At 60.8% G+C, this 55,923-nt stretch carries 54 protein-coding genes (1 of these 54 only partly in view); 27 read left to right on the top strand and 27 right to left on the bottom strand.

Annotated features, from left to right (window positions below; genetic code table 11):
• The 6 genes in view from ACIOYV_RS24180 to ACIOYV_RS24155 are tightly spaced (at most 26 nt apart) and all read left to right on the top strand, a layout consistent with a single transcriptional unit that may run on beyond the window.
• On the top strand, positions 1-719 hold the 3' portion of the coding sequence (locus ACIOYV_RS24180; RefSeq protein WP_054044416.1) for a homoserine O-acetyltransferase. 421 nt of this gene lie to the left of the window's left edge; only the last 719 of its 1,140 coding nucleotides appear in the window; its start codon lies beyond the left edge, outside the window; its stop codon occupies positions 717-719.
• Positions 720-726: 7 nt separating this feature from the next.
• Positions 727-1,347 carry a methionine biosynthesis protein MetW gene (metW, locus tag ACIOYV_RS24175; protein ID WP_054044417.1) on the top strand — a complete coding sequence of 207 codons (621 nt, stop codon included), beginning with the start codon at positions 727-729 and terminating at the stop codon, positions 1,345-1,347.
• 26 nt (positions 1,348-1,373) lie between these two features.
• The gene (locus tag ACIOYV_RS24170) at positions 1,374-1,808 is read left to right on the top strand and encodes a DUF4426 domain-containing protein (protein ID WP_290023421.1); all 435 of its coding nucleotides are present in this window, start codon (positions 1,374-1,376) and stop codon (positions 1,806-1,808) included.
• Entirely contained in the window at positions 1,805-2,401 is a 597-nt protein-coding gene (rdgB, locus tag ACIOYV_RS24165) for an RdgB/HAM1 family non-canonical purine NTP pyrophosphatase (RefSeq protein WP_401327652.1), read from the top strand. Before ACIOYV_RS24170 ends, rdgB begins: the two co-directional genes overlap by 4 nt.
• The gene (hemW, locus tag ACIOYV_RS24160) at positions 2,398-3,603 is read left to right on the top strand and encodes a radical SAM family heme chaperone HemW (protein ID WP_401327649.1); all 1,206 of its coding nucleotides are present in this window, start codon (positions 2,398-2,400) and stop codon (positions 3,601-3,603) included. The genes rdgB and hemW overlap by 4 nt, the downstream gene beginning before the upstream one ends.
• Before the next feature lie 22 nt (positions 3,604-3,625).
• Positions 3,626-3,949, top strand: coding sequence for a DUF3392 domain-containing protein (locus tag ACIOYV_RS24155; RefSeq protein WP_150642306.1), 324 nt, complete (start codon positions 3,626-3,628; stop codon positions 3,947-3,949).
• A gap of 125 nt (positions 3,950-4,074) precedes the next feature.
• On the opposite strand, the gene trmB is transcribed toward ACIOYV_RS24155, so the two are convergent.
• The 4 genes from trmB to ACIOYV_RS24135 form a co-directional block, all read right to left on the bottom strand.
• Complete coding sequence (gene trmB / locus ACIOYV_RS24150; protein WP_401327645.1) at positions 4,075-4,800, bottom strand: tRNA (guanosine(46)-N7)-methyltransferase TrmB; 726 nt, start codon at positions 4,798-4,800, stop codon at positions 4,075-4,077.
• A 9-nt stretch (positions 4,801-4,809) separates the two neighbouring features.
• Positions 4,810-5,604 (bottom strand): thiazole synthase, encoded by a 795-nt coding sequence (locus ACIOYV_RS24145; RefSeq protein ID WP_008068101.1) that lies wholly within the window; start codon positions 5,602-5,604, stop codon positions 4,810-4,812.
• Between the two features lie 191 nt (positions 5,605-5,795).
• Entirely contained in the window at positions 5,796-5,996 is a 201-nt protein-coding gene (gene thiS, locus ACIOYV_RS24140) for a sulfur carrier protein ThiS (RefSeq protein ID WP_054044430.1), read from the bottom strand.
• A 182-nt stretch (positions 5,997-6,178) separates the two neighbouring features.
• Entirely contained in the window at positions 6,179-6,550 is a 372-nt protein-coding gene (locus ACIOYV_RS24135; protein WP_054044432.1) for a DUF423 domain-containing protein, read from the bottom strand.
• Positions 6,551-6,624: 74 nt separating this feature from the next.
• On the opposite strand from ACIOYV_RS24135, the gene mtgA reads away from it, so the two are divergent.
• Positions 6,625-7,347: a monofunctional biosynthetic peptidoglycan transglycosylase gene (mtgA, locus tag ACIOYV_RS24130; protein WP_054044435.1), complete on the top strand. Its 723-nt coding sequence runs from the start codon at positions 6,625-6,627 to the stop codon at positions 7,345-7,347.
• 185 nt (positions 7,348-7,532) lie between these two features.
• Here the strand turns inward: mtgA and rpoH are convergent, their stop codons facing one another.
• From rpoH to ftsY, 4 genes are all read right to left on the bottom strand, one after another.
• A complete protein-coding gene (gene rpoH / locus ACIOYV_RS24125) occupies positions 7,533-8,387 on the bottom strand; it encodes an RNA polymerase sigma factor RpoH (protein ID WP_003176698.1) in 855 nt (284 codons plus the stop codon).
• A gap of 113 nt (positions 8,388-8,500) precedes the next feature.
• Positions 8,501-9,523 (bottom strand): permease-like cell division protein FtsX, encoded by a 1,023-nt coding sequence (ftsX, locus tag ACIOYV_RS24120; RefSeq protein ID WP_213941693.1) that lies wholly within the window; start codon positions 9,521-9,523, stop codon positions 8,501-8,503.
• The gene (ftsE, locus tag ACIOYV_RS24115) at positions 9,520-10,191 is read right to left on the bottom strand and encodes a cell division ATP-binding protein FtsE (RefSeq protein ID WP_054044439.1); all 672 of its coding nucleotides are present in this window, start codon (positions 10,189-10,191) and stop codon (positions 9,520-9,522) included. Before ftsE ends, ftsX begins: the two co-directional genes overlap by 4 nt.
• Positions 10,188-11,705: a signal recognition particle-docking protein FtsY gene (gene ftsY / locus ACIOYV_RS24110; RefSeq protein WP_401327639.1), complete on the bottom strand. Its 1,518-nt coding sequence runs from the start codon at positions 11,703-11,705 to the stop codon at positions 10,188-10,190. The genes ftsE and ftsY overlap by 4 nt, the downstream gene beginning before the upstream one ends.
• A gap of 343 nt (positions 11,706-12,048) precedes the next feature.
• Here ftsY and ACIOYV_RS24105 point away from each other — a divergent pair, with 343 nt between their 5' ends.
• From ACIOYV_RS24105 to ACIOYV_RS24085, 5 genes are read left to right on the top strand one after another with little or no spacing between them, the layout of a single operon-like run.
• A complete protein-coding gene (locus ACIOYV_RS24105) occupies positions 12,049-13,404 on the top strand; it encodes a M16 family metallopeptidase (protein ID WP_401327636.1) in 1,356 nt (451 codons plus the stop codon).
• Complete coding sequence (locus ACIOYV_RS24100; protein WP_401327634.1) at positions 13,397-14,887, top strand: M16 family metallopeptidase; 1,491 nt, start codon at positions 13,397-13,399, stop codon at positions 14,885-14,887. Before ACIOYV_RS24105 ends, ACIOYV_RS24100 begins: the two co-directional genes overlap by 8 nt.
• The gene (gene rsmD, locus ACIOYV_RS24095) at positions 14,887-15,504 is read left to right on the top strand and encodes a 16S rRNA (guanine(966)-N(2))-methyltransferase RsmD (protein WP_054616936.1); all 618 of its coding nucleotides are present in this window, start codon (positions 14,887-14,889) and stop codon (positions 15,502-15,504) included. Before ACIOYV_RS24100 ends, rsmD begins: the two co-directional genes overlap by 1 nt.
• Positions 15,505-15,560: 56 nt before the next feature.
• Positions 15,561-16,559: a hydrolase gene (locus ACIOYV_RS24090; protein WP_401327631.1), complete on the top strand. Its 999-nt coding sequence runs from the start codon at positions 15,561-15,563 to the stop codon at positions 16,557-16,559.
• A 4-nt stretch (positions 16,560-16,563) separates the two neighbouring features.
• A complete protein-coding gene (locus tag ACIOYV_RS24085) occupies positions 16,564-17,403 on the top strand; it encodes an AraC family ligand binding domain-containing protein (protein WP_401327628.1) in 840 nt (279 codons plus the stop codon).
• Between the two features lie 121 nt (positions 17,404-17,524).
• On the opposite strand, the gene ACIOYV_RS24080 is transcribed toward ACIOYV_RS24085, so the two are convergent.
• Together ACIOYV_RS24080 and ACIOYV_RS24075 are read right to left on the bottom strand one after the other, a co-directional pair.
• On the bottom strand, positions 17,525-18,379 hold the full coding sequence (locus ACIOYV_RS24080; RefSeq protein WP_401327626.1) for a sulfurtransferase: 855 nt from the start codon (positions 18,377-18,379) through the stop codon (positions 17,525-17,527).
• Between the two features lie 33 nt (positions 18,380-18,412).
• Entirely contained in the window at positions 18,413-19,084 is a 672-nt protein-coding gene (locus ACIOYV_RS24075) for a TetR/AcrR family transcriptional regulator (RefSeq protein WP_401327623.1), read from the bottom strand.
• A gap of 146 nt (positions 19,085-19,230) precedes the next feature.
• On the opposite strand from ACIOYV_RS24075, the gene ACIOYV_RS24070 reads away from it, so the two are divergent.
• From ACIOYV_RS24070 to ACIOYV_RS24050, 5 genes are all read left to right on the top strand, one after another.
• Positions 19,231-20,661 (top strand): coniferyl aldehyde dehydrogenase, encoded by a 1,431-nt coding sequence (locus ACIOYV_RS24070; protein ID WP_401327621.1) that lies wholly within the window; start codon positions 19,231-19,233, stop codon positions 20,659-20,661.
• Between the two features lie 28 nt (positions 20,662-20,689).
• Positions 20,690-21,235, top strand: coding sequence for a twin-arginine translocation pathway signal protein (locus tag ACIOYV_RS24065; protein WP_290023397.1), 546 nt, complete (start codon positions 20,690-20,692; stop codon positions 21,233-21,235).
• A gap of 96 nt (positions 21,236-21,331) precedes the next feature.
• Positions 21,332-22,927, top strand: coding sequence for a GMC family oxidoreductase N-terminal domain-containing protein (locus tag ACIOYV_RS24060; protein WP_401327618.1), 1,596 nt, complete (start codon positions 21,332-21,334; stop codon positions 22,925-22,927).
• A 115-nt stretch (positions 22,928-23,042) separates the two neighbouring features.
• The gene (gene coaD, locus ACIOYV_RS24055) at positions 23,043-23,522 is read left to right on the top strand and encodes a pantetheine-phosphate adenylyltransferase (RefSeq protein ID WP_007945531.1); all 480 of its coding nucleotides are present in this window, start codon (positions 23,043-23,045) and stop codon (positions 23,520-23,522) included.
• Between the two features lie 102 nt (positions 23,523-23,624).
• A complete protein-coding gene (locus tag ACIOYV_RS24050; RefSeq protein WP_038358877.1) occupies positions 23,625-23,876 on the top strand; it encodes a YfhL family 4Fe-4S dicluster ferredoxin in 252 nt (83 codons plus the stop codon).
• Positions 23,877-24,001: 125 nt separating this feature from the next.
• Here ACIOYV_RS24050 and ACIOYV_RS24045 read toward each other — a convergent pair whose 3' ends face one another.
• The 3 genes from ACIOYV_RS24045 to ACIOYV_RS24035 are packed head-to-tail and all read right to left on the bottom strand — an operon-like array spanning position 24,002 to position 26,033.
• Positions 24,002-24,325, bottom strand: coding sequence for a multidrug transporter (locus ACIOYV_RS24045; RefSeq protein ID WP_401327614.1), 324 nt, complete (start codon positions 24,323-24,325; stop codon positions 24,002-24,004).
• A 54-nt stretch (positions 24,326-24,379) separates the two neighbouring features.
• Complete coding sequence (gene mutM, locus ACIOYV_RS24040; RefSeq protein ID WP_054044464.1) at positions 24,380-25,192, bottom strand: bifunctional DNA-formamidopyrimidine glycosylase/DNA-(apurinic or apyrimidinic site) lyase; 813 nt, start codon at positions 25,190-25,192, stop codon at positions 24,380-24,382.
• A 25-nt stretch (positions 25,193-25,217) separates the two neighbouring features.
• Positions 25,218-26,033: an HDOD domain-containing protein gene (locus ACIOYV_RS24035; protein WP_401327742.1), complete on the bottom strand. Its 816-nt coding sequence runs from the start codon at positions 26,031-26,033 to the stop codon at positions 25,218-25,220.
• Between the two features lie 229 nt (positions 26,034-26,262).
• Here ACIOYV_RS24035 and ACIOYV_RS24030 point away from each other — a divergent pair, with 229 nt between their 5' ends.
• From ACIOYV_RS24030 to ilvD, 5 genes are all read left to right on the top strand, one after another.
• Positions 26,263-27,459 carry a class I SAM-dependent rRNA methyltransferase gene (locus ACIOYV_RS24030; protein ID WP_054044466.1) on the top strand — a complete coding sequence of 399 codons (1,197 nt, stop codon included), beginning with the start codon at positions 26,263-26,265 and terminating at the stop codon, positions 27,457-27,459.
• Positions 27,460-27,897: 438 nt separating this feature from the next.
• Entirely contained in the window at positions 27,898-28,974 is a 1,077-nt protein-coding gene (locus ACIOYV_RS24025) for a SagB family peptide dehydrogenase (protein ID WP_401327739.1), read from the top strand.
• A complete protein-coding gene (locus ACIOYV_RS24020; RefSeq protein ID WP_401327611.1) occupies positions 28,971-29,936 on the top strand; it encodes a diiron oxygenase in 966 nt (321 codons plus the stop codon). The genes ACIOYV_RS24025 and ACIOYV_RS24020 overlap by 4 nt, the downstream gene beginning before the upstream one ends.
• The gene (locus ACIOYV_RS24015) at positions 29,929-31,134 is read left to right on the top strand and encodes an MFS transporter (protein WP_401327608.1); all 1,206 of its coding nucleotides are present in this window, start codon (positions 29,929-29,931) and stop codon (positions 31,132-31,134) included. The genes ACIOYV_RS24020 and ACIOYV_RS24015 overlap by 8 nt, the downstream gene beginning before the upstream one ends.
• A gap of 257 nt (positions 31,135-31,391) precedes the next feature.
• The gene (gene ilvD / locus ACIOYV_RS24010; RefSeq protein ID WP_054044474.1) at positions 31,392-33,233 is read left to right on the top strand and encodes a dihydroxy-acid dehydratase; all 1,842 of its coding nucleotides are present in this window, start codon (positions 31,392-31,394) and stop codon (positions 33,231-33,233) included.
• Positions 33,234-33,424: 191 nt separating this feature from the next.
• Here ilvD and ACIOYV_RS24005 read toward each other — a convergent pair whose 3' ends face one another.
• Positions 33,425-34,480: a hypothetical protein gene (locus tag ACIOYV_RS24005; RefSeq protein WP_054616946.1), complete on the bottom strand. Its 1,056-nt coding sequence runs from the start codon at positions 34,478-34,480 to the stop codon at positions 33,425-33,427.
• 250 nt (positions 34,481-34,730) lie between these two features.
• Between ACIOYV_RS24005 and ACIOYV_RS24000 the strand changes: the two genes are divergently transcribed.
• The gene (locus tag ACIOYV_RS24000) at positions 34,731-36,122 is read left to right on the top strand and encodes an L-cystine transporter (RefSeq protein WP_054616947.1); all 1,392 of its coding nucleotides are present in this window, start codon (positions 34,731-34,733) and stop codon (positions 36,120-36,122) included.
• Between the two features lie 103 nt (positions 36,123-36,225).
• On the opposite strand, the gene ACIOYV_RS23995 is transcribed toward ACIOYV_RS24000, so the two are convergent.
• Positions 36,226-36,738, bottom strand: a complete 513-nt coding sequence (locus ACIOYV_RS23995; protein WP_401327604.1) for a dihydrofolate reductase — start codon at positions 36,736-36,738, stop codon at positions 36,226-36,228.
• Between the two features lie 85 nt (positions 36,739-36,823).
• Here ACIOYV_RS23995 and ACIOYV_RS23990 point away from each other — a divergent pair, with 85 nt between their 5' ends.
• Both ACIOYV_RS23990 and ACIOYV_RS23985 read left to right on the top strand, forming a co-directional pair.
• A complete protein-coding gene (locus tag ACIOYV_RS23990; RefSeq protein WP_401327601.1) occupies positions 36,824-38,194 on the top strand; it encodes a DUF2868 domain-containing protein in 1,371 nt (456 codons plus the stop codon).
• On the top strand, positions 38,187-39,551 hold the full coding sequence (locus ACIOYV_RS23985; RefSeq protein ID WP_401327598.1) for a GTPase/DUF3482 domain-containing protein: 1,365 nt from the start codon (positions 38,187-38,189) through the stop codon (positions 39,549-39,551). Before ACIOYV_RS23990 ends, ACIOYV_RS23985 begins: the two co-directional genes overlap by 8 nt.
• Before the next feature lie 144 nt (positions 39,552-39,695).
• Here the strand turns inward: ACIOYV_RS23985 and ACIOYV_RS23980 are convergent, their stop codons facing one another.
• The 8 genes from ACIOYV_RS23980 to ACIOYV_RS23945 form a co-directional block, all read right to left on the bottom strand.
• Positions 39,696-40,118, bottom strand: a complete 423-nt coding sequence (locus tag ACIOYV_RS23980; RefSeq protein ID WP_401327595.1) for a hypothetical protein — start codon at positions 40,116-40,118, stop codon at positions 39,696-39,698.
• A gap of 85 nt (positions 40,119-40,203) precedes the next feature.
• Positions 40,204-40,770, bottom strand: coding sequence for a phosphonate degradation HD-domain oxygenase (locus ACIOYV_RS23975; protein WP_401327592.1), 567 nt, complete (start codon positions 40,768-40,770; stop codon positions 40,204-40,206).
• Entirely contained in the window at positions 40,770-41,903 is a 1,134-nt protein-coding gene (locus ACIOYV_RS23970; protein WP_401327589.1) for a TIGR03364 family FAD-dependent oxidoreductase, read from the bottom strand. The genes ACIOYV_RS23975 and ACIOYV_RS23970 overlap by 1 nt, the downstream gene beginning before the upstream one ends.
• 143 nt (positions 41,904-42,046) lie before the next feature.
• On the bottom strand, positions 42,047-43,072 hold the full coding sequence (locus ACIOYV_RS23965; protein ID WP_054044493.1) for a putative 2-aminoethylphosphonate ABC transporter substrate-binding protein: 1,026 nt from the start codon (positions 43,070-43,072) through the stop codon (positions 42,047-42,049).
• Positions 43,073-43,124: 52 nt separating this feature from the next.
• Positions 43,125-44,849, bottom strand: coding sequence for a putative 2-aminoethylphosphonate ABC transporter permease subunit (locus tag ACIOYV_RS23960; protein WP_401327586.1), 1,725 nt, complete (start codon positions 44,847-44,849; stop codon positions 43,125-43,127).
• Positions 44,849-45,925 (bottom strand): putative 2-aminoethylphosphonate ABC transporter ATP-binding protein, encoded by a 1,077-nt coding sequence (locus ACIOYV_RS23955; RefSeq protein ID WP_163910854.1) that lies wholly within the window; start codon positions 45,923-45,925, stop codon positions 44,849-44,851. Before ACIOYV_RS23955 ends, ACIOYV_RS23960 begins: the two co-directional genes overlap by 1 nt.
• 224 nt (positions 45,926-46,149) lie before the next feature.
• Positions 46,150-47,013 (bottom strand): LysR family transcriptional regulator, encoded by an 864-nt coding sequence (locus ACIOYV_RS23950; RefSeq protein ID WP_008026094.1) that lies wholly within the window; start codon positions 47,011-47,013, stop codon positions 46,150-46,152.
• A 16-nt stretch (positions 47,014-47,029) separates the two neighbouring features.
• Positions 47,030-49,303 (bottom strand): heavy metal translocating P-type ATPase, encoded by a 2,274-nt coding sequence (locus ACIOYV_RS23945; RefSeq protein WP_401327582.1) that lies wholly within the window; start codon positions 49,301-49,303, stop codon positions 47,030-47,032.
• Between the two features lie 85 nt (positions 49,304-49,388).
• On the opposite strand from ACIOYV_RS23945, the gene cadR reads away from it, so the two are divergent.
• The gene (cadR, locus tag ACIOYV_RS23940) at positions 49,389-49,838 is read left to right on the top strand and encodes a Cd(II)/Pb(II)-responsive transcriptional regulator (RefSeq protein ID WP_054044502.1); all 450 of its coding nucleotides are present in this window, start codon (positions 49,389-49,391) and stop codon (positions 49,836-49,838) included.
• 124 nt (positions 49,839-49,962) lie between these two features.
• On the opposite strand, the gene ACIOYV_RS23935 is transcribed toward cadR, so the two are convergent.
• The 3 genes from ACIOYV_RS23935 to ACIOYV_RS23925 form a co-directional block, all read right to left on the bottom strand.
• A complete protein-coding gene (locus ACIOYV_RS23935) occupies positions 49,963-50,934 on the bottom strand; it encodes a thymidylate synthase (protein ID WP_054616962.1) in 972 nt (323 codons plus the stop codon).
• A 50-nt stretch (positions 50,935-50,984) separates the two neighbouring features.
• Positions 50,985-51,797: a prolipoprotein diacylglyceryl transferase gene (lgt, locus tag ACIOYV_RS23930; RefSeq protein ID WP_054044504.1), complete on the bottom strand. Its 813-nt coding sequence runs from the start codon at positions 51,795-51,797 to the stop codon at positions 50,985-50,987.
• Positions 51,798-51,879: 82 nt separating this feature from the next.
• Complete coding sequence (locus ACIOYV_RS23925) at positions 51,880-52,662, bottom strand: sulfite exporter TauE/SafE family protein (protein ID WP_054044506.1); 783 nt, start codon at positions 52,660-52,662, stop codon at positions 51,880-51,882.
• Positions 52,663-52,795: 133 nt separating this feature from the next.
• On the opposite strand from ACIOYV_RS23925, the gene ACIOYV_RS23920 reads away from it, so the two are divergent.
• Positions 52,796-53,542 carry an NRDE family protein gene (locus tag ACIOYV_RS23920; protein ID WP_401327577.1) on the top strand — a complete coding sequence of 249 codons (747 nt, stop codon included), beginning with the start codon at positions 52,796-52,798 and terminating at the stop codon, positions 53,540-53,542.
• 104 nt (positions 53,543-53,646) lie between these two features.
• On the opposite strand, the gene ptsP is transcribed toward ACIOYV_RS23920, so the two are convergent.
• Positions 53,647-55,905 carry a phosphoenolpyruvate--protein phosphotransferase gene (gene ptsP, locus ACIOYV_RS23915; RefSeq protein ID WP_401327737.1) on the bottom strand — a complete coding sequence of 753 codons (2,259 nt, stop codon included), beginning with the start codon at positions 55,903-55,905 and terminating at the stop codon, positions 53,647-53,649.
• Between the last annotated feature and the right edge of the window lie 18 nt (positions 55,906-55,923).

Genomic DNA, 55,923 nt, shown 5'->3' with positions numbered 1-55,923 from the left:
TGTCCGACCTGCTCGGCATCAGCCAGTGGGCGGCGGTGATCGGCGGCAGTCTCGGCGGCATGCAAGCCTTGCAGTGGACCATCACTTACCCCGACCGCGTGCGGCATTGCCTGGCCATCGCCTCGGCGCCCAAGCTGTCGGCGCAGAACATCGCGTTCAACGAAGTGGCGCGCCAGGCAATCCTCACCGACCCCGAGTTCCACGGCGGTTCGTTCCAGGAAGCCGGCGTGATTCCCAAGCGCGGCTTGATGTTGGCGCGGATGGTCGGGCACATCACCTACCTGTCCGACGATTCCATGGGCGAGAAATTCGGCCGTGGCCTGAAGAGCGAAAAGCTCAACTACGACTTCCACAGCGTCGAGTTCCAGGTCGAGAGCTACCTGCGTTATCAGGGCGAAGAGTTCTCCGGGCGTTTCGACGCCAACACTTACCTGCTGATGACCAAGGCGCTGGATTACTTCGACCCGGCGGCGAACTTCGACGATGACCTGGCGAAAACCTTCGCTGGCGCCACGTCCAAGTTCTGTGTGATGTCCTTCACCACCGACTGGCGTTTCTCCCCTGCCCGCTCCCGGGAACTGGTGGACGCGCTGATGGCGGCCAAAAAAGACGTTTGCTACCTCGAGATCGACGCTCCGCAAGGCCACGACGCCTTCTTGATTCCGATCCCGCGCTATCTGCAGGCGTTCAGCAATTACATGAACCGAATTAGTTTGTGAGTAAGCCATGAGAGCTGATCTGGAAATCATCCAGGAATGGATTCCCGCCGGTAGCCGCGTGCTCGACCTCGGTTGCGGCGACGGCGAACTGCTGACCTGGCTGCGGGACAACAAGCAAGTCACCGGCTATGGCCTGGAAAACGACGCGGACAACATCGCCGAGTGCGTGGCCAAGGGCATCAACGTGATCGAGCAGGACCTGGACAAGGGCCTCGGCAACTTTGCCAGCAACAGTTTCGACATTGTGGTCATGACCCAGGCCCTGCAAGCCGTGCATTACCCGGACAGGATCCTCGACGAAATGCTGCGGGTCGGTCGCCAGTGCATCATCACGTTCCCCAATTTCGGTCACTGGCGCTGCCGCTGGTACCTGGCGAGCAAGGGGCGGATGCCGGTGTCCGAGTTCCTGCCGTACACCTGGTACAACACGCCGAACATCCACTTCTGCACTTTCGGCGACTTTGAAGAGTTGTGCCGCGAACGTGAAGCGAAGGTCATTGATCGGCTTGCCGTGGATCAACAGCACCGACACGGGTGGGCCAGTAAGCTATGGCCTAATCTATTAGGTGAGATCGGTATCTACCGCGTCAGCAGCCCAGGGCTGCAAGATCACAAGGTCGCGGTCTGAACCACGCCATTTCAAGGAGAACGATCATGGGTCGTCTAGCGCTGTTTCTACTTACTGCCTGCCTGAGCGTCACTGCCATGGCCGCCGACGTCATCAAGGGCGAGCGCCAGGAAACCTTTGGCGACGTGACGGTGCATTACAACACCTTCAACTCCACGTTCCTGACACCGGACATCGCCAAAGCGGCGGAGCTGGTGCGCAGCAAGAACCAAGGCGTGATCAACGTCTCGGTGATCAAGGACGGCAAGCCGCTGATCGCCCAGGTCAACGGCACGATCAAAGACCTCACCAGCCAAAGCGTGCCACTGAAATTCAAACAGATCACCGAACAAGGCGCGGTCTATTACATCGCGCAATATCCGGTTGAACAGCAGGAAGTCCGCACCTTTGAAATCAAGGTGCAGAACGGCGACAAAATCAACACCATCAACTTCAACCAAGAGCTTTTCCCCGGCGAATGATGAACTTCACGCAACTCGTACTGGCCAGCCATAACGCCGGCAAACTCAAGGAACTCCAGGCCATGCTCGGCGCATCGGTGCAACTGCGCTCGATCGGCGAGTTCAGCAGCATCGAGCCTGAAGAAACCGGCCTGTCGTTCGTCGAAAACGCCATCCTCAAGGCCCGCAATGCCGCGCGTATCTCCGGTCTGCCGGCACTGGCCGACGATTCGGGGCTGGCGGTGGACTTCCTTGGTGGTGCGCCGGGGATTTACTCCGCTCGTTATGCCGACGGCAAGGGCGATGCAGCGAACAACGCCAAGCTGCTCGACGCTATGAAAGACGTGCCTGAAGCCGAGCGTGGCGCGCAGTTCGTTTGCGTCCTGGCGCTGGTGCGGCACGCCGACGATCCGTTGCCGATCCTGTGCGAAGGTCTGTGGCACGGGCGCATTCTGCCGGCGGCCAGCGGTGAACACGGTTTTGGCTACGACCCGCTGTTCTGGGTGCCGTCTCGCGATTGCTCCAGCGCCGAGTTGAGCCCAAGCGAAAAGAACCTCATCAGCCACCGCGCCCGTGCAATGGATCTGCTGCGCCAGCGTCTAGGCTTGATATGACCCACGACTCATCCGCGTCGCCACTGATCTTCGGTGGCGCCGCACAATCGCCTCGGGCCGCGCTGCCTACGCTGCCGCCCCTGGCGCTGTACATCCACATCCCGTGGTGTGTGCGCAAATGCCCTTATTGCGACTTCAACTCCCACACCGCCAGCCCGGTGCTGCCGGAAGAAGAGTACGTCGACGCGCTGCTGGCCGACCTCGATCAGGATTTGCACGCGGTCTACGGCCGTGAGCTGAGCTCGATCTTCTTCGGTGGCGGCACGCCGAGCCTGTTCAGCGCCGAGGCCCTGGGCCGCTTGCTCAAAGGTGTCGAACAGCGGATTCCGTTTGCCAGCGACATCGAAATCACCCTGGAAGCCAATCCCGGAACCTTCGAACAAGAGAAGTTCGTCGCCTACCGTGCGCTGGGCATCAATCGCCTGTCGATCGGCATCCAGAGCTTTCAGGAAGAGAAACTCAAGGCCCTGGGACGGATTCACAACGGCGACGAAGCGATGCGCGCCGCGGGCATGGCCCGTCAGGCCGGGTTCGACAACTTCAACCTGGACCTCATGCACGGTTTGCCCGATCAATCCCTGGACGATGCGCTGAGCGACCTGCGCCAGGCCATCGCCCTGAAGCCGACTCACTTGTCTTGGTATCAGCTGACCCTGGAGCCGAACACGGTGTTCTGGAACCAGCCGCCGACGCTGCCGGAAGACGACACGTTGTGGGACATTCAGGAAGCCGGGCAAGCGCTGCTGGCCGAGCACGGTTACGCGCAATACGAAGTTTCGGCCTATGCCCAGCCCGGTCGCCCGGCGCGGCATAACCTCAACTATTGGAGTTTCGGTGACTTCATCGGCATCGGTGCCGGCGCCCACGGCAAGCTCAGCCACCCGGACGGGCGCATCGTCCGCACCTGGAAGACGCGTTTGCCCAAGGATTACCTCAACCCGGCCAAAAGCTTCAAGGCTGGCGAGAAGGCGCTGACCAATGACGAGTTGCCGTTCGACTTCCTGATGAACGCCCTGCGCCTGACCGAAGGCGTGGAATCGCGCCTGTATCCGGAACGCACCGGCCTGCCCCTGGAAAGCCTCGCCGAAGGTCGCCGGGAAGCCGAACAAAGCGGCCTGTTGCAGGTCGAACCGTCACGTCTTGCGGCCACCGAGCGCGGACAACTGTTTCTCAATGACTTGCTGCAGACATTTCTGAGCTGATTTCAGCCTTAAGGGAAAACCAATGGATTTGATCCTCGACCTGCTCGCCACCGTGTCCCGCTGGAGCCGCAGCAACCTGTCGGAAATCTCGCTGGCGCTGGTGGGCTGCCTGCTGGTGCTGTTCGGCGCGGACATCAAAGGCTGGGTCGAACAACGCCTGGGCGGCATCGCCGGCGCCTTGCGCGTCCCGCTGATGGCCCTGCTGTGCATGGTCGGCAGCGGCGTCGCACTGATCTACGCCACGCCGTGGATCATCAAAGGCCTGAGCCAGTTCAACAACTACAGCCTGGCGCCGGTTTTGTTGGTGGTGCTGGTGCTGATCGGCGTCGTCGCAGACCGCCGCTGAATCTCACGCACAAAAAAACCCTTAGGAGCGAGGCTTGCCCGCGAAGGCGTCGTGTCAGTCAGTGATGATGGTGACTGATACGGCGCCTTCGCGGGCAAGCCTCGCTCCTACAGGTTTCAGGTCGCTCAGGACAGTTTTTCGAACTTCAGGTCCCACACGCCATGCCCAAGTCGTTCGCCACGGCGTTCGAACTTGGTGATCGGGCGTTCGGTCGGGCGTGGCACGCATTTGCCGTCTTCGGCGAGGTTGCGGTAGCCCGGCGCGACGCTCATCACTTCCAGCATGTACTCGGCATACGGTTCCCAGTCGGTGGCCATGTGCAGAATGCCGCCGACCTTCAACTTGCTGCGCACCAGTTCAGCGAACGACGCCTGAACGATACGGCGCTTGTGGTGACGGCTCTTGTGCCACGGATCCGGGAAGAACAGCATCAGGCGATCGAGGCTGTTGTCGGCGATGCAATTATTGAGCACTTCGATCGCGTCGCAATCGTAGACCCGCAAGTTGGTCAGGCCCTGAGTCAGCACACCATTGAGCAGCGCGCCGACACCCGGACGGTGAACTTCCACACCGATGAAATCCTGCTCCGGCGAGGCAGCAGCCATTTCCAGCAGCGAATGGCCCATGCCGAAGCCGATTTCCAGCGAACGCGGCGCCGAGCGGCCGAACACCTGGTCGAAGTCCACCGGCGCGTCGGCCAGCGGCAGGACGAACAGCGGCGTGCCCTGCTCCAGGCCTTTTTGCTGGCCTTCGGTCATGCGCCCGGCGCGCATCACGAAACTCTTGATGCGGCGGTGTTGGCGCTCTTCGCCTTCTTCCGGCTGGATAGGCGTTTCGTTCGATTCAGTCATCAATGGCTCTTACTTGATCAGACCATCCAGCGGCGAGGAAGCGCTGGCATAGAGTTTTTTCGGCATGCGGCCGGCGAGGTAGGCCAGGCGACCTGCAACGATCGCATGTTTCATGGCTTCCGCCATCATGATTGGCTGCTGGGCATGGGCGATGGCCGAGTTCATCAGCACTGCTTCACAACCCAGTTCCATGGCGATGGTGGCGTCGGAGGCGGTGCCGACACCGGCATCCACCAACACTGGAATTTTGGCTTCTTCAAGGATGATCTGCAGGTTGTACGGGTTGCAGATCCCCAGGCCCGTGCCGATCAGACCGGCCAGCGGCATCACGGCGATCACGCCGATTTCCGCCAGTTGACGGGCGATGATCGGGTCATCGCTGGTGTAGACCATCACGTCGAAGCCTTCCTTGACCAGCACTTCGGCGGCCTTGAGGGTTTCGATCACGTTGGGGAACAGGGTTTTCTGGTCCGCCAGCACTTCCAGCTTCACCAGGTTGTGGCCGCCGAGCAGCTCGCGGGCCAGTCGGCAGGTGCGCACGGCTTCGGTAGCGTCGAAGCAACCGGCGGTGTTCGGCAGGAAGGTGTAGCGATCCGGCGACAGGACTTCGAGCAGGTTCGGTTCGCCCGGGTTCTGGCCCAGGTTGGTGCGGCGCACGGCGAAGGTGACGATCTCGGCACCCGAGGCTTCGATGGCCAGGCGGGTTTCTTCCATGTCGCGGTACTTGCCGGTACCAACCAGCAAACGCGACTGGTAAGTACGACCGGCCAGGACGAAGGGCTTGTCGCTACGAACGATGCTCATGGGAAATCCTCTGTAGGGGTGAGGTTCTTGCAGAATTCCTTATTAACCAAACGCTGTGAAAACGTCGCGAGCGAAGGAAAGACAAGGCAAAAACAGGCGAGGAAGCGGAGTTTACGGGTTGTAAATGAGCATTCCGAGCCTGTTTTTAACTCAGTATTTCCGAGCGGAGCAGTTTTCACAGTGTTTGGCGACTAGCCGCCGCCGATGGCGTGCACCACTTCGACACTGTCGCCGTCGTTCAGCGTGGTGTCGGCATGCTGGCTGCGCGGGACGATATCCAGATTGAGTTCGACCGCCACCCGGCGTCCGGTCAGATCCAGACGGGTCAGCAGGGCCGCAACGGTTTCACCGTCGGGCAGTTCAAGGGATTCGCCGTTCAACTGAATGCGCATGCAAGAAGCCGCCATCATTTTTAGGGGCAGGCATTCTAGCCCGATCGGTCAGACTGACCCAAGCCATTCGTCTTGAAACACGATCTCTGTAGGAGCGAGGCTTGCCCGCGAAGGCGTGGTGTCAGGCACCCTCTTCATCAACTGACACTACGTCTTCGCGGGCAAGCCTCGCTCCTACAGGGTCAGCTTAACCGCCAGGCGGCGAGGCCCAGGCAGAACCAGCCGATAAGAAATGCCAGGCCGCCGAAGGGCGTGATGATGCCGAGCTTGCTCACGCCAGTGATCGTCAGCAGATACAAACTGCCGGAAAACAGCAGGATGCCAATAGCAAAGGACGCGCCGGCCCAGGTGATCAAGCGACCCGGAATCTGCGTTGCCAGCAGCGCCACGCCCAGCAGCGCCAGGGTGTGCACCAATTGGTAGGTGACGCCAGTGTGGAAAATCGCCAGGTATTCCGGCGTCAGACGGTTTTTCAAGCCGTGGGCGGCGAACGCGCCAAGGGCAACGCCGGTGAAGCCGAAGAAAGCGGCCAGCATCAGAAAGCCACGCAGCATGAAGAACTCCAGTCAGACTCGATCAACAGGGTCTGTATAATGGCCCGCTCAACGGGTTCGGCCAAGCCATCTCTATGCTGCGTTTAATTTTGCGACGATTCACGAAGGCCCTGCTCTGGTTCGCGGGCGGCAGCGTGTTGCTGGTTCTGATTTTTCGCGTAGTGCCGCCACCGGGCACGGCGCTGATGGTCGAGCGCAAGGTCGAATCCTGGTTCGATGGCGAGCCCATCGATCTGCAACGCACCTGGAAACCCTGGGATGAAATCTCCGACGACCTGAAAGTCGCGGTGATCGCTGGCGAAGACCAGAAGTTTTCTGAGCACTGGGGTTTTGATTTCGGCGCGATTCAAGCGGCGTTTGCCCATAACGAACGCGGCGGCACGATTCGCGGCGCCAGTACGTTGAGCCAGCAGGTGTCGAAGAATCTGTTTTTGTGGTCCGGCCGCAGCTGGCTGCGCAAAGGCCTGGAAGCCTGGTTTACCGGGTTGATCGAAGTGTTGTGGCCCAAGCAGCGGATTCTTGAGGTGTACCTGAACAGCGTTGAATGGGATGACGGAGTGTTTGGCGCTGAAGCGGCGGCTAGGCATCATTTTGGTGTGAGCGCTAAAGGTCTTAGCCGTCAGCAATCGAGTTTGTTGGCGGCAGTGTTGCCCAATCCAAGGGTTTGGAGCGCCAGTCATCCGACCAACTATGTCGCGCGGCGGGCCGGGTGGATTCGTCAGCAGATGAGTCAGTTGGGTGGCGACAGCTATCTGGTGGGGCTCAATGATTCGCGGCGTGCGCCTTGGGCTCAATGATTTGACGCGATCTCTGTAGGAGCGAGGCTTGCCCGCGAAGGCGTCATCTCAGTCGATGATGATGGCGGCTGTTACGACGCCTTCGCGGGCAAGCCTCGCTCCTACACAGGGGTTCGGTTGAACGGCACCAACAAAAACGCCCCGATCATCACTGATCGGGGCGTTTTTTATTGGCGGTTCGCCGGTTAGGCGGCGATCGACAACTTGAGCTTGTTCATCGCGCTCTTCTCAAGCTGACGAATACGCTCGGCCGACACGTTGTACTTCTGCGCCAGGTCGTGCAGCGTAGCTTTTTCTTCTGCCAGCCAGCGCTGGTAGAGGATGTCACGGCTGCGGTCGTCCAGCACTTCCAGCGCTTCGTGCAGGTTGTGGTTGGAGTTGTCGCTCCAGTCGGCATCTTCCAGTTGACGGGCCGGGTCGTACCGGTGGTCTTCCAGATAGTTGGCCGGCGATTGGAAAGCGCTGTCGTCGTCAGCCTCTGCGGCCGGGTCGAAGGCCATGTCATGGCCGGTCAGGCGACTTTCCATCTCGCGCACTTCCCGCGGCTCTACGCCGAGGCTTTCCGCCACACGGTGGACTTCCTCGTTGTTCAGCCACGCCAGACGTTTCTTCTGGCTGCGCAGGTTGAAGAACAGCTTACGCTGAGCCTTGGTGGTCGCGACTTTCACAATGCGCCAGTTGCGCAGGATGAACTCGTGAATTTCCGCCTTGATCCAGTGCACAGCGAACGAAACCAGGCGCACACCCATTTCCGGGTTGAAACGCTTAACAGCCTTCATCAGGCCGACGTTACCTTCCTGGATCAGGTCAGCCTGAGCCAGGCCGTAGCCGGAATAGCTACGGGCAATGTGTACGACAAAACGCAGGTGGGCGAGCACCATCTGCCGAGCCGCCCCCAAATCCTGCTCATAATAGAGACTCTCGGCCAGTTCACGCTCCTGCTCCGGCGTCAGCAATGGAATGCTGTTCACCGTGTGCACATAGGCCTCCAGGTTTGCGCCTGGGACCAGAGCATAAGCAGGTTGCAAAGAAGTGGTCATACGAAAAAACCTCCGACTTACATAACTCGTGCAGTTCAGCACTGCGAAAATTGACCGGAAACCAAAGGACAAGTTCCCATAAAAACCGAAAGGTCAATACGCGCAAAAAGATACTACTTCGGCGCCAACTCCCTGAGATGACGTGCGACTGCAATCCATGCACCGATATAACCCAACAGCACCGCGCCAAGCAAGAGCGACAGACCATCGGCAACTGGCACTCCGGCCAGCGCAAAATTACTGCCGTACAAGCCGGCCAAACCAACCACTGCGTCGTTCAGCCAGTTCAGGCCGAACGCCAAGACGCCCCAGGACAGAATCCCCGCACCGAAGCCATATAGCGCGCCCATATACAGAAAGGGCCTGCGTACGTAGCTGTCCGTGCCGCCGACGAGTTTAATCACTTCTATCTCTGTGCGGCGGTTTTCAATATGAAGACGAATGGTATTGCCTATCACCAAAAGTAATGCAGACACCAAAAGCACGGTCAGACCGAAGACAAACCGGTCGCCCAGCTTGAGGATGGCAGCCAGACGCTCGACCCAGACTAGATCAAGTTGTGCCTGTTGTACCTTCGGCAGCTCGGAAAGTTTTTGTCGTAATGCTTCAAGCGTGGGCTTGTCGACCTCGTTCGGCGTCACCAGGACCACGCCCGGCAGCGGGTTTTCCGGCAGCTCCTTGAGCGCCTCGCCCAGACCGGACTGCTGCTGGAACTCTTCCAGCGCCTGATCGCGGCCGACATATTCAGCATCAGCAACGCCGGGCATGCCTTTGATCTGCTCGCGCAACGACTCGCCCTGTTCCGGACTGGCGTTGAGTTCCAGATAAAGGGAAATCTGCGCCGCACGCTGCCAGGAACCGCCCAGCCGCTCGACGTTATTCAGCAAAAGTGACAGCCCCATGGGCAAACTCAGGGCCACCGCCATCACCATGCAGGTGAAGAAGCTGCCGATCGGCTGTTTGCCCAACCGGCGCAAGCTGTCCAGCAGGCTGGCGCGATGGCTTTCGATCCAGGCGCGCAGCAGCGTGGCGAAGTCCGGGCCGTCGTCATCGTCGCGTTTTTTCTTTTGCGGTTGCGGGTCGGCAGCTTTCGGGGCTACACGCTCGGAAACCTTGGGGCTGCGAGTCGCACTCATACGCCGGCCTCCCCGTCGCCGATCAAGCGGCCGCGTTGCAAGGTCAGCATGCGGTGGCGCATGCGGGCGATCAGGGCCAGGTCGTGACTCGCGATAAGCACGCTGGTGCCCAGACGGTTGATGTCTTCGAACACGCCCATGATCTCTGCCGCCAGGCGCGGGTCGAGGTTACCGGTCGGTTCGTCCGCCAGCAGCAAGGCCGGACGGTGCACGATGGCGCGGGCAATACCGACGCGCTGTTGCTGACCGGTGGACAGGTCGCCGGGGTACAGATCGGTCTTGTCCGAGAGCGCCACGCGCTCCAAGGCCGAATCCACCCGCTTGGCGATCTCGGGCTTGGACAGGCCGAGGATCTGCAACGGCAGCGCGACGTTGTTGAACACCGTGCGATCGAACAGCAACTGGTGATTCTGGAACACCACGCCGATCTGCCGCCGCAGATAAGGAATCTGTGCGTTGCTGATGGTGCCCAGGTCCTGCCCGGCCAGCAGCAATTTGCCGGTGGTCGGACGTTCCATGGCCAGCAACAGGCGCAATAGTGTGCTTTTACCGGCGCCGGAATGGCCGGTGACAAACAAGAATTCGCCCCGACGGACTCGAAAGCTCAGCTCATGCAAGCCGACGTGGCCGTTCGGGTAGCGTTTACCGACCTGTTCGAAACGAATCATGAACGCTCCCGCTCGGCAAACAATGCCTGGACAAAGGGTTCTGCTTCAAAGGTACGCAAGTCATCGATGCCTTCACCGACGCCGATGTAGCGGATGGGCAAGCCAAACTGCTTGGCCAGGGCGAAAATCACCCCGCCCTTGGCGGTGCCGTCGAGTTTGGTCAGCGCCAGGCCCGTCAACTGCACGGTCTGGTTGAACTGCTTGGCCTGGCTGATCGCGTTCTGGCCAGTACCGGCGTCGAGTACCAACAGCACTTCGTGCGGCGCGTCGTCGTCCAGTTTGCTGATGACCCGGCGAACCTTTTTCAGTTCTTCCATCAGGTTGTCTTTGGTGTGCAGACGACCGGCGGTGTCGGCGATCAGCACATCAATGCCACGGGCCTTGGCGGCTTGCACGGCATCGAAGATAACCGAAGCCGAGTCGGCACCGGTGTGCTGGGCGATCACCGGGATCTTGTTGCGCTCACCCCAGACCTGCAATTGCTCCACCGCAGCGGCGCGGAAGGTGTCACCGGCGGCGAGCATGACTTTCTTGCCTTCCAGTTGCAGCTTCTTCGCCAGTTTGCCGATGGTGGTGGTTTTGCCGGCACCGTTGACGCCGACCACCAGAATCACGAACGGCTTGTTCTGCGAGTGGATTTTCAGGGGTTGCTCGACGGGCTTGAGCATTGCTGCCAGCTCCGCCTGCAAGGATTTGTACAGCGCGTCGGCATCGGCCAATTCTTTGCGCGCAACTTTCTGGGTCAGGCGCTGAATGATCACCGATGTCGCCTCTACGCCAACGTCGGCGGTCAGCAGGCGCGTTTCGATGTCTTCAAGCAGTTCGTCATCGATGATCTTCTTGCCGAGAAACAGGCTGGCCATGCCTTCGCCGATGCTGGCGCTGGTTTTGGACAGACCTTGCTTGAGGCGGGCGAAGAAACCGGCTTTGGTTTCTTCGGTACGCGGCGGCTCGGCCGGGGTTTCGATGATGGCGACAGGTGCAGCAACGACAGGTGCAGGTGCAGGTGCAGGTGCAGGTGCAGGCCCTGGCGCCTGAACAATCGGCGCAACAGGCGCCACGAATACCGGCACGACAGGCTCTGGAACCACCGGTGCAGGCTCGGCCACGATGACCGGCTCAACCACTGGCACATGAACCGGCTCAGGCGTAAACACAATCGGTGCTGGAATCGGTGGAGTAACGTGCGGCGCCTGTTCGTCTTCGACCAACGCCACCGGTTCTTCCGCCACCGGCAATGTCAGCCATGGCTCAGCGGCTGGCGTGAGCGGCAACTCGGCCGCGACGTCGACTTGAGGCTCGGGCTCAAGCTCAACCGGTTGCAATACCGGCTCTACGCTCGGCAGAACGATCGGCGTCGGCTCTTCTTCTATTACCGGCGCTGGAATGGGCTCAGGAGTGGGCTGTGGCTGTTCGACGACGGGTTCCTGCGGCTTTTTGCGCAGCCATCCGAACAGGCTTTTCTTCTCGCCAGCCGCAGCTGGGGTCTTCTTGTCGTCGTTGGAACCAAACATGGAGGACGGCTATCTCACGGTAGCGACGCGCCAAAGGGCGCCCCGGCAAATAAATATTCGATGCAGAACAGACTGCGATTGACCCAGCTTGTTCACGCGCAACAATTTATCGAAGTGCCAACGGCACCTCAAAGGTCGACTAATACGAAGGACTGGACCGGCATCGTCGGCGAAAACGCAGAGTCTAGCTGACAAACTCAAAGCTTCTGCCGAGAACCCATACAACCTGCGCGCCGATAAAAGGCTCACAGGCGTGGCCGCCAGTAAAACGGATCAGTATCCTAGCACCCTCTCGCCCGCTGACGCTAAGAACAAGCGGGCAGCTCAACAGGTTTAAAAACGTATGAATGCTCTAGCCCGCCGCGCTGCAGGCCTGCTGCTCAGCACAGTTTGTCTGCCCCTCTCGGCCCTGGCTGCCGATCCACAACCGACCCACGAATTCACCCTCGACAACGGCTTGAAGGTCGTCGTGCGCGAAGACCATCGTGCGCCGGTGGTGGTTTCCCAGGTCTGGTACAAGGTTGGTTCCAGCTACGAGACCCCAGGCCAGACCGGTCTGTCGCATGCCTTGGAACACATGATGTTCAAGGGCAGCGATAAAGTCGGCCCTGGCGAAGCGTCGCTGATCCTGCGCGACCTTGGCGCCGAAGAGAACGCATTCACCAGCGACGATTTCACGGCTTACTATCAGGTTCTGGCCCGCGATCGTCTGGGCGTGGCTTTCGAACTGGAAGCTGATCGCATGGCCAACCTGAAACTGCCGGCCGACGAGTTCAGCCGCGAGATCGAGGTTATTAAGGAAGAACGTCGCCTGCGCACCGACGACAAGCCGATGTCCAAGGCCTACGAACGCTTCAAGGCCATGGCCTACCCGGCCAGCGGCTATCACACGCCGACCATCGGCTGGATGGCTGACCTGGACCGCATGAAGGTCGAAGAACTACGCAACTGGTACAAATCCTGGTACGTGCCGAACAACGCCACGCTGGTGGTGGTCGGCGATGTGACCCCGGATGAAGTCAAAGCCCTGGCCCAGCGTTACTTCGGCCCGATTGCCAAGCGCGACGTGCCACCGGCGAAAATCCCGCTGGAACTGGCCGAGCCCGGCGAACGGCAGATCACCCTCCACGTGCAGACCCAGTTGCCGAGCCTGATGCTGGCCTTCAACGTGCCGAGCATCGCCACCGCCGAAGACAAGCGCTCGGTAAATGCCTTGCGCCTGATCTCGGCCCTGCTCGATGGCGGTTACAGCGGACGTATCCCGACGCAACTGGAGCGCGGCGAAGAGCTGGTGTCCGGCGGTTCGTCGAGCTACGACGCCTACACCCGTGGCGACAGCCTGTTCACCCTGTCCGCCAGCCCGAACACGCAAAAGAACAAAACCATCGCCCAGGCCGAAGCCGGTCTGTGGAAGTTGCTTGAGCAGCTGAAAACCACCGCGCCTTCGGCTGAAGAGCTGGAGCGCGTGCGGGCTCAGGTGATTGCCGGCCTGGTCTACGAGCGTGACTCGATCACCAGTCAGGCCACCGCCATCGGCCAACTGGAAACCGTCGGCCTGTCGTGGAAATTGATGGACACCGAACTGGCCGACCTGGAAAGCGTCACCCCCGAAGACATCCAGAAAGCCGCCAAGCTGTATTTCACCCGCGAACGGCTCAGCGTCGCCCATGTACTTCCACTGGAGACGACTCATGAGTGAGCGTAAAAAACCACGCCTGGCGCTGATCGGGCTGATCCTGGTGGCGTTGATCGGTTCGGCGACGGTCTACCTGTTGCGCCCAAATGATTCCACGGCCAGCGAAGCCCTCGACAAAGCCAAGTCCAGCCAGAAGCTGCAATCGCTGGCTGAACTCGACGGCAAGGCCCCGAGCCACCGCAACATGAACGTGCAGAGCTGGACCACCGCCGAAGGCGCCAAGGTGTTGTTCGTCGAAGCCCGTGAGCTGCCGATGTTCGACATGCGCCTGATCTTCGCCGCCGGCAGCAGCCAGGACGGTAACGCACCCGGTCTCGCGCTGCTGACCAACGCCATGCTCAACGAAGGCGTGGCCGGCAAGGACGTCGGTGCTATCGCCCAAGGCTTCGAAGGCCTGGGCGCGGACTTCGGCAACGGTGCTTACAAGGACATGGCGGTCGCGTCGCTGCGCAGTTTGAGCGCCGCGGACAAGCGCGAGCCGGCCTTGCAGCTGTTCTCTGAAGTGATCGGCAAGCCGACCTTCCCCGCCGACTCGTTCGTACGAATCAAAAATCAGATGCTCGCCGGTTTCGAATACCAGAAGCAGAACCCCGGCAAACTGGCCGGGCTCGAGCTGATGAAACGTCTGTACGGCGATCATCCTTACGCCAACTCCAGCGACGGCACGGCGAAAACCGTTCCGGCGATCACTCTGGCGCAGTTGCGCGCTTTCCATGAGAAAGCCTACGCCGCCGGCAACGTGGTGATTGCACTGGTCGGTGACCTGTCCCGCGCCGAGGCCGAGGCGATTGCCGCGCAAGTCTCCAGCGCCCTGCCGAAAGGCCCGGCCCTGGCGAAAATCCCGCAACCGGTCGAGCCCCAGGCGAGCATCGGCCACATCGAGTTCCCGTCCAAGCAGACCAACCTGATGCTCGCGCAACTGGGCATCGACCGTGATGACCCGGACTACGCAGCACTGTCCCTGGGCAACCAGATCCTGGGTGGCGGCGGCTTCGGCACGCGCTTGATGAGCGAAGTGCGCGAGAAGCGCGGCCTGGCCTACGGCGTCTATTCGGGCTTCACCCCGATGCAGGCCCGTGGTCCGTTCATGATCAACCTGCAGACCCGCGCCGAAATGAGCGAGGGCACGCTGAAACTGGTGCAGGACGTGCTCGCCGACTACCTTAAAACCGGCCCGACCCAGAAAGAACTCGACGACGCCAAGCGTGAACTGGCCGGCAGCTTCCCGCTGTCCACCGCCAGCAACGCCGATATCGTCGGTCAGCTCGGCGCCATGGGTTTCTACAACTTGCCGCTGAATTATCTTGAAGACTTCATGCAGCAGTCCCAGAGCCTGACCGTCGAGCAGGTGAAAGCCGCACTGAACAAACACCTGAGCACGGACAAAATGGTCATCGTCACCGCTGGCCCGACCGTGCCGCAAAAGCCGTTACCGGCCCCATCTGATAAACCCACCGAGCAGCCGCTCGGGGTTCCGGAGCATTAATGGCCAGTCCATCGCGTCCTAAAAAACCTGTCCACAACGTGCATAACGGCGTGAACCAACTGCGCATCATCGGCGGTGAATGGGGCAGCCGAAAGCTGAGCTTCCCCGACGCGCCGGGCCTGCGCCCGACCCCGGACCGGGTGCGTGAAACCCTGTTCAACTGGCTCGCGCCGTACATCGCCGGGGCCAAGGTGCTGGATCCGTTTGCCGGCAGCGGCGCGCTGTTCCTCGAAGCCCTGTCCCGTGGCGCCGCCATGGGCCAGGCGCTGGATGCGAGCAACATCGCGGTGTCCAGCATCAAGGAACACCTCGGTACCCTGCGTTGCACCACCGGCCAGGTACAGACCGCCGATGCCTTGCGCTACCTGGAAACCCAGACTGCGACGGCGTATGACGTGGTGTTCCTCGACCCGCCGTTCAACCAGGACCTGTTGCCGGGCGTTTGCGCCTTGCTCGAAGAGCGTCAGTGGCTGGCCGATGACGCCTGGGTCTATACCGAAAGCGAAAACGCCCCATCGGCATTGGGTTTGCCGGGTAACTGGCGCCTGCACCGGGAACAGAAATCCGGTCGGGTTTACTACGCGTTGTGGCAGCGTACGGCGAAGATCGCTGAATAATCGACTAGCCTGATAAAGGTGCGCACCGGTTGCGCACCGCTGCATCGAGAGCAATCGTGCCCCATCCGCCAGAACGCTTTACCCCGGCCTTCGGGCTCAGTAACCCGCACTTGCAAACCTTGTGGGGACCGCTATGGCGCAAAACCACGCATATCGAACGTGAACGTGAACGTCTTTGGCTGGAGGATGGCGACTTCCTCGACCTCGACTGGCACGGTCCGCACACCGCCACGGCGCCGTTGGTGCTGGTGTTACACGGGCTGACCGGTTCGTCGAACTCGCCTTATGTGGCGGGTCTGCAAAAAGTCCTCGGGGATCAAGGTTGGGCCAGCGTCGCGCTGAACTGGCGCGGTTGCTCGGGCGAACCGAATCTGTTGCCGCGCAGCTACCACTCCGGCGCCAGTGAAGACCTGGCCGAAGCCATCCAGCACCTGAAAGCCAAACGACCGCTCGCGCCGTTGTACGCGGTGGGTTACTCATTGGGCGGCAACGTGCTGCTCAAGCATTTGGGTGAAACCGGCAGTGACAGCGGCGTGCTTGGTGCCGTGGCGGTGTCGGTACCGTTTCGCCTCGATCAGTGTGCCGATCGCATCGGCCAGGGATTTTCCAAGGTCTATCAGGCGCATTTCATGCGCGAGATGGTGGCCTACATCAAGAACAAGCAGCGTCAATTCCAGCATGACGGGCGCGAGGATGGCCTGGCCGCGTTGGCTGCACTGGGCTCTCTGGAAAACATGCGCACCTTCTGGGATTTCGATGGCCGGGTCACCGCGCCATTGAACGGTTTTGTGGACGCCGAGGACTATTATCGCCGCGCCTCGAGTCGTTATTTCCTGGGGGAAATTCGCACGCCGACCCTGATCATTCAGGCGGCCGACGATCCGTTCGTATTCCCTCACAGCTTGCCGCTGGCCGATGAATTGTCCGCTTGCACTCAATTCGAATTGCAGGCCAAGGGCGGGCATGTGGGATTTGTCGACGGATCGTTCCGACAACCAAGTTACTACCTGGAACGTCGCATTCCCCAGTGGCTGACCGCTGCAGGTCGCGAGTAAGACCATGGACACCGATCAGGGCGAGTCGATTCGTTTCTGGCAAACGGCACCACTGGCCGGAGTCGAGCTGTTATCCGCGCGCTACATCGAACACCGCTTCGCGCCCCATGTGCATGACGGCTATGTCATCGGCATGATCATGGCCGGCGCCCAGCGTTATCGCTATCGCGGCGCCGAGCATCTGGCGGGCAGCGGCACGCTGGTCTTGATCAACCCGGATGAACTGCACACAGGCCATAAAGGCACGGAGGACGGCTGGTTGTACCGGGCGTTTTATCCGGACAGCGGACAGATTCTGTCGTTGTTGGCCGAACTGGAATTGCCGACCACCGAGTTGCCGGCGTTCGGTGCCACGCTGTATCGCGATCCGGATCTGGTGAAGGGTTTTTGTCAGTTGCACCGCTTGTTGGAGAGCCCGTCCACGGCGCTGCAACAGCAAACGGCCTGGCGCGAAATGATGCTGTCGCTGCTGCAACGGCATGCCGCCGTGCCGATTGCCGGAAAACCCGGCAAGGAACATCGGGCAGTGACCCTGGCCAAGGACTTGCTGCAATCGCAACTGGCGGCGCCGCCTTCGCTGGAAGAGCTGGCGAGTGCGGTGAACTTGTCGCCCTTCCACTTCGCCCGCGTATTCCGCCGTGCCACCGGCATGCCGCCGCACACCTGGCTGATGCAGCAACGTATCGCCCGAGCGCGGGCGTTGTTACAGGGTGGGTGTTTGCCGCTGGAGGTTGCTACGCAGTTGGGGTTTGCCGATCAGAGTCATCTGAGCCGGCAGTTCAAGCAGGTTTACGGGGTGGGGCCGGGGGCGTATCGCAGTGCCCGAACAGTATTCAGAGATTAAGACTGGCGCAGGCCCAATGTAGGAGCGAGGCTTGCCCGCGAAGGCGGTGGGTCAGTCGATATTAATGTTGACTGACACTCCGCCTTCGCGGGCAAGCCTCGCTCCTACAAGGGGTGTGGGGTTATTCGCCGGTGGCGATGCCCCGCGTCGGCTCGTTGATCCACTCGCTCCACGACCCCGCATACAACGACCCCAACGGATAACCCGCGAGGCACAACGCAAACAGGTTGTGGCACGCCGTCACGCCAGAGCCGCAATACGCCACCAATTCCGTCGGCGAACGATCACCGAGTTTTGCCGCAAAGCGCTGCTTGAGTTGATCGGCCGGCAGGAAGCGCCCATCGCCGCCCAGGTTTTCCGTGAACGCCGCACATTGCGCACCGGGGATGTGCCCGGCAATCGGGTCGATCGGCTCCACTTCGCCCTTGAAGCGCGGCAACGCGCGGGCATCGAGCAGGGTCAGTGCCGGTTGGCAGAGACGTTGCTGGAGTTGTTCGGCGCTGAGCACCACCGAAGCATCCGGCGTGCCGTTGAAGGTGCCACGTACAACCGAAGGCGCATCAAGGCTCAACGGCAACCCCGCCGCGTGCCAGGCTTTTAGCCCGCCATCAAGGATGAACACACCATCGCGTTTGCCCAGCCAGGCCAGCAACCACCACGCCCGCGCCGCGAAAGCACCGGGTCCATCGTCGTACAAAACCACTTCGTTGTCGGCGTTGATGCCCCAGGCTTGCAAGCGTTCGATCAGGTCATCGGGCTCCGGCAACGGATGGCGCCCGGTGACGCCCTTGACGATCGTCCCGCTCAGATCACGCTCCAGATCGGCAAAGCTCGACCCGGCGATATGCCCTTCGGCATAGCTTCGCTGTCCGTAGTCCGGGTCTTCGAGGGCAAAACGACAATCCAGAATCACCAGCCCCGGCTGCTCTTTTTTCTGGTCCAACGCTTGCGGGCTGATCAGTTGCGCAATGGGCATAACGGGCTCCTGTGCTTAAGTCGGTGCTTGATCCTACTTCACATCTTCCAGGGCTTGGGCCAGCGGCACGTAAAACTCTTCGAACAGTGCATTGACCTCGGCGCGCGCCTGATCGGTGACAAACCCGGCTTCCAGCACCAACACCTGATAGACCCCGCGCTTGATCGCCTGCTCGCTCAAGTGATTGGAGTTTTCCCGCGTGGTGCACAGGAAACGCACCCATGAGGTGAGGATGATCCAGGCATTGATCGTCAGGGATTCGATCTGCACGCGGTCCATGCTCAGGATGCCGGCCTCGACGAACCCGACATAGATGGCCGTGCCCTGGATCACGCAGCGCTGGGAAAAACGCCGGTAACGGGCGGCCAGGTCTGGATCGCTCTCGAGCAAATGTTCGAGGTCGCGGTGCAGGAACCGGTAGCGCCACATCGCCGACAGCAGTTCCTTGAGGTAGTAGCGCTTGTCTTCCACCGTGGCGGCGCGCCCCTGGGGCGGACGCAAGAAGCTGTCCACCAGGGTTTCGTACTCACTGAACAACACGGCGATGATCGCCTGCTTGTTGGGGAAGTGGTAGTACAGGTTGCCCGGGGAAATTTCCATGTGGGCAGCGATATGGTTGGTGCTAATGCTGCGCTCGCCCTGTTGATTGAACAGCTCCAGGCTGTTCTGCACGATGCGCTCGCTGGTTTTGATCCGTGGGGCCATGGCTTGAGCTTTAATTCAGAGTGCGATGACGGGCATCTTACGACCTATCCGGGAGTGGATAAAACAAAGGTGCGTCAGGAAGTCATTTGACTTTTTAGAGCACAGACTCTAAAAAGTGCCTAATTATAATAAATCCGGAGCCGACCATGTCCGCCGACATTGCTTATTTGCAGAACCTACAGCAGCCGTTGGACGAGCTCCAGACTTTGTTCGATGCACAACGCGTCGCCTACGCCGCCAACCCGATGCCAGCGGCCGCCCAACGCCAGCAATGGCTCAAGGCATTGCGCGATCTGTTGAGCAATGAACGGCAGGCATTGATCGATGCGATCAGCCAGGATTTCAGCCATCGCAGCGCCGACGAAACCCTGCTCGCCGAGCTGATGCCGAGCCTGCATGGCATCCACTACGCCAGCCAGCACCTCAAGGGCTGGATGAGACCGTCGCGGCGTAAGGTCGGCATCGCTTTTCAACCGGCGTCAGCCAAAGTGGTTTATCAACCGCTGGGCGTGGTCGGCGTGATCGTGCCCTGGAACTACCCGCTGTACCTGGCCATCGGGCCTTTGGTGGGAGCATTGTCGGCAGGTAACCGGGTGATGCTCAAACTCAGCGAATCCACGCCGGCCACCGGGTTGCTGCTCAAGGAATTGCTCGCCCGGGTCTTCCCGCAAGACCTGGTCTGCGTGGTGCTCGGCGAAGCGGATATCGGCGTCGCGTTCTCGCGGCTGAAGTTTGATCACTTGCTGTTCACCGGTGCCACCAGCATCGGCAAACACGTGATGCGCGCGGCGGCGGAAAACCTGACGCCGGTGACCCTCGAACTCGGCGGCAAGTCCCCGGCCATCGTTTCCCGCGACGTGCCGCTCAAGGACGCCGCCGAACGCATCGCTTTCGGCAAGACCCTCAACGCCGGGCAAACCTGTGTCGCCCCGGACTACGTGCTGGTGCCGGAAGAGCGCGTCGGTTCTTTTGTCGAAGCCTATCGCCAGGCAGTTCGCGGGTTTTATCCGACACTGGCCGACAACCCGGACTACACCGCGATCATCAATGACCGACAACTGGCGCGGCTCAACGGTTATCTCAGCGATGCCACCAGCAAGGGTGCGTTGCTGATTCCGTTGTTCGACCAGGGCCAGGGCCGGCGCATGGGCCATAGCCTGCTGTTGAATGTCAGTGACGACATGACGGTGATGCAGGACGAAATCTTCGGCCCGTTGCTGCCAATCGTGCCGTACAGCGATCTGGACCAGGCATTTGCCTACATCAATCAACGCCCTCGCCCACTGGCGCTGTACTACTTCGGCTACGACAAGCGCGAACAGAATCGCGTACTCCACGAAACCCATTCCGGCGGCGTGTGCCTGAACGACACGCTGCTGCATGTGGCCCAGGACGACATGCCATTCGGCGGCATCGGCGCTTCAGGCATGGGCCATTACCACGGCCACGAAGGTTTCCTGACCTTCAGCAAGGCCAAGGGTGTGCTGATCAAACAGCGCTTCAACGCGGCGAAGTTGATCTACCCGCCGTACGGCAAAGCGATCCAGAAACTGATTCAGAAACTGTTTATCCGCTAACGCTCCTCACCGCCGGGTAATAACAATAATGAGCCCAAGCCTGTCCGATACACCCGCGCTGTCACGGCGCGGCCTGCTGAAATTCAGCCTCGGCGCCAGCGCCTTCCTGGCCACGGCCGGGTTGGGGGCAAGCCTCAGCGGTTGCTCGTCGAGTATTTCCGCTGACGGTTTTGCGATTCTGCGCAGCGGCGACCTGCTGTTTTTGCGGGCGCTGATCCCGGTGATGCTCGATGGCGCCGTGGCCCGCGAGAAAATGCCGGCGGCGGTCGATGGCACCCTGAAAACCCTGGATAACGGCCTTAATCATCTCTCGCCGGAAATGCTCAAGCTGACCCGGCAATTGTTCGATGTGCTCGGGATGGCCGTGACTCGCGGGCCGCTGACCGGGATTTGGGGCAGCTGGGAAAATGCGTCCGTCGATGAGATCCGGCATTTCCTCGATCGTTGGGAAAACAGTTCGTTGAGCTTGCTGCGCATGGGGCATAGCTCATTGCTGCAACTGGTGATGATGGCGTGGTACAGCCGGGCGGAGTCCTGGGCGCATTGCGGGTATCCGGGGCCTCCCACCGTTTGAGACCGTGGCGACCCCTTCGCGGGCAAGCCTCGCTCCTACAAAGGCTTGCCGCCCGCCGCTTCACCAGCAAATCCAAAATAAGAAGAGAACCCAAACATGCCCGTACCCGATCCGTTCCGCGAAGGCCTGGCCCGTGGCTGGAAAACCTACAACGGTTCGCAACTGACCCAGGACCTGACCCTGGAAGCCGACGTGGCCATCATCGGCAGCGGCGCCGGTGGCGGGACCACGGCGGAAATCCTCAGCGCCGCTGGCTACAAGGTGCTGCTGATCGAAGAAGGCCCGCTCAAGACCAGCAGCGACTTCAAGATGCTCGAAGACCAGGCCTACGCCAGCCTCTATCAGGAAGGCATCGGCCGCATGAGCAAGGACGGCGCGATCACCATCCTGCAGGGCCGGGCAGTCGGCGGTACTACGTTGATCAACTGGACGTCGAGCTTTCGCACCCCGGACCCGACCCTGGAACACTGGGCCAAGGAACACAACGTCAAAGGTCATAGTCCCGCCGAGATGGCGCCGTGGTTCGAAAAAATGGAACAACGCCTGGGCGTCGCACCGTGGATGGTTCCGCCCAATGCCAACAACGACGTGATCCGCAAAGGCTGTGAGCAACTCGGCTATAGCTGGCACGTGATCCCGCGCAATGTGCGTGGCTGCTGGAACCTCGGCTACTGCGGCATGGGCTGCCCGACCAACGCCAAGCAATCGATGATGGTGACGACCATTCCCGCGACGTTGGAAAAGGGTGGCGAGCTGCTTTACCTGGCGCGCGCCGAGAAACTGTCGATCAAGGATGGCAAGGTCACCGGCCTGGATTGCGTGGCGATGGACGAGCGTTGCGTCGCGCCTACCGGTCGCCGCATCACGGTCAATGCGCGGCATTACGTGCTGGCCGGTGGCGGGATCAACAGTCCCGCTCTGTTGTTGCGTTCCGATGCGCCCGACCCGCACAAACGCCTGGGCACCCGGACCTTCCTGCATCTGGTGAACATGTCCGCCGGGCTGTTCGACGAGGTGATCAACCCGTTCTACGGGGCGCCGCAGTCGATCTATTCCGACCATTTCCAATGGCAGGACGGCACCACCGGCAAAATGTCCTACAAGCTCGAAGTCCCGCCGCTGCAACCGGCGCTGGCGGCAACGTTGCTTGGCGGCTTCGGCCAGGAAAACTCGCAGCACATGGAAAACCTGCCCCACACCCACGCCATGCTGGCGTTGCTGCGCGACGGTTTCCACCCGGACAGCCCTGGCGGCAACGTCGAGTTGCGCGGCGATAACACGCCGGTGCTCGATTATCAGGTTTCACCTTACGCCTGGGACGGTTTGCGTCGGGCGTTCCACAGCATGGCCGAGATCCAGTTTGCCGGTGGCGCCAAAGCGGTGATGCCGATGCACGCCGACGCGCGCTATGTGAAAACCCTCGCCGAAGCCCGCACTTTGATCGACGGACTGAGCCTTGAGCTGTATCGCACACGCCTGGGCAGCGCCCATGTGATGGGCGGTTGCGCGATGGGTGAAGACCCGAAAAACGCCGTGACCGACAGCCTCGGCCGGCATCATCAGATCAGCAACCTGTCGATCCACGATGGCTCGCTGTTCCCCACCAGCATTGGCGCAAACCCGCAATTGTCGGTGTACGGGCTGACCGCGCAACTGGCGACAGCGTTGGCCGAACGCCTGAAAAACCCATGAAAAATCGCAATATTCCCATCGTCTATAGTGCTTTCTTACCTAACAGGCGACTTTCCCGACCGGGAAGGCTGCGATACCATCCGAGTCCCCAACGGACTCCCGCCAGGACGACGCGATGAACCGAGTGTTGTACCCAGGTACCTTCGACCCTATTACCAAGGGCCATGGCGATCTGGTCGAACGCGCCGCGCGCCTGTTCGATCACGTGATCATCGCTGTCGCTGCCAGCCCGAAGAAAAACCCGTTGTTTCCCCTGGAACAGCGTGTGGAGCTGGCCCGCGAGGTCACTAAACATCTGCCCAACGTTGAAGTCGTCGGCTTCTCGACGCTGCTCGCGCACTTCGCCAAAGAGAAGAATGCCAACGTGTTCCTGCGTGGTTTGCGCGCGGTGTCGGACTTCGAATACGAATTCCAGCTGGCCAACATGAACCGCCAGTTGGCGCCGGATGTGGAAAGCCTGTTTCTTACGCCTTCCGAGCGTTATTCGTTCATTTCGTCGACGCTAGTCCGTGAAATCGCAGCCTTGGGCGGCGATATCACCAAGTTCGTCCACCCAGCGGTGGCGGACGCCCTCACCGAGCGCTTCAAGAAGTAACGACCGCTCAAGCGGCGCCCGCGTGCACTGCGGGCGCCAATGCGGCACAATTGCGCGCATTGGTTTATTGCGCCCGGGCCTGCCGCCCCGGCTGGAGTTAGCATGTCCCTGATCATCACCGACGATTGCATCAACTGCGACGTCTGCGAACCCGAGTGCCCGAACGCCGCCATTTCCCAAGGCGAAGAGATCTACGTGATCGACCCGAACCTGTGCACCCAGTGTGTCGGCCACTACGACGAGCCGCAGTGCCAGCAAGTCTGCCCGGTGGATTGCATTCCACTGGACGAAGCGCATCCGGAGACTGAAGAGCAGTTGATGGAGAAGTATCGGATCATTACCGGTAAGGCTTGAGTCTTTTTGGCGTCTGTGAGGACGCCTTCGCGGGCAAGCCTCGCTCCTACATGGACCGCGCTATATCTATGGGAGCGAGCTTGCTCGCGATGAGGCCATCCGCCACACCGAAAATCCAACTGCCTTCACTCCCGCTGCTCAAACCCTTCCCCGATACACCCCAGGCACCGCACAAACGCGGCTTTCGCCGGATCGACCACCAACGCCTGCCCCGCATCGCCCACACCGCCACCCAGTGCGGTAAACGGCAACGACACCACAAACACCCCCGCACCAATCACCGTCGCCGCCACCAGCAAAGGTCGGGCAATCAGCAAGTCGCCGATCATGGCGTAGGCCGGTGGGTTCTGGATGGTGTAACGCGGGTCGCCGCTGCCGTTTTCAGCCGCCAGCGTCGGCACAGCAACGCTCAGCAGCACGAAAACGGCAAAGGTTCGAAACGAATTCATGGCACGGTCCTTCGGCTAGGCAGTGAGAACACTGACTATAGACCGTCGGACGTCTCAGCTCTGGCAGCGCGGGCAAAAGACGCTGGCGCGCTGGCCCAGGGTCACGCTGCGCAACTCCGTGCCGCAGACTTTGCACGGCTCGCTGCCACGGCCGTAGACGAACAGTTCCTGCTGGAAATAGCCCGGCTGGCCGTCGCCACCGATAAAGTCGCGCAACGTCGTACCGCCGCGCTCGATGGCATGGGCGAGGATGCGTTTGATCTCGATCGCCAGTTTCAGGTAGCGCGCCCGGGAAATGCTCTTGGCTTCACGGCGCGGGTCGATACCGGCAGCGAACAGCGCTTCGGTCGCATAGATATTGCCGACACCCACCACCACCGCGTTGTCCATGATGAACGGCTTGACCGCCATGGAACGCCCACGGGATTGCTGGAACAGTCGCTCGCCGTCGAACAGGTCGGTCAATGGCTCCGGCCCCAGGCGAAGCAGCAATTCGTGATTGAGCGGGTCGAGGCTCCAGAGCATCGCGCCAAACCGACGTGGGTCGGTGTAACGCAGGGCCAGGCCGGACTCGAGTTCGATATCCACATGTTCATGCTTGGCCGCCGGCGTGCCGACTTCCACCAGGCGCAAATTGCCCGACATGCCCAGATGGCTGATCAACGTGCCGACCTCGGCGTTGATCAACAGGTACTTGGCGCGGCGCTCCACCAGCACGATGCGCTGACCGGACAGGCGCACGTCCAGGTCTTCGGGAATCGGCCAGCGCAGACGCCGCTCACGCACGATGACCCGGCTGACCCGTTGGCCTTCCAGGTGCGGGGCGATGCCCCGGCGGGTGGTTTCGACTTCTGGCAGTTCAGGCATGCTGTTCTCAGGAAAGACCGGTCACTCAGTGATGAGCGCCGAGGTCACGAATCGTTTGTTTGAGGGTCTCGAAATCGTAATCCGAGAGGCCGACATAATCGAGCACCAAAGGACCGATGCTGTTCCACTCGTGGTCCTCGGTCTGGTTGCCCAGCACCCGATACGACGCACAAATGTGCTCGGCCATTTTCAGGATCGACAGCAGGTTTTTCAGCTGACTGTTGCGCGAAGACTCGTCAGTGAAGATCGCCAGGGCATTGTGGTGATTGGCGATGGCGGCGCTGATGTGTTCCGGCAGACGCCAGGACTTGGCGGTGTAGTAACCGACCACGGCATGGTTGGTGTTGTAGACCCGGTTCTCGGTGTCCACGACCCGGCATTCGGCACTCGCGCTGGCGTAGGCCTCTTCCAGGGTTTTCATGTAATCCGGGAAACGCTTGAGCATCAGCGGCACGCCGCAGTCGTGGAACAAACCTAGTGCATACGCCTCATCGCCGGCCTGGGAGCCGATGCGCTTGGCCAAGGTCAGGCAGGTCATCGCCACATCCTGGGCCGTGTCCCAAAACCGGTTCAGGGTGACGATGGTGTCGTCGTTCATCTCGCCCTTGATCGACTGCGCGTTGATCAGGTTGATGATCGAACGGCTGCCCAGCAGGTTCACCGCACGCTGGATCGAGGCGATCTTGTTACTCAAGCCGTAATACGGCGAGTTGACGATTTTCAGCAACGCCCCGGAGAGGCCCGGGTCCTGGGCAATCAGCTTCGCGATCACTTCCAGGTCCGGATCAGGCATGTACTGCTCCATCTGCAGATCCACCATGATCTGCGGCTGGGCCGGCACGCTGATCCCTTGCAGGGACTGTTGAATCTGTTCGGAAGTCAGCTCTTGGGACATAAGTACACACTCTGGGACAGGCGCCGATTCTAACCCTTATGAAGTTGGATCCGACACCGTGGCCGGCAGATCGGCGAAAATTTCATCCAATTCCCCACAGCGCCACAGGTCTATCTGCCGAGCCGGGGCCTTGCGCAACACGCTATACTCCCGCTCTTTTTTCCGGAGCGACGTCATGTCCCTGCCTAGCCTGCGCCTTAAAGCCAACGCCGACCGACGCCTGCGAAACGGCCACTTGTGGGTCTACAGCAACGAAATCGACGTGGCCGCCACCCCGTTGCACGGCTTTCAGGCCGGTGACCAGGCGATCCTCGAAGCCGCCAGCGGCAAACCGCTGGGCATCGTTGCCATGAGCCCGAACAACCTGATCTGCGCCCGCCTGCTGTCGCGCGACATCAAGTTGCCGCTGGACAAATCGCTGCTGGTGCATCGCCTGAACGTCGCCCTGTCCCTGCGTGATCGCCTGTTCGACAAGCCGTTCTATCGCCTGGTCTATGGTGATTCCGACTTGCTGCCTGGCCTGGTGGTCGACCGTTTCGGCGACATCCTGGTGGTACAGATCGCTTCGGCGACCATGGAAGCGCATAAAGAAGACGTGATCGCGGCGCTGACCCAAGTGCTCAAGCCAAGCGGCATTCTGTTCAAGAACGACTCCGCCGCCCGTGATGCCGAAGGCCTCAACCGCTACGTCGAAACCGTATTCGGCCTGGTGCCGGAGTGGGTTGCGCTGGAAGAGAACGGCGTGAAATTCGAAGCACCGGTCATTCAAGGCCAGAAAACCGGCTGGTTCTACGACCACCGCATGAACCGCGCGCGCCTGGCTCCTTACGCCAAGGGCAAACGCGTGCTCGACCTGTACAGCTACATCGGCGGCTGGGGCGTGCAAGCCGCCGCGTTCGGCGCCAGTGAAGTGTTCTGCGTCGACGCATCGGCCTTCGCCCTCGACGGTGTCGAGCGCAACGCCGCGCTGAACGGCGTCGCCGAGAAAATGACCTGCATCGAAGGCGACGTGTTCGAAGCCCTGAAAGAGCTGAAAGCCAGCGAAGAGCGTTTCGACGTGATCGTGGCCGACCCGCCGGCGTTCATCAAACGCAAGAAAGACATGAAAAACGGTGAAGGCGCCTACCGTCGCCTGAACGAGCAAGCCATGCGCCTGCTCAGCAAGGACGGCATCCTGGTCAGCGCTTCGTGTTCGATGCACCTGCCGGAAGATGACCTGCAGAACATCCTGCTGACCAGCGCCCGTCACCTGGATCGCAACATCCAGATGCTGGAACGTGGCGGTCAAGGCCCGGATCACCCGGTGCACCCGGCCATCGCCGAAACTCGCTACATCAAGAGCATCACCTGCCGCCTGCTGCCAAACAGCTGATGACGCGGGTTTGACGGGGAGCCAGCAGGCTCCCCGTTTGCTTTCCAGCGACGATTACCTCCCCTGAATTCTTCTATTTCTTACACTTGCCGTCCTACTGACGTGCAGGAAGTTTCCCTGCGTCTTTTATTCTAAAGAATACGGCCTACAAGTTAACTTAGACCTGAAGACAGCTCCCACAAAATTACTGGAACATTCCTACTGAATTCCCCCTTGATAAGAACTCATTACAAACTATGATTGAGTTGTCACCAAGGAGTGGCACTCACTATCACTTACAAGGAGTTCAACACATGAAAGCAATTACTCTGGAAACCAACAAAATCGCTAACCTGGCTTTTCTGGTCGCCTCCAAAGCCCGCTAAGTAACTGAGACGCTGGGGAGTGCCGGCTTACCCAGCGTTTTCTATGGCCCAGTCCAGAGTGAACCGCCCCGTCATGCATATAAACCCGCATCTATTCATACTGCCGCGCACGCCCGGCCAAATCGTCTGGGATTACCGAAGCCACAAACAATTCGAACTGAATCTTGAGTATTCAACACGACTTGCACAACTGATCGACAATCCTGAATCGTTCGATACTCTCAATATAATAGACACTCAATTCCTGAACACTGGAATACTCACAACTTCAATACAAAGCACTAACGAATGGGGCTGGGATGAACTATCAAAGATATTTCACATCGGCACCAAGAACATACCTTGCGAATATACCCCACAGAATATTTATGAATGGTCGAGACATTATCTGGACCATTGCAACGACGTATTGACCTCCAGTGCACCTGACACCGGTTTCGTGCACCGGCCGACCAGCGAGCTGATCAGTCTGCCCGCGCCCGCAGGGTTACCGGCCGATAGCCTGGCCGATGCGCTGGTGAAGCGGAAGACCTGCCGCTCTTTCACCGGAGCAGCGGTGTCCCTCGGCGATATCAGTACGTTGCTTTATCTGTCTCTCGGCTACCTGAAGGAGCGCGAGGACGATATCGACGAGACGGTCGCCGCAGGCTTGACCGCACGCCGTAGCAGCCCTTCGGGCGGAGGTTTGAATGCCTGTGAAGGTTTCCTGCATGTACAAAACGTCAGCGGCCTGGAGCCTGGGCTCTATGCCTACCATCCGGCTGATCACGCGTTGAGCTTCGTCAGCGCGCTGCCAACTTCGCCCCTGGGCCAGTTGCTGTGCGGGCAACACTTCATCAACAACCTGCCCGTTGGCCTGTTCATCACCGCACGTTTCGACAAGTTGTGGTGGAAATACCAACACTCCCGGGCTTACCGGATGGCCTACGTCGAGGCGGGTCATATTTCCCAGACCTTCCAATTAGTGGCCACCGCACTGGGCCTGGGCACCTGGCTGACGGGAGCGCTGACGGACGATCAGGTTGAAACCCTACTAGGGCTTGAGAACAGCGCGGAACAACCGCTGTTTTTTGTCGGCTGCGGCCTGAGCGACGGGCAAGCGATGTGCAAGGAATTGAAAGCGCTGCTGAACGAGGGCCCGCCACAATGACCAGCGCCTCCTCTCTCCCGGACTTCTGGGCACAGCGTTTCACCCTGGGCGACTGGAATACCCGAGCCTCGGTCCGGGCCAGCGAACACGCCTACCTGTTGCCGTCGGACCTGGAACAGCAATTGGAAACGCGGCACTGGTTCCCGCCAACCTTTCTGCCCTATCTGAGTCACCCGAGCATCAAAGCGGCAGGTCAACCGGTTATCCATCGTTTATCGGCCAATCACCTGGTGTATTTCCTCGACTACACCACCCTGCTGGAGCACCGCATCGTCAACCGCTCGGTGGAAACCATCGCCCACGGTGAACTGGGTATAAGCATTCCGCAGCGAATGAAAACCGCCGCTTTGCAGCTCTACACCGACGAGGGTTTTCACGCGCTGTTTTCCAACAGCCTCGCCGAGCAGATTGCCAGTCATTACGGCATCACCCAGCGGCCGGTGATGCCACACCGGATAACCCGGTTGAACGCCCTGCTCGAGCAAACCCCGGACCGGTACAAGACGCTGGCCTGGTTTCTGGTCGGCTTCGTCTCGGAGACGATCATCGCCCGGGAACTGCTCGAGGTTTGTCGCGACACGCTGGTGTCCTGCGTCCAGGAAATGCTCAGGGACCACCTCACTGACGAGGCGCGTCACAGTCGCTACTTCTCAGAGGTATTCCATTATCTATGGCTGACCCTGACCAGCAGTCAACGCACGTTCGCCGCCAAATGGCTGGTGGAGATCATTCTGGTGTTCTTTGAAGTCGATGAGCGTTGGCTCAAGGAAAGCCTGAACAGCGCGGGGCTCAATGGCACCTGTGTTGCAGAGATTCTTGGCGGACTGGCAGGTTCGCCGGCCGTAGTCCAGCGGGCTCGCTCAGGGGCGGGTGCTACGCTCCAGGCCTTACGCAACGCCGGGTTCTTCGACCTGCGCAGCAATCAGCAACTTTTCATGCAGGCAGGACTTGTCGATGGATGAAGGAAAATCGGCTGTCAGTCTCAAAAAACGCCGTGCCGCCGTCATCCTGTTGATGACCATGGTGTTGCTTGGGGTCTTTCCGCTGGATGTCCTGTTGCCCTCCTTTCCGGCACTGGCGGAACATTTCCGGACCACCCCGGCGGACATCGCGTTTTCCATCAGCCTGTTCGCCGTCGGTATCTCCGTGTCCCAACTGTTGATCGGGCCGTTGTCGGACACCATCGGACGTAAAGGGCTGCTGCTGGCGGGCATGGCGGTGTCGATCATCGGTGCGACGGGCTGCCTGTTGTCCACCGAGTATTCCTGGTTCCTGTTGTTCCGGCTGGTCCAAGCCATCGGCTGCGGGTGTTTTGTGCTCACTCAAGCCCTGGTTCAAGACCTGTTCGAAGGCAAGGAGCGGGACCGCCTGAGGATTCTCATGGTGACGGCAAGCGGGATCTTCATTTCCATTTCGCCCCTGGCCGGGACCTTGCTGCAACAAGCCCTGGACTGGCCCGGCAGCTTTGTGGCCTTTATCGCGCTGGCCGGCGCCGTGTTCCTCAAAGCGTGCTTCTTCCTGGAGAACCAGCGACCGACCAACGTCATACGCCAGAGCATCGTCCAGTCCTACCGCGTGGTCTACCGCGATGCCGGGTTTCTGGGCTACTGGTTGATTGCCTCGATTGCCTTCGCCTGCCATTTCTCCTTTATTGTCATTTCGCCGCTGATCTTCATGGACCAGTTGCAGCTCTCGCCCTATGCGTTCTCACTGACGCTGCTGCTCTACGGCTTGGCGTACATCATCGGCGGCATCATCGCCCGGCTTATCGGTGGCCGGATCACCCCCAACACACAAATCATCGTGGGCCTGGGCCTGATCTTCTTTTCGGGCCTGATGATGCTCATGCTTTCAACATGGCTGGGGCTTTCGACCCTGACCGTGTTGGTCCCGATGATCATCTGCACGGCTGGCACCACCATTGCCCGCCCTGTCGCGACCTCCAAAGCCATGGAGGTGTTTCCGGACAAGGCAGGCACGTCGGCGGCAGCGGGCAACACGCTGGTGTTCATCTTCGGCGGGCTGATCAGCGCCTTGATCAACCTGAGCAGTACCGACTTGCAGACGACCCTGGCCCTCAGTTTTCTCCTGTTAAGCGCCTTCGGTATCGGCCTGAATGCACTGATTACCCGGCGTCACCGGGTGCTGTCGGTCGGGTGAAAGCTGCCGGTCGTCATCCCACATGCTGCGTCAGCGCTGGATCAACACTTTCCGGCATTCCCTCCTGACGCCAGCGGTGTAGAATCGCGGGATTCATCGCCATTCATCCCCCGGCGGGTTTATGAGCTCAGGCTGAGGCAAGCGGCGATCCCGCAAAGTCATCGGCAACTTCCGGACACACGGCCATTTCTGAGTGTTCCAGACGTCAATAGAAGCTCACTCCCCTTTGATACCTGATTAGCCGCCCGGAGTGCTCCATGCCTGATTACCGCTCGAAAACATCCACCCACGGCCGCAACATGGCCGGTGCCCGCGCACTGTGGCGCGCCACGGGGATGAAAGATGACGACTTCAAGAAGCCGATCATCGCCATTGCCAACTCGTTCACCCAGTTCGTACCGGGCCACGTCCACCTCAAGGACCTGGGCCAACTGGTCGCCCGCGAGATCGAACGCGCCGGCGGTGTAGCGAAAGAATTCAACACCATCGCCGTGGATGACGGCATCGCCATGGGCCACGACGGCATGCTGTATTCGCTGCCGAGCCGCGAGATCATCGCCGACTCCGTCGAGTACATGGTCAACGCCCACTGCGCCGACGCCATCGTCTGCATCTCCAACTGCGACAAGATCACCCCTGGCATGCTGATGGCCGCTCTGCGCCTGAACATTCCGGTGATTTTCGTTTCCGGCGGCCCGATGGAAGCCGGCAAGACCAAACTCGCCAGCCACGGCCTCGACCTGGTCGATGCCATGGTGATCGCCGCCGACTCCAGCGCTTCTGACGAGAAAGTCGCTGAGTACGAGCGCAGCGCTTGCCCGACCTGCGGTTCGTGCTCCGGCATGTTCACCGCCAACTCGATGAACTGCCTGGTCGAAGCCCTGGGCCTGGCCTTGCCGGGCAACGGTTCGACCCTGGCCACCCACAGCGACCGCGAACAGCTGTTCCTGCAGGCCGGCCGCACCATCGTCGACCTGTGCAAGCGTTACTACGGCGATAACGATGAGTCGGTACTGCCGCGCAACATCGCCAACTTCAAGGCGTTCGAAAACGCCATGACCCTGGACATCGCCATGGGCGGTTCCACCAACACAATCCTGCACTTGCTGGCCGCCGCCCAGGAAGCCGAGATCGACTTCGACCTGAAGGACATCGACCGCCTCTCGCGCCACGTACCGCAACTGTGCAAAGTCGCGCCGAACATCCAGAAGTACCACATGGAAGACGTGCACCGTGCCGGCGGCATCTTCAGCATCCTCGGATCGCTGGCCCGTGGCGGCCTGCTGCACACCGAGCTGCCGACCGTGCACAGCAAGAGCATGGCCGAAGGCATCGCCAAGTGGGACATCACCCAGACCACCGACGAAGCCGTGCATCACTTCTTCAAGGCCGGTCCGGCGGGCATCCCGACGCAAACCGCATTCAGCCAGTCGACCCGTTGGGAAACCCTGGACGACGACCGTGAAAACGGCTGCATCCGCAGTGTCGAACACGCTTATTCGCAAGAAGGCGGCCTGGCCGTTCTGTACGGCAACATCGCCCTCGACGGTTGCGTAGTGAAAACTGCTGGCGTCGACGAGTCGATCCACGTGTTCGAAGGCAACGCGAAGATCTTCGAAAGCCAGGACAGCGCCGTACGCGGCATCCTCGCTGACGAAGTGAAGGCCGGCGATATCGTGATCATCCGTTACGAAGGCCCGAAAGGCGGCCCGGGCATGCAGGAAATGCTGTACCCGACGTCCTACCTGAAATCCAAAGGCCTGGGCAAAGCCTGCGCCCTGCTCACCGACGGTCGTTTCTCCGGCGGCACCTCGGGTCTGTCCATCGGTCACGCTTCGCCAGAAGCCGCTGCTGGCGGCGCGATTGGTCTGGTGCAGGATGGCGACAAGGTACTGATCGACATTCCGAACCGTTCGATCAACCTGTTGATCAGCGATGAAGAACTGGCGGCACGCCGGGTCGAGCAGGATCAGAAAGGCTGGAAGCCAGTCGAGAAGCGCCCACGTAAAGTGACCACCGCGCTGAAAGCCTACGCCCTGCTGGCCACCAGTGCCGACAAGGGTGCCGTGCGTAACAAAGCGATGCTTGACGGGCTGTAAGCCTTAGTCGCCGCAAAAAAAATGCCCCGCCAAGTGCGGGGCATTTTTTTGTCTGGGCAAAATCCCACAGACATTGAAGATCAAACTGTGGGAGCGAGCCTGCTCGCGAAAGTGGTATGTCAGAAACAGAGATGGCGACTGACACTCCGCTTTCGCGAGCAGGCTCGCTCCCACATTGGATCTGTGTGGGTTTACTGAATCTCTTCAGGCTTCACGATCACCCAGTTTTTGTCCGCCGTCACCGGCAACCCTTCCTTGGCCTGGGCCGCTGCGTGCTTGGCCATCATGCCGTTAATCTGGGTCATGTATTTGTCTTTGCGGTTGACCCACAAGTGAATACCGCCCTTGGCCACGTCGACGCTGTGGAACAGCATGTAGCCGTCGCTGCTCGGGGTATCGCCGCCCACCAGCACCGGTTTTTTCCATTCATCGATGTAGGTCAGGATCGCCGCTTGCTTGCCGGCCATCCAGGTCGCTGGCGTCCACAGGTACGGGGTCAATTCGAGGTCGAGGTTGGCCTTCTCGTCATACTTGCCGGCGGTGATTTGCTTGCGCGCGGTGGTCAGTTCGCCAGTCTTGCGGTCCTTGAGCAGCGTGGTCACGCCGATCACGTTCTGCGGTTTGACGTTGTAGCCATACTTCGGATCGGCCGCGACCATGCGCACCAGTTCTTCGGAGGCGGCGGTCATCACGTAGACCTCGATGCCGTTCTCCATCAGTTTGTTGTACAGCTCGGCCTGGCCGGTGAAAACTTTCGGCGGCTGCACGTCGATGGTCTTGACCACATCGCCGTCGTAATAGGTGCTCGGCACTGGTTTGCCGGACGCCATCAGCTCGTCGACATAACCCTTGAGTTCTTTAAGCGTGAAGCCGGAGAACACTTGGGCGACCCATGGATAGCAAACCATGTCGTCGATTTCGCAGAGGCGGTAGTAGTAGCTGAACAGGCTTTCCTTGTGGTCGGCCGTGTCTTTGAACGGAATCAGTTTCAGGGAGGGATCGAGTTTCTCGCGGGTGATCAGGCCCTTGTTTTCCATGAACGGCAGCAACGACTCTTCGAGGTCGTAGCGGTAACTCGTGTTGTCCATGTCGAACACCGCGAAGTTACCCTTGTTGGCATTGGCCGCGATCATCGCGTCCAGCGCCTTGGCCTGATCGGCTGGCCAATGCTTCAAATCCGTGGCAAATACCTGGCCGGCGAGACCGAGGCAGAGTGCAGCAGCCAGCATTTTCGGTGCGAACTTCATCTGCATGCTTCCTTATAAAGAGACCTGATTCAAAGACATCGACGCTAACAAAAAACTGTGACAGTTCCCGTCTGCCCGCGACCGCTTGCATCCACATCGCGCCAGTTGCATCCCTGCCAGCGACACCGGCTTATTCCAAAAACGACAGTTCACCTCTGTTTTTGGTATTAATTCATTAGATATCAAGCTGTTAGGCTTGCCGGTTCGCAGTCACACAAGAAGGTGGCTGGCACAAGTCTATGGAGTCTTTATGAATCTGCCGCTGATTCTCAATCTGCTGGTGTTCCTCGCCCTGCTCTTTGGCCTGGCGCAAACCCGTCACACTTCTTGGAGCTTAGCCAAGAAAGTCCTGCTCGCGCTGGTATTGGGCGTGGTCTTCGGCGTGGCGTTGCACACGATTTACGGCGCCGGCAACCCGGTGCTGAAAGCGTCGATCGGCTGGTTCGATCTGGTCGGCAACGGCTACGTGCAGCTGCTGCAAATGATCGTGATCCCGCTGGTGTTCGCTTCGATCCTCAGCGCCGTGGCCCGTCTGCACAACGCGTCGTCCCTGGGCAAGATCAGCTTCCTGACCATCGGCACGCTGCTGTTCACCACCGCCATCGCGGCACTGATCGGCATCGGCCTGACCAACCTGTTCGGCCTGACCGCCGAAGGCCTGGTCGCCGGTACCCAGGAAATGGCGCGCCTGCAAACCATTCAGACCGACTATGCGGGCAAAGTCGCGGACCTGAATGTGCCGCAATTGCTGCTGTCGTTCATCCCGCAGAACCCGTTCGCCGACCTGGCGCGCGCCAAGCCGACCTCGATTATCAGCGTGGTGATCTTCGCCGCGTTCCTCGGGGTCGCCGCGTTGCAATTGCTGAAAGATGACGTCGAGAAAGGTCAGAAAGTGATCAACGCCATCGACACCCTGCAAGCCTGGGTGATGCGCCTGGTGCGTCTGGTGATGAAGCTGACCCCGTACGGCGTATTGGCGCTGATGACCAAAGTGGTCGCTGGCTCCAATCTGCAAGACATCATCAAGCTCGGCAGTTTCGTCGTGGTGTCGTACATCGGCCTCGGGCTGATGTTTGTGATCCACGGTGTGCTGGTGTCGGCAGCCGGGATTAATCCGCTGCGTTTCTTCCGCAAGATCTGGCCAGTGCTGACGTTCGCGTTCACCAGCCGCTCCAGCGCCGCGACCATTCCGCTGAGCATCGAAGCCCAGACCAGCCGTTTGGGCATCCCGCAATCCATCGCCAGTTTCGCCGCTTCGTTCGGCGCGACCATTGGCCAGAACGGCTGTGCCGGCCTGTACCCGGCAATGTTGGCGGTGATGGTGGCGCCGACCGTGGGCATTAACCCGCTCGATCCGCTGTGGATCGCGACGCTGGTGGCGATTGTGACCCTGAGTTCCGCCGGTGTGGCGGGCGTGGGTGGCGGCGCGACGTTTGCCGCGTTGATCGTGCTGCCGGCCATGGGCTTGCCGGTGTCACTGGTGGCGTTGCTGATTTCGGTTGAGCCGCTGATTGATATGGGCCGCACGGCCTTGAACGTCAGTGGGTCGATCACGGCGGGGGCGATTACCAGCCAGATCATGCAGCAGACGGATAAAGAGCTGCTGGATGCGGATGAGCATGCGGAGTTGGCTCAGGCTTAAGATTTTTAGCGACTGAGCGGGGCCCTTCGCGGGCAAGCCTCGCTCCTACAGGTTATGCGCCATTGCGCCAACCCTGTAGGAGCGAGGCTTGCCCGCGAAGCTTTTAAGCTTTTTCCCATACCTCAAAGTTGTACGCCGGCTTGTCATCCACCGCCGGATTCTCGATGTTGGACACCAGCTTCCACTGGCTCAAATCAAACTCCGGAAACCACGCATCCCCTTCCGGGCTCAGCGCAACCCGCGTCAAATACAGCCGATCGGCCTGTGCCAAGCCTTGGGCATACAGCTGCGCCCCGCCAATCAGCATCAACTCATCGACGCCCTGCTCTTTCGCCCAGGCTTCGGCGCGAACCACCGCAGCCTCCAGCGACGGATAAACCTCGGCGCCTTCCAGCACCAGATCCGCTTGACGGCTGACCACGATGTTCAAGCGGCCCGGCAGCGGACGGCCGAGGGAATCCCAGGTCTTGCGACCCATGATGATCGGCTTGCCCAGGGTGGTGGCCTTGAAGTATTTGAAGTCCCCCGGCAAGTGCCAGGGCATGCAGTTGTCGACGCCGATCACACGGTTTTCACCGAGGGCTGCGATCAGGCTGAGGGGGAGTGATTTAGTCATGCCGGCGAGGATACCAGAGCCTCCCTTTCCCCGATAAGCGCCACAGCGGTTATGCTCACCGTTCATTTGAGCGACGGGATGCCGCGTGACTGAACTGAATAACCTCTGGCTGACGGAAACCATTCGCCTGCGCGAAGAACACGCCGGCCCTCTGGACGATCTGGAAGCCAATCGACTGGCCCGCACCGCTGGCGGTGACCTGTCGAGCCGCATACAACGCCGGGCCCTGTGGCTGGCCGAACGCGACGGAATGACCAACGCCCTCAAACACTGGCTGCAAGGTGCGCGACTGGCGCTGCTGCTGCTCGCGATACTGGCCGTGGTCAGCGGCGCCGGACTGGCGTTTGCCGCACTCGGTGACGGACAGGTTTCGGTGAATGTGTTCTGGGCCTTGGGCAGTTTGCTCGGGTTGAACCTGATTCTGCTGCTGAGCTGGGCCTTGGGTCTGGTGTTCGCCGGTGAACACGGCGCCACCCTCGGACGGCTGTGGCTGTGGCTCAGCGAAAAACTCGCCCGTGACGCCAAAGCCGCGCAACTGGCCCCGGCCCTGTTGCTGTTGCTGCAACGGCACAAACTCAATCGCTGGGCGGTTGGTGTGCTGGTCAACAGCCTGTGGTTGCTGGCGATGCTCAGCGCGCTGGCGATTCTGCTGACGCTGATGGCGACCCGACGCTATGGCTTCGTCTGGGAAACAACCTTGCTCAGCGCTGACACCTTTGTCGCGATGACCCAAGCCCTCGGAGCCCTGCCGGCGCTGCTCGGCTTCAACGTGCCGACCGTGGAGATGATCCGCGCCAGCGGCGACACCGCGCTCAATATCGAAAGCGCTCGCCAGGCCTGGGCGACCTGGCTGGTCGGCGTGTTGGTGGTTTACGGCGTGCTGCCGCGCCTGCTGCTGGCGCTGTTTTGCCTGTGGCGCTGGAAAACCGGTCAGGCTGGATTGCGCCTGGACCTGAACCTGCCCGGCTATGCGCAATTGCGCGAGCGGCTGATGCCCACCAGCGAACGCCTGGGCATCAGCGATGCCGCTCCGGATCAGCTTCACCGCGTCGAAAGCGCCGTCAGTGATCTGCACAGCGAAGGCGCGCTGTTGGTGGCCATCGAACTGGACAATCAACGTCCATGGCCGCCGCCACTGCCAAAATCCGTGAGCGACGCCGGCATCCTCGACAGCCGCGAATCCCGCCATAAGCTCCTCGAACAACTCAGCCGCTTTCCCCCGGCACGCCTCGCCATAGCCTGCGATCCGCGCCGCTCGCCGGATCGCGGCAGCCTGGCGTTGATCGCCGAACTGGCGCGCAATGCCACGGCCACCCGGATCTGGCTGCTGCAAGCGCCGCCCGGCGAAGCGCTGGATGCTGCGCGTCTCGGCGATTGGCACGTGGCGCTGCAACAACTGGAACTGCCCTTCGCCGATTGCGCGCCGATGAACTGGCTGGAGACCGGTCATGATTAAGCCTTTGAAGCTCGCGGTCGTCGGCCACACCAACGTCGGCAAGACCTCGTTGCTGCGTACCCTGACCCGGGACGTCGGTTTCGGCGAAGTGTCCCACCGACCCAGCACCACGCGGCACGTTGAAGGTGCACGGTTGTCGGTGGACGGCGAGCCGCTGCTCGATCTCTACGACACGCCGGGCCTGGAAGACGCCATCGCCCTGCTCGACTACCTCGAACGCCTGGAACGTCCGGGCGAACGCCTCGATGGCCCGGCGCGGCTGACGCGGTTCCTTGAGGGCAGCGAAGCCCGGCAACGCTTCGAACAGGAAGCCAAGGTGCTGCGCCAACTGCTGGCCTCGGACGCCGGCCTGTATGTGATCGACGCCCGGGAACCGGTGCTGGCCAAGTACCGCGATGAACTGGAAGTGTTGGCCAGTTGCGGCAAACCATTGCTGCCGGTGCTGAATTTCGTCAGCAGCGCCAATCATCGCGAGCCGGATTGGCGTGAAGCGTTGGCGCGGTTGGGTTTGCACGCGCTGGTGCGCTTCGACAGCGTCGCCCCGCCGGAGGATGGCGAACGCCGACTGTATGAAAGCCTCGCGCTGCTGCTGGAAAATGCCCGTCCGCAACTGGAACGCCTGATCAACGATCAACAGGCCCAGCGACTGGCTCGCCAGCAAAGTGCGGCGCAGCTGATTGCGGAATTGTTGATCGACTGTGCCGCGTGCCGCCGCAGCGTGATCAGCGAGGCCGAACAGGAACAGCAAGCAATCAGCGAACTGCGCAAAGCCATGCGCCAACGGGAACAGCGTTGCGTCGAAGCCTTGCTCAAGCTCTATGCCTTCCGCCCCCAAGATGCTGCGGCCAGCGATTTGCCGCTGCTTGATGGGCGCTGGGGCGATGATCTGTTCAATCCAGAAACCCTCAAACAACTCGGGGTGCGGGTGGGCGGTGGTATTGCGGCGGGGGCGGCGGCCGGTGCTGGCGTGGACCTGCTGGTCGGCGGCCTGACCCTCGGCGTAGCGGCACTCGCCGGAGCGATTGCCGGCGGCGCGCTGCAAACCGCCCGCAGTTACGGCAGTCGCTTGCTGGGCAAGATCAAGGGTCAGCGCGAACTGACCGTCGATGACAGCGTGCTGCGGTTGTTGGCTTTGCGTCAGCGGCAGTTGGTGCAAGCCCTGAACCAGCGCGGGCATGCGGCGATGGACAGCATCCAGGTGGCCACGCCCCAGGACAAGACCTGGCGCGAAGGCAAGCTGCCTGAAGCGCTGAACAAGGCACGGGCGCACCCGCAGTGGTCGTCGCTGAATCCGCAGGCGAAATTGAGTCAGGCGGAACGGCAGGAGCAGGTTGAGGGGTTGGCGCAGCAGCTGTGAATTTTCGGTTTCTGGGTCGGCCTCTTCGCGGGCAAGCCTCGCTCCTACAAGGGGTGTGTCGGGCGCAACATTTGTGAACGACACAAACCCTGTAGGAGCGAGGCTTGCCCGCGAAAGCCACAACTCGGACTCGACGTTTACCCGCTACCAACCCACCTTCAAAAACTGCTTCACCAACGCCGTCACCCGACTCCGATCCGTGCGATCCGAACGCCCGTCATTGTCCACATCCGACGCCAGTATCAACTCCAGCCCACCATCGTTATCCAGATCCTGAGCCGCAGCCTTATAGACAATCACCGGCCCCTCACGAAAATGCAGATGCACGATTTCAGGTGTGCCGTCGCCAGAAAGATTCTGCGAGAAGATCCGCAGATAACGTTCCTCACCGTCTCCAGCATTGAACCACGCGCACTTCAGATAGCTTTTGCCAAACACCTTGAGCCGCCGAAGGTCAGCCTCCGTCGCCTCGCGCTGCAACTGGTCATCTTCATAAAACCGATAAAGCAACGTATCGGCCTTACCGTCCCCGTTTCGATCCTGGGCAATTACGTTCAAGTCACGCATCCATGCGTCTCCCTGCAAAAAACCCAGCATGAGCCCATGACGCAGTGCGATCCATGCAACGTTTCCCAAACCTGTGTGAGACGGTTCAGCACGCCACGCCAGACAAAAGCCCTAGCGCCTTGCGCTTCAAAATGTCGAGCTCCAGCACCGGCACCCACAGTTCCTTGGCCTGCTCATCCCACTGCCGCATACGCAAACTGACTGCACACAACGGATCGCGCTCGAACGCTTCGGCCTCCGCCGCCGTCATCACCCCGCCCTGATATTCCAGGGTTCGGCGGCTGGCTTCGCTGAGTCGCTCGTAGTACCCCGGCTCTTTCAGCGTCAGATAACGCTTGGCCTGCACGTGGTATTCCACCAGCCGCGCCATGCGTTCGCTGAAGCCGGCGCGGCGCAGGTAATCCGCGCCGAGGCGTTCATGGCTGACCACGCCGAAGCCGCCCATGTTCTCGGCGCTCTCGGCGCAGATATGTCCGATGTCGTGAAAGAACGCCGCCAGCACCACTTCATCGTCGTAGCCCTCGGCCATGGCCAATTCGGCGGCTTGGGACATGTGCTCGATTTGCGACACGGGTTCGCCGATGTAATCGCTGTCGCCAAAGCGCTCGTACAGGGCGAACACCTCGTCGACCACTCGCTCCACACTCGCCATCACACTTCTCCCAGCAACAGGGCGACGTTGCGCTCGGCCATCGCCGGGCCGACGCTCATGCCGACGCCGGTGTGCATCAGTGCCACGCTCACGCCGGGTTGCGGACGCAGGAACGAGAACGGTCCCGGCCCCTTCGAACCATAGACGCCCTGCCAACGCTCGATCACCTGAATCCGACAACCCAAGGTCTGCTCGGCCAGTTCGATCATCCAGTCGTCCACTTGCTCGGCGTTGAACGGCGACGGATCGCGGCCGTAATGGTGCGAGTCACCAATGATCAACTCGCCATAGGGCGTTGGGCTGATCAGCAGGTGAATGCCGTTGTCGTGCAGGTGCGGCGCATCGCGCAGGATTTGCGCCTGCACCGCTGCGGCTTCCGGCAGGTCGGCGAACGCCCCGTAATGCACGCAACTCAATCCGGTGAGCAACGCGTGTTGCAGATTCAAATTGATCTGCGGCCGGGCGCGGAGCATTTGCAGCCGGCAGATTTGCGGGTTGAGCTCGGCAATCGGCTCGGCCAGCAGGGTCTGATAATCGTGGCCGGAACAGACGATGATCTGCCCGGCGCTGAAGCTGCCGGCGGTGCTGTGCAAACGACCCGGTTCGATGTCGCGCACCAGAGTGGAGAAGTGAAACTCGACGCCGAGTTCGCGGCGCAGGTAGTCGATCAGCGCCGGAATCGCTTCGCGGGAATACAGTTGCTGATCGTCCACGCCGTGCAACGCGGCGCGGTGATGGCTGAACTGGCCGCCGTACAAATCCCGCAACGCGGCGCCGCGTAGCAGTTCAACGTTGTAGCTGTGCTCCACGGCGCGGCCGTTGCAAAAGGCTTGCAGCAGGTGTTCTTCGGCTTCGGTGCGGGCGAACAGGTATGAGCCGTTGCGCTTGAGGTGCAGGCCGGCGAGTTGTGCCCACTGGCCCCAGATCTCGCGGCTGGCCTTGGCCAGTTCGAGCATCGGGCCGGGTGGCTGGCCGGTGACCAGGGCCTGGCCGAAGTTGCGCACCGAGGCGCCCAACGGGGTTTCGCTGCGTTCGAAAACCGTGACCTTGAGGCCGTGTCTGGCGGCGGCGTAGGCGTGGGACAGGCCCAGGATGCCGGCGCCGACGATGAGCATGTCGTTGTGTTGTGTCATTTAAAGGTGTCCTGAATTCGAAGCCGCCTTCGCGGGCAAGCCTCGCTCCTACAGGTATTGCGCCGTTCGCATTTTTTCCATACGACACAAAACCTGTAGGAGCGAGGCTTGCCCGCGAAGAGGCCCGTCAGCCGATAGAGATCTTACTTGGCGACCACTTTCTCGGACTTACCGTCATAACGCTTACGCCACTCAGCCAAAATCTCGTCGCGATTCTTCGAAGCCCAGGCAAAGTCGTTCTTGATCAAACGCTGCTCGTAATCCGCCGGCAATTCGGTCTGCGGCTTGGCAATCCCTGGTTGCGCGAGGACCGCGAAGTTTTCTTTATAAAGCTCCATCGCCGCCGGGCTCGCGGAGAAGTCCGCGAGTTTTTTCGCCGCGTCTTCATGGGCCGTGCCCTTGATCACCGCAGTCGCTTCGATCTCCCAGCCCAGGCCTTCTTTCGGCAGGATGATGTCCAGCGGCGCGCCCTGGCGCTTCAGCTGTACGGCCGGGTATTCAAAGGAAATACCGATCGGGAACTCCCCGGACGCCGCGAGTTTGCAAGGCTTGGAACCAGAGTGAACGTACTGGCCGATGTTCTGGTGCAAGCCGTCCATGTAGGCCCAGCCCTGCTTCTCGCCGAAGGTTTGCAGCCAGGCGCTGACGTCGAGGAAACCGGTGCCGGACGAAGCCGGGTTGGGCATGACGATCTTGCCTTTGTACTCAGGCTTGGTCAGGTCTTGCCAGCTCACGGGTTTGGTCAGGCCCTGTTTCTCGGCTTCGACAGTGTTGAAGCAAATGGTCGCGGCCCACACGTCCATTCCGACCCAGGCTGGCGGGTTGGCGGCATCGCGGTAGTTGCCGCCGATCTTGCCCAGGTCCTTCGGCGCGTAGCTTTGCAGCATGCCTTGCTGATCGAGGATCGCCAGGCTCGACGCGGCCAGGCCCCACACGGCGTCGGCTTGTGGACGCTCTTTCTCGGCCAGCAGCTTGGCGGTGATGATCCCGGTGGAGTCACGCACCCACTTGATCTCGACGTCCGGGTTGGCCTTTTCGAAAGCGTCCTTATAGGTCTTCAGTTGTTCGGCTTCGAGAGCGGTGTACACCGTCAACTCGGTTTTCGCCGCGAAGGCGTTCAGGCTGAAAGCGGTGAGGACAGCAGCGGCCAGGGCCAGGGGCTTGAACATGATCTTTTCCTGTCTTTGAGTTGAGGGGCTTTCGGTTTTCAGGAGCAGCAAATCAATTGCCGGGCGCGGTCTGCCGCCAGGCCTGGGAGCGGCGCAGCAAACCGCGCGAGGCCCAGGCCAGCAGCAGGGACACGCCCGCCGAGGTGAACAGAATCAGGGTCGACATCGCCGCCGCGCCGCCAACGTTGCCGGCGTCGTCCATGTTCAGCACCGCCACCGCCGCGAGGATGGTGTCGGGGCTGTAGAGGAAGATCGCCGCCGAGACGGTGGTCATGGCCGAGACGAACAGGTAGCGCACGATGTCCAGCAGCGCCGGCAGGCAGATCGGCACGGTGACCCGCAGGTAATGCCGATACAACGGCGCCTTCAGCGACAGTGCGGCGGCTTCGAACTCGGCGTCGAGCTGGCGCAGCGCGGTGGTGGCGGTCATTTGCGCGGTGGTCAAATAGTGAGCAATGGTGCAGACCACCAGCAGGGTCATGGTCCCGTAGAGCACGTGCAGCGGGTTGCCGTTGAGGTTGAAGAAGAAGACATAACCCAGCCCCAGCACCAGACCCGGCACCGCCATCGGTACGAAACTGAGCATGCGCAGGGTCAGATTCAGTCCGCGTTGGCCCTTGGTTTTTTCCATCAGGTACGCGCCGGTAAAGATCAACACGCTACCGATCAGCGCCGTGCACAACGCCATCTTCACGCTGTTGCCATAGGCCAGCCAGCCGCCGCCAGCGGTGTCGTTGAACTGGTAATGGTTGAGCGACAGCGACAGGTTGTACGGCCAGAATTTCACCAGCGACGAGAACACCGCCATGCCGAACACCAGCAGCAACACCGCGCAGATCAGCAGCACGATGGCCAGGTAGCAACCGTCCCGCAGTTTCGACGGCGCCGGTTTGAACACTTGGGCCCGACCGCTCATGGAGTCGCCGTGACGCCGACGCAACCAGGCATCGACGCCGAAGCTGAACAGCGCCGGTAGCAGCAAAACCATGCCGATCAACGCGCCGCGACCAAACTGTTGCTGACCGACCACGGCTTTGTAGGCTTCCAGCGCCAGCACTTGATAGTCGCCGCCGACCACCACGGGCACGCCGAAGTCGGTGATGGTCAACGTGAATACCAGACAGAACGCCGCGAACACCGCCTGACGGGTCGCCGGCCAAGTGATGCTGCGAAAGGCTTTCGCCGGACTGGCGCCCATGCTCGACGCCGCGTCGAACAGCCGCGCATCCGCCAAGGAAAGCGCCGACAGCAAAATCATCAAAGCGTGTGGGAAGGTGTAGATCACCTCACCGAGCACAATGCCCCAGAAGCCGTAGATATTGTCCGAGAGCAACCCACGCAACATGCCCTGGTTGCCGAACAGGTAAACCAGCGCGATCCCCGGCAGCATCGACGGCGCCATCAGTGGCAACAGCGACATGCCGCGCCAGATGCCTTTGCCGGGGATCAACGTGCGTTGCAGGGCGTAGGCAAACAGGTAGGCCAGCGGTACGACAATGGCTGCAACGCTGAGGGAAACTTTCAGGCTATTGCCGAGCAACCAGTGGAAATTCTCGCTGGTCACCAATTCACGGGCGGCGACCAGACCACCACCCTGCCCGGCTTCGGAGCTGAAGCCGCGCCAAAAGATCGCCAGCAACGGCATCAACACTGCGATGCCGAGCAACACGAGCAACAGCACTTTGCCGCCGACCACAAACACCCGGTCGCCGATCTCGGCACGGGAGGTCTGCCGAACCTGCTTGTGCGGTATCGGCAGCGCGAGGTTCGCGCTCATCAGGCAAACACCTGCAGGCTGCGTGGCGGCAAGGCGACCATGATCTGCTGCGCGCCGAGGCGTGGCATCGCTTCCGGCGCCAGTTCCGCGAGCAAGGCATGGCCCGGCAGTTGATCGAGTTCGAAGCTCATGCGGCAACGGTTGCCGAGGAAGGTGATCTCGCGAACCTTGGCCGGGAACAGGTTTTCTTCATGCACCGGCGGGTTGACGTTGATCGCTTCCGGGCGGCAGAACAAACGGCCGGACGCGGTTTTCGCGCTACCGTCGGCCAGGCGCATGTTCATCCCGCCGACCTGGGCATGGCTGTCGCTGCTGCGACGGAACGGTAGCCAGTTGCCTTGGCCGACAAACTCCGCCACAAACGGCGTGGCCGGGCGATCGTAGATTTCCTGCGGCGTGGCGTACTGCTCGACCTTGCCGTTGTTCATCACGGCGATGCGGTCGGCCATCAACATTGCTTCGTCCTGATTGTGCGTGACCATCAGGGTGGTGATGCCGAGGTTGCGCTGCAATTGGCGCAGCTCGGTGCACAAGTGCTCGCGAACCCGGGCGTCGAGGGCAGACATCGGTTCATCCAGCAGCAACAACGATGGCGCCGGGGCCAGGGCGCGGGCCAGGGCGACGCGTTGCTGCTGGCCGCCGGACAATTGGCCGGGGTACTTTTTCTCACTGCCGATCAGGCCGACCAGTTCCAGCATCTGCCCTACACGCTTGCGCACTTCATCGCGACCACTGCCGGCGAGGCCGTAGGCAATGTTCGCTTCGACGGTGAGATTGGGGAACAGCGCGTAGGACTGGAACAGAATGCCGTAGTCCCGGGCTTGCGGCGCCAGGTGGGAAACGTCGCGCTCGCCGAGGTACAACTCGCCGCTGTCCTGCTTCTCCAGACCGGCGATGCAGCGCAGCAAGGTGGTTTTGCCACAACCCGACGGGCCGAGCAGACACACCAGCTCACCGGCCGCGACGTCGAGGGAGACGTTATCCAGCGCAGTGAAAGCGCCGAAGCGTTTCTGCACGCCACGCACCTTCATGGGCGCGCCGGGGTTGGTCAGGGCAGTTGCGATCGAGTGGTTCATGGACAGACCTCATCAAGCAGATGAGGGTCATCCTAGGTTTGTAATGCGTCGGTCATGTGGCAGTGAGGCAAAAACGGTTGATAGTGGTATTCGGGGATTTGGGTTGGGTTATGTGTTGTCTGGTCTGGCGCCTTCGCGGGCAAGCCTCGCTCCTACAGGGGAATGCGATCAACCTGTAGGAGCGAGGCTTGCCCGCGAAGAGGCCCGCACAGTCACCGCAAATCTCAGGCCGGGGCCATTTCCTGCGCCAACCCCAGAAACGCCGCCGGCAACCGCGCGCCTTTGCGTTCCTTCAGGCAATACAGGTATTCCGGAATCTGCGGTGCATTCTCGATGGTCAGCACCCGCAACTGCGGATCATGGGGCACTTCCTGCCGGGCAATGATGCTGATCCCGATGTTGCGCAGCACCGCTTCGCGAATCGATTCACGACTGCCAATCTCCAGCAACGGCCCGAAACTCACGCCCGCACTGGCCAGCAATTCTTCAGTCAACCGCCGAGTGGTCGAGCCCGATTCGCGCATCAACAACGTATGCCCGGCCAACGCGCTCAGCGGCACATGGTCGTGCACCGCCAACGGATGATTGCGATGCACCGCCAGCACCAGCGGATCGCTGCCGAGTACCCGGCGGATCAGCCGTGCATCGTCGAGCAATTGCGAAGACGCGGCGACATCGACCCGGTAATCCTCCAGCGCTTCGAGCACTTGCTGGGAGTTGCCGATTTCGACCGACACTTCCACCTGCGGCAGACGCTCGCGGAAGGTCTTCACCAGATCGAGGATGTAATACGGCGCCGTAGCGGCAATGCGCAACGTGCCTTGGACCTGGCCGCTGTTGCGCAGGAAAAACTCGATATCGGCTTCCTGCTGCAACAGCGTCTTGACCATCGGCAGCAGCCGCGCACCTTCATCACTGACGCTGAGACGGCGGCCGCCACGGTAGAACAGTTCAACCGAGTACTGGCTTTCCAGATTGCGAATCTGCGTGGTCACGGTGGGCTGGCTCAAGCCGAGTTTCTTCGCCGCCAGGGTGATGCTGCCCAGGCGGGCTACCATGTAAAACGCCTTCAGCTCGGCACTCAGCACACCCGTTCCTCATCGCTTATTTGCGCAACAGGCGCAAACCGTTGAACACCACCAACAGGCTCACGCCCATGTCGGCGAACACCGCCATCCACATGGTGGCGATCCCGGCGAAGGTTACCCCAAGAAAGATCACCTTGATGACCAAAGCGAGAGCGATGTTCTGCTTGAGGATGCTCGAGGTCTGGCGCGACAAGCGAATGAAGGTCGGGATCTTGCGCAGATCGTCGTCCATCAGGGCCACATCAGCGGTCTCGATGGCGGTATCGGTACCGGCGGCTGCCATTGCAAAGCCGATTTCTGCCCGCGCCAGTGCAGGAGCGTCGTTGATACCGTCGCCGACCATGCCGACGTTATGACCTTTCGCATAAAGCGCTTCGATGGCTTGCAGTTTGTCGGTCGGCAACAGGTCGCCCTTGGCCTCGTCGATGCCGACCTGCGCAGCAATCGCCTGGGCGGTGTGGACGTTGTCGCCGGTGAGCATCAGGGTTTTGATGCCCAAGTCGTGAAGCTGCTGGATCGCTTCGCGACTGGACTCTTTGACCGTGTCGGCCACGGCGAACAGCGCCAGCGGACCGGACTTGTCGAGCAGCAACACCACGGATTTGCCCTGTTTCTCCAGGGCGAACAGCTTCTCTTCCAACTCGGGCGAGCACAGGTTCAGCTCTTCAACCAGGCGATGGTTGCCCAAGTGGTAGACCTGGCCGTTGATCTCGCCGCGCACACCGCGACCTGCCAGGGCTTCGAAGTTATCCACAACCAGCGGCGCAAATTGTTTATCCACAGCCGCGTTGGCGATGGCCAGCGACACCGGGTGATCGGAGCGACCGGCCAGCGCCGCCGCAATCGCGGGCGCCGTTGCGTCGGCGGTTGGGTCGAGTGACAGATAATCGGTTTGCACCGGTTTGCCGTGGGTGATGGTGCCGGTTTTGTCCAGGGCCAGGTAATCGAGCTTGTAACCGCCCTCCAGATAGACGCCGCCCTTGACCAGAATGCCTTTGCGCGCCGCCGCAGCGAGGCCGCTGACGATGGTCACCGGGGTGGAAATCACCAGCGCACATGGGCAGGCGACCACCAGCAACACGAGCGCCCGGTAGATCCAGTCGAACCATACGGCGCCCATGAACAGCGGTGGAATCACGGCAATTGCCAAGGCCAGCACGAACACCGCTGGGGTGTAGATTTTCGAGAACTGGTCAACGAAGCGCTGGGTCGGTGCCCGTGCGCCTTGGGCCTGTTCCACCGCATGGATAATCCGCGCCAGCGTCGAGTTGTTCGCCGCAGCGGTCACGCTGTATTCCAGCGAGCCCGCCTGGTTGATGGTGCCAGCGAAGACTTTATCGCCCACGGTCTTCTCGATCGGCAGGCTTTCGCCGGTGATCGGTGCCTGATCGATGGTGGATGTACCGGACACGACTTCGCCGTCAAGGCCGATCCGCTCGCCCGGGCGCACACGCACTCGGGCGCCTAGTTCGATGCTTTTGACCTCCTGTTCGACCCAACTGCCGTCAGCCTGCTGCACCGTGGCCTGTTCCGGGGTCATCTGCATCAGCCCACCGATGGCGTTGCGTGCGCGGTCCAGGGATTTGGCTTCGATCAGCTCGGCCACGGTGAACAAGAACATCACCATCGCCGCTTCCGGCCACTGCCCGATCAGGATCGCGCCCGTCACCGCGATGCTCATCAGCGCGTTGATGTTCAGGTTGAGGTTCTTGAGGGCGATCCAGCCTTTCTTGTAGGTAGTCAGGCCACCGCTGAGGATCGAAATCAGCGCGATGATTGCCACCACCCAGTTCGGCGCGGCGTTGGTGAAGTGGATCACTTCGGCGGCGAGCGCACCGACGCCGGACAGCGCCAAGGGCCACCAGTGTTTTTTCTCGGCGACGGGCGCAGGAGCTTCAACGCCCTGCTCCAAAGGCTCGGCCACCATGCCCAGCGACTTGATCGCCTCGATGATCGGCGCCGTGCTCGGCAGGTCATGGGTCACGCCCAACACCCGGTTGATCAGGTTGAATTCCAGCTGCTGCACACCCGTCAGCTTGCCCAGTTTGTTCTGGATCAGCGTCTGCTCGGTCGGGCAATCCATGGCGTCGATGCGGAAACTGCTCAGCCGCGCACCGTCGGTCGGCTTGTCGCTCAACTTGATCAGCGACGGCGCCGCCACTTTCGAAGCACAGCAGGAATCCCCATGACCGCCGTGGTCATGCTTCTTCTGCACAGGCTGCAGCTTGTGGCTGTGATCAGCATGATCGTGCCCGTCTTCGGGCTTGTGGGTGTGAAGGGAATCGCTCATCGGGTTGCGTCCGTAAAGGTGCCTGTTGCCAAGTAAAGACCCTGTAGCCACTATAGGGTCAAGCAACCTTTTGGAGATTGTCGCGATGAAGATCGGAGAACTGGCCAAACTGACCGACTGCGCCGTGGAAACCATCCGCTATTACGAGCGCGAAAGCCTGCTGCCAGAGCCAGCCCGCAGCGATGGCAACTACCGCGTCTACACCCAGGCCCACGCCGAGCGCCTGACGTTTATCCGCAACTGCCGCACCCTCGACATGACGCTCGAAGAAATCCGCAGCTTGCTGACCCTGCGCGACAGCCCACAGGACCAGTGCCAAAGCGTCAACGCGCTGATCGACGAACACATCCACCACGTCAAGGCGCGGATCGATGGTTTGCTGGCCTTGCAGACACAACTGCTCGACCTGCGCCAACGCTGTGGCGAAGGACCGGATATCGATCAATGCGGGATTTTGCAGCGTTTGGAAGTGAGCGGCGGGGTTGTGGCGACGGAGGTTGAGCATTCCCATGTCGGTAGAAGTCATGGGCATTGAGAACACCCTGGAACAAATGTGGGAGCGAGCTTGCTCGCGATGAGTCCATCACATTCAACATCTATGTTGACTGTCAGGCCGCTATCGCGAGCAAGCTCGCTCCCACAGGGTCTTTGATCGTTTATTAAACCGCCATCGGCGCGGTCATCGGCGCGTGGTGCTGATAACCCTCAAGCGAGAAATCGCTCGGTTCGATCAACTCCAGCCATTCCGGCTGATAAACACCGGTCTTGGCAAACTCAGGCACACGTTCACTGATCACCAGTTTCGGCATCGGGAACGGCTCGCGGGTGAGCTGTTCATTCAGCATGTCCAAATGGTTTTCGTAAACGTGCGCATCACCGATGAAATAGGTGAACCAGCGCGGCGTGTAGCCGGTCAGGCGCCCGATCAGGCTCAGCAGCGCGGCGCCTTCGGTGAGGTTGAACGGCGTGCCCAGGCCCAGGTCGTTGGAGCGGATGTAGAGGGTCAAAGAAATCTCTTTGGTCTCGACATTCGGATGGAACTGGTACAGCAGATGGCACGGCGGCAGGGCCATTTCATCGAGTTGCGCGACGTTCCAGCCGTGGAACAGGATGCGGCGGCTGCCCGGGTCCTTGATGATGGTGTCGACGCATTGGCGGATCTGGTCGATCGCCTTGTACAGCACCACATAGGCCTGGCCGTCTTCTTCGCCTTCAGCGATCTGGCGATAGCCTTGGCTCAAAGTCTGCTCGATGGCGGCTTTATTGCTGACCGGGATCTGCTTGTACGCAGGCCATTTGCGCCATTGCACACCGTAGATCTCGCCGAGGTCGTCTTCACCCTGACGGAAAGGGTTGGCCAGCCACTGCGCGTTTTCGTTGGCGTTCTGGTCCCAGACCTTGCAGCCCAGGGCACGGAATTCAGCGGCGTTGTTCACGCCACGCAGGAAACCGCACATCTCGCCGATGGCCGATTTGAAGGCCATCTTGCGCGTAGTGATCGCCGGGAAGCCTTCCTTCAGGTCATAACGCAGCATCGCGCCAGGGAAGCTGATGGTGTTGACGCCGGTGCGGTTGGCTTGCTTGGTGCCGTTCTTGATGACGTGGGCCACCAGATCAAGATATTGCTTCATGAGTTACCTGTGTCCTTGAACCCGGGAGCCGTCGCCCCCGGGATTCGAATTTATACCGCCGCCGCTGGCGCCGCCGGAGCGCGATGATACGCCAGCCAGATCAGGAACAGACCGGCGAGCACCATCGGTACGCACAGCACCTGACCCATGGTCAGCCAGCCCCAGGCCAGATAGCCCAGTTGCGCGTCCGGTACGCGGACGAATTCGACGATGAAACGGAAGATGCCGTAGAACAGAGTGAACATGCCGGACACTGCCATGGTCGGCCGCGGCTTGCGCGAGAACAGCCACAAGATCAGGAACAGCGCGACGCCTTCCAACGCAAACTGATACAGCTGCGACGGGTGACGCGGCAACTGCGACGGATCGCTGAACGGCGGGAAGATCATCGCCCACGGCACGTCGGTCGGCTTGCCCCACAATTCGGCGTTGATGAAGTTGCCGATACGCCCGGCACCCAGGCCGATCGGCACCATCGGTGCGACGAAGTCCATCAACTGGAAGAACGACTTGTTGTTCTTTTTACCGAACCACAACGCCGCCAGCATCACACCGATAAACCCGCCGTGGAACGACATGCCGCCCTTCCACACTTCGAAAATCAGCGTCGGGTTGGCCAGATACGCACTCAGATCGTAGAACAACACGTAGCCCAGGCGGCCGCCGACAATGACCCCCATCGACATCCAGAAGACCATGTCGGAGAGTTTCTCCTTGGTCCAGGTCGGGTCGAAGCGGTTCAGCCGACGGGAGGCCAGCAGCCAGGCGCCGCCGATGCCGATCAGGTACATCAGACCGTACCAGTGGATTTTCAGCGGACCGATGGCCAGGGCCACCGGGTCGATCTGCGGGTAAGGCAGCATTGCGACTCCTCGTTAGAGTTGAAACCTTCAAAATTCCCGGGGGACGCTGCCACCTCAGGATTAAGCCAGGATTGCGGTTGCGTCAGAGCAGGAAATTCAGCCCCACGCAGAACAGCAAAGCGGCGAACAGTCTTTTGAGCAAGCGCGGCGACAAGTTGTGCGCCAGTCGCGCACCGAAGCGGGCGAAGAACATGCTGGTCAAGGCGATCCCCAGCAACGCCGGCAAATAAACAAAACCCAGACTATGGGCCGGCAACAACGGATCGTGCCAGCCCAGAATCATGAAAAATAATGCACTGGACACGGCAATCGGCAAGCCGCAGGCCGATGAAGTCGCCACCGCTTGCTGCATCGGCACGCTGCGCCAGGTCAGGAACGGCACGGTCAGCGAGCCGCCGCCAATCCCGAAGATCGCCGAAGCCCAGCCAATCACACTGCCGGCTACGGTCAGACCGACTTTGCCCGGCACCGTTCGGCTGGCCTTGGGTTTGAAGTCCAATGCGAGCTGAACCGCAACGATCAGCGCGAATACCCCGATGATCTTCTGCAAATGCGGGCCGGAGATCGCCTCGGCGGTCAGCGCACCGAAACCGGCACCGATCAGAATGCCGAGGGTCATCCAGGCGAAAATCGGCCAACGCACGGCGCCACGGCGGTGATGCTCGCGGATCGCATTCACCGAAGTAAAAATGATTGTTGCCAGGGAAGTACCGACGGCCAGGTGCGTGAGGATCGACGGATCGAAGCCCTGCAGCTTGAAACTGAACACCAGCACCGGGACGATGATGATCCCGCCACCGACCCCGAACAGCCCGGCCAGCACACCTGCACAGGCGCCCAGCGCCAGATAGAGCAGAAATTCCATGGCCGTTGTTCCACACGTCGCGAAAATAGGAGCGGCATGGTAACGGATGCATGGCCTCCAGCTCTACTGGATGGCGATGGATGCGCGGGCAATGTCTGCGTAGAGTGAGCAAAAAACACACAAGGACCACCTTATGTGCCTGATTGTTTTCGCTTGGCGACCGGGACATGCCCAGCCGCTGATCGTGGCGGCCAACCGCGACGAATTCTATGCCCGGCCTACCCAGCCCCTGGCGCAATGGCCGCATGCGCCCCATGTGCATGCCGGTCGGGACCTGGAAGCGGGCGGCACCTGGCTGGGTGTCGGCGCCAACGGGCGCTTCGCGGCGCTGACCAATATCCGCGATCCTAATCAGCCACCGTCGCCTCGATCACGCGGTGAACTGGTGGCAGGTTTTTTAAGCGGCGAGAGGTCGATTGATGACTATTTAGCCGACGTTGTCAGCCGTTCACGGGAATATGCCGGGTTTAATCTGCTGGTGGGTAATTCCAACGAGCTGTGGCACTTCAATGCCAGGGACAGCGAGGCGGTGATGTTGGCGCCTGGGGTCTATGGGTTGTCGAACGCGGGGCTGGATACGCCGTGGCCGAAAGTGCTCAAGGCCAAGGCTGCGTTGAATGAACTGCTGGACGACCCGCAGCCCGAGGCATTGCTGGCGATTTTGCGTGACTCGCAGACGGCGCCGCTGACGGAGCTGCCGGACACCGGGGTGGGATTGGCTACCGAGACGTTGTTGTCGAGTGTGTTTATTGCCAGCCCGACGTATGGAACGCGGGCGAGTACCGCATTGATTGTCCGGGCGGACGGGTCGCGGCATATGGTCGAAAGGAGTTTCGGGCCGTATGGCGGGCATCTGGGGGAAGTGGAGTTGAGGATTTAGATATCTGGTGTATTTGAGGACGCCTTCGCGGGCAAGCCTCGCTCCTACAGGATTTGGGTGATCCTGTAGGAGCGAGGCTTGCCCGCGAAGAGGCCATCAGCCTTTCAGACGGTCTTGGCCGAAGCCGGATTAACCATCCGCGCCAACCCAAGGTTCTTCAGCGCCAATTGCAGCGAGCTGTGGATAACTTGCGGGTTGTCGATGGTCATCAGCTCAGCCAGCAATTCCTTGGCCATGCTCAAGTTGACCTGACGCAACATCCACTTCACCTTCGGCAAGTTGGTGGCGTTCATCGACAGGCTGTCGAAGCCCATCGCCATCAACAGCACTGCCGCTGCCGGGTCGCCGGCCATCTCGCCGCAGATACTCACTGGCTTGCCTTCGGCATGCGCGTCACGCACCACGTTCTGCAAGGCTTGCAGTACCGCCGGGTGCAGGTAGTCGTAGAGATCGGCCACCCGTGGGTTGTTGCGGTCCACGGCCAACAGATACTGGGTCAGGTCGTTGGAGCCGACCGACAGGAAGTCCACTTGCCGCGCCAGTTCCTTGGTCTGATAAACAGCCGCTGGAATCTCGATCATCACGCCAATCGGCGGCATCGGCACGTCGGTGCCTTCGTCGCGGACTTCGCCCCAGGCCCGGTGAATCAGGTGCAGGGCTTCTTCGAGTTCGTGAGTGCCGGAGATCATCGGCAGCAGGATTCGCAGGTTGTTTAGGCCTTCGCTGGCCTTGAGCATCGCGCGGGTCTGGACCAGGAAGATTTCCGGGTGGTCGAGGGTGACGCGAATACCGCGCCAGCCGAGGAACGGGTTGTCTTCCTTGATCGGGAAGTACGACAGCGACTTGTCACCGCCGATGTCCAGGCTGCGCATGGTCACCGGTTGCGGATGGAACGCGGCGAGCTGCTCGCGATAGATCGCCAGCTGCTCTTTTTCACTCGGGAAGCGCTGGTTGATCATGAACGGCACTTCGGTGCGGTACAGACCAACGCCCTCGGCGCCACGCTTCTGCGCTCGCGCCACGTCCGCCAGCAGGCCGGTGTTGACCCACAGCGGCATGCGGTGACCATCGAGGGTCACGCACGGCAAGTCGCGCAGGGAGTCGAGACCGAGCGCCAGCTGTTTCTCTTCTTCCACCACTTCGGCGAACTGCTTGCGCAGCACGTCGCTGGGGTTGGTGTAGACCTCGCCGCGATTACCATCGACGATCAATTCGATGCCGTCGACCTTGGCATACGGCAGGTCAACCAAGCCCATCACCGTCGGGATGCCCATCGCCCGAGCGAGGATCGCGACGTGGGAGTTGCCTGAACCGAGGACCGAAACCAGACCGACCAGCGTGCCTTCCGGCACCTCGCCGAGCATCGCCGGCGTCAGTTCTTCGCTGACCAGAATGGTTTTTTCCGGGTAGACCAGGTTCTGCTGACGCTCTTCCTGCAAGTAGGCGAGCAAACGGCGGCCAAGGTCCTTGACGTCCGAGGCGCGCTCACGCAGGTAGGCATCGTCCATCAACTCGAAGCGATTGACGTGATCGGTCACGACTTGGCGCAACGCGCCCTGGGCCCACTGGCCAGTCTTGATCACGGTGGTGACTTCGCTGCCCAGCGCGGCATCGTCGAGCATCATCAGGTAGACGTCGAACAGCGCGCGCTCTTCCGGGCGCAGCTGGGTCGCCAGTTTGGCCGACAGCGCGCGCATGTCGGCGCGCACGCCTTCGATGGCGGTCTTGAACAACGCCAGTTCAGCGTCGATGTCGGTGATGGTCTTGTCCGGCACCACGTCCAGGTCGGCGGGCGGCAACATGACCACGGCCGTACCGACCGCCGCACCCGGCGAACCCGGTACGCCGACGAACTTGGCTTCCTGGATGCCTTTGCCCTGGCGGCCCAGGCCACGGATCGAACCGGTGGCCTCGGCGTGGGCGATAACGCCGGCCAGTTGCGCGCTCATGGTCACGAGGAAGGCTTCTTCACCTTCATCGAACTGGCGGCGTTCTTTTTGCTGAATGACCAACACGCCGACGACGCGACGGTGGTGAATGATCGGCGCCCCGAGGAATGAGGCGTAGCGTTCTTCACCGGTCTCGGCGAAGTAACGGTAGCGCGGGTGATCCGCGGCGTTTTCGAGGTTCAGGGGTTCTTCACGCGTGCCGACCAGGCCAACCAGACCTTCGTTGGGTGCCATGCTGACTTTGCCGATCGAGCGCTTGTTCAAGCCCTGGGTGGCCATCAGCACGAAGCGGTTGGTTTCCGGGTCAAGCAGGTAGACCGAGCAGACCTGGCTGCCCATGGCCTCTTTGACGCGCAACACAATAATCCCCAACGCCGCCTTGAGATCCTTGGCGGAGTTAACTACAAGTAAGATCTAGCGCCGCCTATTCAG

Origin of the sequence: Pseudomonas sp. NPDC087342 (assembly GCF_044744265.1) — a bacterium.
Taxonomy (GTDB): Bacteria; Pseudomonadota; Gammaproteobacteria; order Pseudomonadales; family Pseudomonadaceae; genus Aquipseudomonas; species Aquipseudomonas nunensis.
The sequence above is the reverse complement of the archived record's forward strand: the minus strand, read 5'-3'. Positions and strand labels throughout refer to the sequence as shown.

What these genes read in the sequence shown, in the direction of transcription:
- ACIOYV_RS24135 (WP_054044432.1), bottom strand. Translation starts at nt 6,550, where the DNA reads ATGCTGCGTGGCTTTCTGATGCTGGCCGCTTTCTTCGGCTTCACCGGC.
- ftsY (WP_401327639.1), bottom strand. Translation starts at nt 11,705, where the DNA reads ATGTTTGGTTCCAACGACGACAAGAAGACCCCAGCTGCGGCTGGCGAG.
- ACIOYV_RS24105 (WP_401327636.1), top strand. Translation starts at nt 12,049, where the DNA reads ATGAATGCTCTAGCCCGCCGCGCTGCAGGCCTGCTGCTCAGCACAGTT.
- ACIOYV_RS24070 (WP_401327621.1), top strand. Translation starts at nt 19,231, where the DNA reads ATGTCCGCCGACATTGCTTATTTGCAGAACCTACAGCAGCCGTTGGAC.
- ACIOYV_RS24100 (WP_401327634.1), top strand. Translation starts at nt 13,397, where the DNA reads ATGAGTGAGCGTAAAAAACCACGCCTGGCGCTGATCGGGCTGATCCTG.
- rpoH (WP_003176698.1), bottom strand. Translation starts at nt 8,387, where the DNA reads ATGACCACTTCTTTGCAACCTGCTTATGCTCTGGTCCCAGGCGCAAAC.
- ACIOYV_RS23925 (WP_054044506.1), bottom strand. Translation starts at nt 52,662, where the DNA reads ATGGAATTTCTGCTCTATCTGGCGCTGGGCGCCTGTGCAGGTGTGCTG.
- mtgA (WP_054044435.1), top strand. Translation starts at nt 6,625, where the DNA reads ATGCTGCGTTTAATTTTGCGACGATTCACGAAGGCCCTGCTCTGGTTC.
- ACIOYV_RS24080 (WP_401327626.1), bottom strand. Translation starts at nt 18,379, where the DNA reads ATGCCCATTGCGCAACTGATCAGCCCGCAAGCGTTGGACCAGAAAAAA.
- rdgB (WP_401327652.1), top strand. Translation starts at nt 1,805, where the DNA reads ATGATGAACTTCACGCAACTCGTACTGGCCAGCCATAACGCCGGCAAA.
- ACIOYV_RS23935 (WP_054616962.1), bottom strand. Translation starts at nt 50,934, where the DNA reads ATGAAGCAATATCTTGATCTGGTGGCCCACGTCATCAAGAACGGCACC.
- hemW (WP_401327649.1), top strand. Translation starts at nt 2,398, where the DNA reads ATGACCCACGACTCATCCGCGTCGCCACTGATCTTCGGTGGCGCCGCA.
- ACIOYV_RS23955 (WP_163910854.1), bottom strand. Translation starts at nt 45,925, where the DNA reads ATGAACCACTCGATCGCAACTGCCCTGACCAACCCCGGCGCGCCCATG.
- ACIOYV_RS24075 (WP_401327623.1), bottom strand. Translation starts at nt 19,084, where the DNA reads ATGGCCCCACGGATCAAAACCAGCGAGCGCATCGTGCAGAACAGCCTG.
- trmB (WP_401327645.1), bottom strand. Translation starts at nt 4,800, where the DNA reads ATGACTGAATCGAACGAAACGCCTATCCAGCCGGAAGAAGGCGAAGAG.
- mutM (WP_054044464.1), bottom strand. Translation starts at nt 25,192, where the DNA reads ATGCCTGAACTGCCAGAAGTCGAAACCACCCGCCGGGGCATCGCCCCG.
- ACIOYV_RS24085 (WP_401327628.1), top strand. Translation starts at nt 16,564, where the DNA reads ATGGACACCGATCAGGGCGAGTCGATTCGTTTCTGGCAAACGGCACCA.
- metW (WP_054044417.1), top strand. Translation starts at nt 727, where the DNA reads ATGAGAGCTGATCTGGAAATCATCCAGGAATGGATTCCCGCCGGTAGC.
- ACIOYV_RS23995 (WP_401327604.1), bottom strand. Translation starts at nt 36,738, where the DNA reads ATGACTAAATCACTCCCCCTCAGCCTGATCGCAGCCCTCGGTGAAAAC.
- rsmD (WP_054616936.1), top strand. Translation starts at nt 14,887, where the DNA reads ATGGCCAGTCCATCGCGTCCTAAAAAACCTGTCCACAACGTGCATAAC.
- ACIOYV_RS24170 (WP_290023421.1), top strand. Translation starts at nt 1,374, where the DNA reads ATGGGTCGTCTAGCGCTGTTTCTACTTACTGCCTGCCTGAGCGTCACT.
- ACIOYV_RS23920 (WP_401327577.1), top strand. Translation starts at nt 52,796, where the DNA reads ATGTGCCTGATTGTTTTCGCTTGGCGACCGGGACATGCCCAGCCGCTG.
- ACIOYV_RS23975 (WP_401327592.1), bottom strand. Translation starts at nt 40,770, where the DNA reads ATGGCGAGTGTGGAGCGAGTGGTCGACGAGGTGTTCGCCCTGTACGAG.
- ACIOYV_RS24155 (WP_150642306.1), top strand. Translation starts at nt 3,626, where the DNA reads ATGGATTTGATCCTCGACCTGCTCGCCACCGTGTCCCGCTGGAGCCGC.
- ACIOYV_RS24045 (WP_401327614.1), bottom strand. Translation starts at nt 24,325, where the DNA reads ATGAATTCGTTTCGAACCTTTGCCGTTTTCGTGCTGCTGAGCGTTGCT.
- ACIOYV_RS24025 (WP_401327739.1), top strand. Translation starts at nt 27,898, where the DNA reads ATGCATATAAACCCGCATCTATTCATACTGCCGCGCACGCCCGGCCAA.
- coaD (WP_007945531.1), top strand. Translation starts at nt 23,043, where the DNA reads ATGAACCGAGTGTTGTACCCAGGTACCTTCGACCCTATTACCAAGGGC.
- ACIOYV_RS24020 (WP_401327611.1), top strand. Translation starts at nt 28,971, where the DNA reads ATGACCAGCGCCTCCTCTCTCCCGGACTTCTGGGCACAGCGTTTCACC.
- ACIOYV_RS23985 (WP_401327598.1), top strand. Translation starts at nt 38,187, where the DNA reads ATGATTAAGCCTTTGAAGCTCGCGGTCGTCGGCCACACCAACGTCGGC.
- ACIOYV_RS24005 (WP_054616946.1), bottom strand. Translation starts at nt 34,480, where the DNA reads ATGAAGTTCGCACCGAAAATGCTGGCTGCTGCACTCTGCCTCGGTCTC.
- ACIOYV_RS24000 (WP_054616947.1), top strand. Translation starts at nt 34,731, where the DNA reads ATGAATCTGCCGCTGATTCTCAATCTGCTGGTGTTCCTCGCCCTGCTC.
- ACIOYV_RS23980 (WP_401327595.1), bottom strand. Translation starts at nt 40,118, where the DNA reads ATGCGTGACTTGAACGTAATTGCCCAGGATCGAAACGGGGACGGTAAG.
- ACIOYV_RS24050 (WP_038358877.1), top strand. Translation starts at nt 23,625, where the DNA reads ATGTCCCTGATCATCACCGACGATTGCATCAACTGCGACGTCTGCGAA.
- ACIOYV_RS23945 (WP_401327582.1), bottom strand. Translation starts at nt 49,303, where the DNA reads ATGAGCGATTCCCTTCACACCCACAAGCCCGAAGACGGGCACGATCAT.
- ACIOYV_RS23960 (WP_401327586.1), bottom strand. Translation starts at nt 44,849, where the DNA reads ATGAGCGCGAACCTCGCGCTGCCGATACCGCACAAGCAGGTTCGGCAG.
- lgt (WP_054044504.1), bottom strand. Translation starts at nt 51,797, where the DNA reads ATGCTGCCTTACCCGCAGATCGACCCGGTGGCCCTGGCCATCGGTCCG.
- ACIOYV_RS24145 (WP_008068101.1), bottom strand. Translation starts at nt 5,604, where the DNA reads ATGAGCATCGTTCGTAGCGACAAGCCCTTCGTCCTGGCCGGTCGTACT.
- thiS (WP_054044430.1), bottom strand. Translation starts at nt 5,996, where the DNA reads ATGCGCATTCAGTTGAACGGCGAATCCCTTGAACTGCCCGACGGTGAA.
- ftsX (WP_213941693.1), bottom strand. Translation starts at nt 9,523, where the DNA reads ATGAGTGCGACTCGCAGCCCCAAGGTTTCCGAGCGTGTAGCCCCGAAA.
- ACIOYV_RS24015 (WP_401327608.1), top strand. Translation starts at nt 29,929, where the DNA reads ATGGATGAAGGAAAATCGGCTGTCAGTCTCAAAAAACGCCGTGCCGCC.
- ACIOYV_RS24030 (WP_054044466.1), top strand. Translation starts at nt 26,263, where the DNA reads ATGTCCCTGCCTAGCCTGCGCCTTAAAGCCAACGCCGACCGACGCCTG.
- ACIOYV_RS24065 (WP_290023397.1), top strand. Translation starts at nt 20,690, where the DNA reads ATGAGCCCAAGCCTGTCCGATACACCCGCGCTGTCACGGCGCGGCCTG.
- ACIOYV_RS23965 (WP_054044493.1), bottom strand. Translation starts at nt 43,072, where the DNA reads ATGTTCAAGCCCCTGGCCCTGGCCGCTGCTGTCCTCACCGCTTTCAGC.
- ilvD (WP_054044474.1), top strand. Translation starts at nt 31,392, where the DNA reads ATGCCTGATTACCGCTCGAAAACATCCACCCACGGCCGCAACATGGCC.
- ftsE (WP_054044439.1), bottom strand. Translation starts at nt 10,191, where the DNA reads ATGATTCGTTTCGAACAGGTCGGTAAACGCTACCCGAACGGCCACGTC.
- cadR (WP_054044502.1), top strand. Translation starts at nt 49,389, where the DNA reads ATGAAGATCGGAGAACTGGCCAAACTGACCGACTGCGCCGTGGAAACC.
- ACIOYV_RS23970 (WP_401327589.1), bottom strand. Translation starts at nt 41,903, where the DNA reads ATGACACAACACAACGACATGCTCATCGTCGGCGCCGGCATCCTGGGC.
- ACIOYV_RS24060 (WP_401327618.1), top strand. Translation starts at nt 21,332, where the DNA reads ATGCCCGTACCCGATCCGTTCCGCGAAGGCCTGGCCCGTGGCTGGAAA.